This window comes from Sphingomonas populi, from assembly GCF_004208535.1.
GTDB lineage: Bacteria > Pseudomonadota > Alphaproteobacteria > Sphingomonadales > Sphingomonadaceae > Sphingomonas > Sphingomonas populi.
This window is the reverse complement of record NZ_SGIS01000019.1, coordinates 56,565-98,767: the sequence shown is the minus strand read 5'-3', so window position 1 is coordinate 98,767 and position 42,203 is coordinate 56,565. Positions and strand designations below refer to the sequence as shown.

At 65.4% G+C, this 42,203-nt stretch carries 50 protein-coding genes and 1 tRNA gene (1 of these 51 only partly in view); 28 read left to right on the top strand and 23 right to left on the bottom strand.

Annotated features, from left to right (window positions below):
* Positions 1–97 (top strand): IS3 family transposase (locus EWE75_RS26155; RefSeq protein ID WP_345789384.1); only part of this gene is annotated, 97 nt, incomplete at its 5' end.
* A 554-nt stretch (positions 98–651) separates the two neighbouring features.
* Here EWE75_RS26155 and EWE75_RS13600 read toward each other — a convergent pair.
* From EWE75_RS13600 to EWE75_RS13585, 4 genes are all read right to left on the bottom strand, one after another.
* Positions 652–936, bottom strand: coding sequence for a hypothetical protein (locus EWE75_RS13600; RefSeq protein ID WP_130158355.1), 285 nt, complete (start codon positions 934–936; stop codon positions 652–654).
* Positions 937–1,008: 72 nt separating this feature from the next.
* Entirely contained in the window at positions 1,009–1,233 is a 225-nt protein-coding gene (locus EWE75_RS13595) for a type II toxin-antitoxin system HicB family antitoxin (protein ID WP_130158353.1), read from the bottom strand.
* Entirely contained in the window at positions 1,230–1,484 is a 255-nt protein-coding gene (locus EWE75_RS13590) for a type II toxin-antitoxin system HicA family toxin (protein ID WP_130158351.1), read from the bottom strand. The genes EWE75_RS13595 and EWE75_RS13590 overlap by 4 nt, the downstream gene beginning before the upstream one ends.
* Positions 1,484–1,672: a ribbon-helix-helix domain-containing protein gene (locus tag EWE75_RS13585; RefSeq protein WP_130158349.1), complete on the bottom strand. Its 189-nt coding sequence runs from the start codon at positions 1,670–1,672 to the stop codon at positions 1,484–1,486. Before EWE75_RS13585 ends, EWE75_RS13590 begins: the two co-directional genes overlap by 1 nt.
* Positions 1,673–1,878: 206 nt before the next feature.
* Here EWE75_RS13585 and EWE75_RS13580 point away from each other — a divergent pair, with 206 nt between their 5' ends.
* The 4 genes from EWE75_RS13580 to EWE75_RS13565 are packed head-to-tail and all read left to right on the top strand — an operon-like array spanning position 1,879 to position 2,982.
* On the top strand, positions 1,879–2,268 hold the full coding sequence (locus tag EWE75_RS13580; protein WP_130158347.1) for a hypothetical protein: 390 nt from the start codon (positions 1,879–1,881) through the stop codon (positions 2,266–2,268).
* Positions 2,265–2,501, top strand: coding sequence for a hypothetical protein (locus EWE75_RS13575; RefSeq protein WP_130158345.1), 237 nt, complete (start codon positions 2,265–2,267; stop codon positions 2,499–2,501). Before EWE75_RS13580 ends, EWE75_RS13575 begins: the two co-directional genes overlap by 4 nt.
* Entirely contained in the window at positions 2,498–2,788 is a 291-nt protein-coding gene (locus EWE75_RS13570) for a hypothetical protein (protein WP_130158343.1), read from the top strand. Before EWE75_RS13575 ends, EWE75_RS13570 begins: the two co-directional genes overlap by 4 nt.
* A complete protein-coding gene (locus EWE75_RS13565; protein WP_130158340.1) occupies positions 2,788–2,982 on the top strand; it encodes a hypothetical protein in 195 nt (64 codons plus the stop codon). The genes EWE75_RS13570 and EWE75_RS13565 overlap by 1 nt, the downstream gene beginning before the upstream one ends.
* Positions 2,983–3,720: 738 nt before the next feature.
* On the opposite strand, the gene EWE75_RS13560 is transcribed toward EWE75_RS13565, so the two are convergent.
* Positions 3,721–3,797 (bottom strand) — tRNA-Arg (locus tag EWE75_RS13560).
* Between the two features lie 81 nt (positions 3,798–3,878).
* Here EWE75_RS13560 and EWE75_RS13555 point away from each other — a divergent pair.
* Positions 3,879–4,394, top strand: coding sequence for a hypothetical protein (locus EWE75_RS13555; protein WP_130158338.1), 516 nt, complete (start codon positions 3,879–3,881; stop codon positions 4,392–4,394).
* An 11-nt stretch (positions 4,395–4,405) separates the two neighbouring features.
* Here EWE75_RS13555 and EWE75_RS13550 read toward each other — a convergent pair whose 3' ends face one another.
* From EWE75_RS13550 to EWE75_RS13530, 4 genes are all read right to left on the bottom strand, one after another.
* Positions 4,406–4,933, bottom strand: a complete 528-nt coding sequence (locus EWE75_RS13550; protein ID WP_130158335.1) for a GNAT family N-acetyltransferase — start codon at positions 4,931–4,933, stop codon at positions 4,406–4,408.
* On the bottom strand, positions 4,930–5,919 hold the full coding sequence (gene hemB / locus EWE75_RS13545; RefSeq protein WP_130158333.1) for a porphobilinogen synthase: 990 nt from the start codon (positions 5,917–5,919) through the stop codon (positions 4,930–4,932). The genes EWE75_RS13550 and hemB overlap by 4 nt, the downstream gene beginning before the upstream one ends.
* An 18-nt stretch (positions 5,920–5,937) precedes the next feature.
* Entirely contained in the window at positions 5,938–7,398 is a 1,461-nt protein-coding gene (locus EWE75_RS13540) for an MATE family efflux transporter (RefSeq protein ID WP_130158331.1), read from the bottom strand.
* Positions 7,399–7,586: 188 nt separating this feature from the next.
* Positions 7,587–10,706 carry a valine--tRNA ligase gene (locus tag EWE75_RS13530; protein WP_231708344.1) on the bottom strand — a complete coding sequence of 1,040 codons (3,120 nt, stop codon included), beginning with the start codon at positions 10,704–10,706 and terminating at the stop codon, positions 7,587–7,589.
* A gap of 158 nt (positions 10,707–10,864) precedes the next feature.
* On the opposite strand from EWE75_RS13530, the gene EWE75_RS13525 reads away from it, so the two are divergent.
* Positions 10,865–11,161, top strand: a complete 297-nt coding sequence (locus EWE75_RS13525) for a hypothetical protein (protein WP_130158329.1) — start codon at positions 10,865–10,867, stop codon at positions 11,159–11,161.
* A gap of 43 nt (positions 11,162–11,204) precedes the next feature.
* On the opposite strand, the gene EWE75_RS13520 is transcribed toward EWE75_RS13525, so the two are convergent.
* From EWE75_RS13520 to EWE75_RS13500, 5 genes are all read right to left on the bottom strand, one after another.
* Complete coding sequence (locus tag EWE75_RS13520; protein WP_130158326.1) at positions 11,205–12,608, bottom strand: NAD(P)H-dependent flavin oxidoreductase; 1,404 nt, start codon at positions 12,606–12,608, stop codon at positions 11,205–11,207.
* An 84-nt stretch (positions 12,609–12,692) separates the two neighbouring features.
* A complete protein-coding gene (locus EWE75_RS13515) occupies positions 12,693–13,829 on the bottom strand; it encodes a glycosyltransferase family 4 protein (protein WP_130158324.1) in 1,137 nt (378 codons plus the stop codon).
* Positions 13,830–13,868: 39 nt separating this feature from the next.
* Positions 13,869–14,981 carry a glycoside hydrolase family 130 protein gene (locus EWE75_RS13510; protein ID WP_130158321.1) on the bottom strand — a complete coding sequence of 371 codons (1,113 nt, stop codon included), beginning with the start codon at positions 14,979–14,981 and terminating at the stop codon, positions 13,869–13,871.
* Between the two features lie 2 nt (positions 14,982–14,983).
* Entirely contained in the window at positions 14,984–15,745 is a 762-nt protein-coding gene (locus tag EWE75_RS13505; protein ID WP_130158319.1) for an SDR family oxidoreductase, read from the bottom strand.
* A gap of 34 nt (positions 15,746–15,779) precedes the next feature.
* Positions 15,780–16,652 (bottom strand): alpha/beta fold hydrolase, encoded by an 873-nt coding sequence (locus EWE75_RS13500; RefSeq protein WP_130158317.1) that lies wholly within the window; start codon positions 16,650–16,652, stop codon positions 15,780–15,782.
* 37 nt (positions 16,653–16,689) lie between these two features.
* Here EWE75_RS13500 and EWE75_RS13495 point away from each other — a divergent pair, with 37 nt between their 5' ends.
* The 8 genes from EWE75_RS13495 (at position 16,690) to EWE75_RS13460 (ending at position 24,145) form a co-directional block, all read left to right on the top strand.
* Positions 16,690–18,051: a protein adenylyltransferase SelO gene (locus EWE75_RS13495; RefSeq protein WP_130158315.1), complete on the top strand. Its 1,362-nt coding sequence runs from the start codon at positions 16,690–16,692 to the stop codon at positions 18,049–18,051.
* Between the two features lie 48 nt (positions 18,052–18,099).
* Positions 18,100–19,515, top strand: coding sequence for a succinylglutamate-semialdehyde dehydrogenase (astD, locus tag EWE75_RS13490; protein WP_130158313.1), 1,416 nt, complete (start codon positions 18,100–18,102; stop codon positions 19,513–19,515).
* A gap of 76 nt (positions 19,516–19,591) precedes the next feature.
* A complete protein-coding gene (locus EWE75_RS13485) occupies positions 19,592–19,771 on the top strand; it encodes a hypothetical protein (protein ID WP_130158311.1) in 180 nt (59 codons plus the stop codon).
* Between the two features lie 161 nt (positions 19,772–19,932).
* Entirely contained in the window at positions 19,933–20,724 is a 792-nt protein-coding gene (cobA, locus tag EWE75_RS13480) for a uroporphyrinogen-III C-methyltransferase (RefSeq protein WP_130158309.1), read from the top strand.
* The gene (locus tag EWE75_RS13475) at positions 20,721–21,011 is read left to right on the top strand and encodes a DUF2849 domain-containing protein (protein WP_130158307.1); all 291 of its coding nucleotides are present in this window, start codon (positions 20,721–20,723) and stop codon (positions 21,009–21,011) included. The genes cobA and EWE75_RS13475 overlap by 4 nt, the downstream gene beginning before the upstream one ends.
* Positions 21,012–21,234: 223 nt before the next feature.
* Positions 21,235–22,866: a nitrite/sulfite reductase gene (locus tag EWE75_RS13470; protein ID WP_130158305.1), complete on the top strand. Its 1,632-nt coding sequence runs from the start codon at positions 21,235–21,237 to the stop codon at positions 22,864–22,866.
* A 99-nt stretch (positions 22,867–22,965) separates the two neighbouring features.
* Entirely contained in the window at positions 22,966–23,406 is a 441-nt protein-coding gene (locus EWE75_RS13465; RefSeq protein ID WP_130158302.1) for a DUF934 domain-containing protein, read from the top strand.
* Positions 23,387–24,145 (top strand): phosphoadenylyl-sulfate reductase, encoded by a 759-nt coding sequence (locus tag EWE75_RS13460; RefSeq protein WP_130158300.1) that lies wholly within the window; start codon positions 23,387–23,389, stop codon positions 24,143–24,145. Before EWE75_RS13465 ends, EWE75_RS13460 begins: the two co-directional genes overlap by 20 nt.
* Positions 24,146–24,262: 117 nt before the next feature.
* On the opposite strand, the gene EWE75_RS13455 is transcribed toward EWE75_RS13460, so the two are convergent.
* Complete coding sequence (locus EWE75_RS13455) at positions 24,263–25,756, bottom strand: replicative DNA helicase (protein ID WP_130158298.1); 1,494 nt, start codon at positions 25,754–25,756, stop codon at positions 24,263–24,265.
* 117 nt (positions 25,757–25,873) lie between these two features.
* On the opposite strand from EWE75_RS13455, the gene EWE75_RS13450 reads away from it, so the two are divergent.
* The 5 genes from EWE75_RS13450 to dcd all read left to right on the top strand — a co-directional run bounded on the left by EWE75_RS13450 (position 25,874) and on the right by dcd (position 28,474).
* Entirely contained in the window at positions 25,874–26,356 is a 483-nt protein-coding gene (locus tag EWE75_RS13450) for a UPF0262 family protein (protein WP_130158296.1), read from the top strand.
* A gap of 5 nt (positions 26,357–26,361) precedes the next feature.
* A complete protein-coding gene (locus EWE75_RS13445; RefSeq protein WP_130158293.1) occupies positions 26,362–27,051 on the top strand; it encodes a GH25 family lysozyme in 690 nt (229 codons plus the stop codon).
* Entirely contained in the window at positions 27,048–27,521 is a 474-nt protein-coding gene (locus tag EWE75_RS13440; protein ID WP_206364766.1) for a cytidine deaminase, read from the top strand. The genes EWE75_RS13445 and EWE75_RS13440 overlap by 4 nt, the downstream gene beginning before the upstream one ends.
* Positions 27,521–27,853: a hypothetical protein gene (locus tag EWE75_RS13435; protein ID WP_130158292.1), complete on the top strand. Its 333-nt coding sequence runs from the start codon at positions 27,521–27,523 to the stop codon at positions 27,851–27,853. Before EWE75_RS13440 ends, EWE75_RS13435 begins: the two co-directional genes overlap by 1 nt.
* A gap of 66 nt (positions 27,854–27,919) precedes the next feature.
* Positions 27,920–28,474: a dCTP deaminase gene (dcd, locus tag EWE75_RS13430; RefSeq protein WP_130158290.1), complete on the top strand. Its 555-nt coding sequence runs from the start codon at positions 27,920–27,922 to the stop codon at positions 28,472–28,474.
* A gap of 102 nt (positions 28,475–28,576) precedes the next feature.
* Here the strand turns inward: dcd and EWE75_RS13425 are convergent, their stop codons facing one another.
* The 4 genes from EWE75_RS13425 to EWE75_RS13410 form a co-directional block, all read right to left on the bottom strand.
* Entirely contained in the window at positions 28,577–29,002 is a 426-nt protein-coding gene (locus EWE75_RS13425; RefSeq protein ID WP_130158288.1) for an ExbD/TolR family protein, read from the bottom strand.
* 43 nt (positions 29,003–29,045) lie between these two features.
* The gene (locus tag EWE75_RS13420) at positions 29,046–29,531 is read right to left on the bottom strand and encodes an ExbD/TolR family protein (protein WP_206364765.1); all 486 of its coding nucleotides are present in this window, start codon (positions 29,529–29,531) and stop codon (positions 29,046–29,048) included.
* A gap of 93 nt (positions 29,532–29,624) precedes the next feature.
* Positions 29,625–30,383: a MotA/TolQ/ExbB proton channel family protein gene (locus tag EWE75_RS13415; RefSeq protein ID WP_130158286.1), complete on the bottom strand. Its 759-nt coding sequence runs from the start codon at positions 30,381–30,383 to the stop codon at positions 29,625–29,627.
* A gap of 61 nt (positions 30,384–30,444) precedes the next feature.
* Positions 30,445–31,107, bottom strand: a complete 663-nt coding sequence (locus tag EWE75_RS13410) for an energy transducer TonB (RefSeq protein ID WP_130158284.1) — start codon at positions 31,105–31,107, stop codon at positions 30,445–30,447.
* Positions 31,108–31,430: 323 nt separating this feature from the next.
* Between EWE75_RS13410 and EWE75_RS13405 the strand changes: the two genes are divergently transcribed.
* Positions 31,431–32,168: a hypothetical protein gene (locus EWE75_RS13405; protein WP_130158282.1), complete on the top strand. Its 738-nt coding sequence runs from the start codon at positions 31,431–31,433 to the stop codon at positions 32,166–32,168.
* 18 nt (positions 32,169–32,186) lie between these two features.
* Here EWE75_RS13405 and EWE75_RS13400 read toward each other — a convergent pair whose 3' ends face one another.
* Positions 32,187–32,558 (bottom strand): dihydroneopterin aldolase, encoded by a 372-nt coding sequence (locus EWE75_RS13400; RefSeq protein WP_130158280.1) that lies wholly within the window; start codon positions 32,556–32,558, stop codon positions 32,187–32,189.
* A 152-nt stretch (positions 32,559–32,710) separates the two neighbouring features.
* On the opposite strand from EWE75_RS13400, the gene EWE75_RS13395 reads away from it, so the two are divergent.
* The 4 genes from EWE75_RS13395 to EWE75_RS13380 are packed head-to-tail and all read left to right on the top strand — an operon-like array spanning position 32,711 to position 35,607.
* The gene (locus tag EWE75_RS13395) at positions 32,711–33,217 is read left to right on the top strand and encodes a GNAT family N-acetyltransferase (RefSeq protein WP_130158375.1); all 507 of its coding nucleotides are present in this window, start codon (positions 32,711–32,713) and stop codon (positions 33,215–33,217) included.
* 37 nt (positions 33,218–33,254) lie between these two features.
* A complete protein-coding gene (locus EWE75_RS13390) occupies positions 33,255–33,821 on the top strand; it encodes a DUF1285 domain-containing protein (RefSeq protein ID WP_130158277.1) in 567 nt (188 codons plus the stop codon).
* On the top strand, positions 33,818–34,420 hold the full coding sequence (locus tag EWE75_RS13385) for a CoA pyrophosphatase (RefSeq protein WP_130158275.1): 603 nt from the start codon (positions 33,818–33,820) through the stop codon (positions 34,418–34,420). Before EWE75_RS13390 ends, EWE75_RS13385 begins: the two co-directional genes overlap by 4 nt.
* Entirely contained in the window at positions 34,408–35,607 is a 1,200-nt protein-coding gene (locus tag EWE75_RS13380; protein ID WP_130158273.1) for a CCA tRNA nucleotidyltransferase, read from the top strand. Before EWE75_RS13385 ends, EWE75_RS13380 begins: the two co-directional genes overlap by 13 nt.
* Here the strand turns inward: EWE75_RS13380 and EWE75_RS13375 are convergent.
* The 3 genes from EWE75_RS13375 to gcvA form a co-directional block, all read right to left on the bottom strand.
* Positions 35,577–37,166 (bottom strand): putative bifunctional diguanylate cyclase/phosphodiesterase, encoded by a 1,590-nt coding sequence (locus tag EWE75_RS13375; protein WP_231708345.1) that lies wholly within the window; start codon positions 37,164–37,166, stop codon positions 35,577–35,579. The two genes, EWE75_RS13380 and EWE75_RS13375, sit on opposite strands and share 31 nt — an antisense overlap.
* A 212-nt stretch (positions 37,167–37,378) precedes the next feature.
* Positions 37,379–39,637, bottom strand: coding sequence for a DNA topoisomerase IV subunit A (gene parC, locus EWE75_RS13370; protein ID WP_130158269.1), 2,259 nt, complete (start codon positions 39,635–39,637; stop codon positions 37,379–37,381).
* A gap of 39 nt (positions 39,638–39,676) precedes the next feature.
* Positions 39,677–40,573: a transcriptional regulator GcvA gene (gcvA, locus tag EWE75_RS13365; RefSeq protein WP_130158267.1), complete on the bottom strand. Its 897-nt coding sequence runs from the start codon at positions 40,571–40,573 to the stop codon at positions 39,677–39,679.
* Positions 40,574–40,686: 113 nt separating this feature from the next.
* Here gcvA and EWE75_RS25085 point away from each other — a divergent pair, with 113 nt between their 5' ends.
* The 3 genes from EWE75_RS25085 to purC form a co-directional block, all read left to right on the top strand.
* Positions 40,687–40,848: a hypothetical protein gene (locus EWE75_RS25085; protein WP_165388377.1), complete on the top strand. Its 162-nt coding sequence runs from the start codon at positions 40,687–40,689 to the stop codon at positions 40,846–40,848.
* Between the two features lie 95 nt (positions 40,849–40,943).
* Positions 40,944–41,795: an HlyD family secretion protein gene (locus tag EWE75_RS13360; protein ID WP_130158265.1), complete on the top strand. Its 852-nt coding sequence runs from the start codon at positions 40,944–40,946 to the stop codon at positions 41,793–41,795.
* 97 nt (positions 41,796–41,892) lie between these two features.
* Positions 41,893–42,203: the start of a phosphoribosylaminoimidazolesuccinocarboxamide synthase gene (purC, locus tag EWE75_RS13355; protein ID WP_069206569.1), read on the top strand. Its footprint extends 469 nt past the window's final position; 311 of the gene's 780 nt are visible here — the first part of the coding sequence; it begins with the start codon at positions 41,893–41,895; the stop codon falls past the right edge of the window.

Below are 42,203 nucleotides of genomic sequence, written 5' to 3'. Positions count from 1 at the left end.
CGATTATATCGAGCGCTTCTACAACCCGACGCGCCGGCACTCGACGCTGGGCTATCTCAGCCCCATGGACTTCGAGCGGCAAGCGCATGTAGCCTAACTTGGTGTCCATGGGACCGGCAGCAGCTCAGTAACGCAACAACCCGCGCAAATTTGCCACGTGGCGCGGCTCATTCCGAGAGAGATCGCTGACGGCGGATCGAACGATGCGATACCCCTAGATAGCTGTGGGGACAAATTCCGATCGGGGTTTCATCGGCTCCAGTACGTGTTCCGCATAACCGGAACGCGCGAAAGCAATCCCATTGGCATAAGGCAACTTACGCCCATCACTTCCGCTTCATCTTCTTCAGCATGTCCGCCGTCCGCAACGCCGCCTTGCTCGCCTCCGACAGTTCGCCTGGGCCAGTCGGGCGGGTCAAATATCGGTCTAAAGGTCTTAGCTTCCCGGCAGCGACCGTTCCTCCAGCCTCGCGCCCCGCTGAAAATATGCTGATCGTACCATCGGGCGCGATTTCGACCCTTGTGACGCTCAAGCCGGCGGTCTGCATCGCCCTCAACGCGCGGGTTAGATCGGCTTGTCGGAAGGCGGCGGCGCGGGTCACGGCAACGTCACGGTATACAGATGCCCGCTCTCAGTAGCACGATCTAAAGTTATAGGATTTTGTAATCCGGCGTATAGTTAAGCTTTTCCCAAGCGGCCGGATTGTACTCGGACCGTTCGAATTTTTCTCCGGCCCGCAGCCAAACGCACGACACGAACGCACTGCCTTCTTGGATGAAGCCGACACGCTCCACTTCGAAAACCGAAGACTGCGCACCGCTGACTTGGATCGACTGCCCGACCTGCGGAAGTGCGTCGAAATTGAAGTCCTCCCCGCCGAAATCAGAACCGTCAACCGGATCATGCTCTTTCGGAATGAACACGCGGACTTTCATTCTGGCCTCCCAGCAGGAATCAGCGGAGCGTATAGACCCGCTGCAAAAAGGTCGCCGGATCTGTGCCCACAGCTAGGCGTAAAGGCGCTCGTCCATCTTTGGCGCGGGGATGTCGCGACCAAGCTCAGCAGCCGTTTCCAGCCATGCGGCGGCGGCGTCATATCCAGCGGCAAGGGCTTCCTCGGGCGTCTCGCCATCGGCCATGCAGCCCGGTAGATCGGGAGCGGTCGCCAGATATCCGCCGCCAAGGCTCTCCGGCAGCGGGCGCACATCAATCTCGTAATCGTAAGCGCTCATGATTCGCTCCCTACCACAGAGTCGATGAACAACACCAATTTGACGATATAGATGACCTTGATCGGTTTTGCAGCAGGCACCGTTAAAATCTCGTCCTGCGATGGGTGAGAGAGGGTCGCGTGGCTGCTGCCGCCCTTGGGCCGCCGGAGGGATACGCCATATGCGTTTGCCAGCCGCTCGACATCGGCCATCTGCCAATCGTTCTTCGGGTTGGCACGCATCGCCTCCAGAAGCTTCTGGGCGCGGCTCATCAGCCCAACGCCTTCTCAACTAGGCGGCGGATCGCCTCGGGGCGACTGACATAGGGCGGCCCATTCGCAGCGATCCAGGCATCGACCTTACCCAATTCGTCGCCACCCATGCGGACCATGATCGGCGTAGAATCAACCTTTGGCCGGCCACGTTCTGATTTCTTGATATCTTCGTTTGACGCATTCATGATGCTTTGATATCAAGAAATCAGGCCGAAGGGAAGCAGCAACTTCCCATCGGCCCTAACCAAAGAGATCATTAGGAGATCGACATGGCTTTTAGGCCCGTACACGTCGGGCACCGCCCGGCGCAATCTTTGCCGCGCGTTGTGCAGAATCACACCAACATGGCCGCCGCCTCGGCTGCTATCGCCTCCCGGCTGGGCGGTGCAGCATGATCGGCGCGACCACACGCCGCGCGATGCTCGGCGCTATCGCGGGGGTGTCCGTTGTAGCCCTCGCCGGCGCCGCACTGGCGAATCACTCCCATGCGAGCGAATGGGACGCCGCCTTGAGCGACTACCACCAGAAGAAAGCCACCGCCGAGCGGATGGGCGCCACCGACGAAGACGGCGTTGACGCCGCTGTCGATGCGTACTGCATGGCTATGGACCATCTGGTCGAGAATGTCCGCGCCCCGACCTTCGCCGCCCTCACCTACAAGATCGAGCTGGCGAAGGAGCGGTGGACAGACTTCCCAATGCCCGAAGAATGGCTCAATGCCTTCGCGGCTGACATTCGGAAGCTGGCGGCGATCGGCGCCACGATCGGCGGTGTCGCATGAGCGCCGCCTACGTGACCGATCCGCCGAAAGCGCGCTTCGAAGGCGACGTGCTATGGCTCGATCTCCGTTCCGGCAAGGAAACCATGAGCTTCGCGCTGACGCGTAATGCGACGCTGCATCTGTTTCAGACGGTCAACCGCGAGGTGCCGCGAATGTTTGACGAGCCTCAGGCCGAGATAGTCCCGTTCGAGAAGCAGGCGCGTAAGCCACGCGCCAAGGCGGTGCGCTCATGACCGAGCAATGCAATCGCTGCCGGTTCTGGCAAGTGGACAAGGCTACTCTCGCGGCAGGCGATCCCTGCGGCGAGGACATCGCCTTCGGTCGCTGCCGGCGCAACGCTCCCGTCGTGATCGGCGCGCTCGCCGCTCTCGGCGTGCCCCGAACCCCTTGGGGACGCGATACCGACATGGAAAGCGAAAGCCTGTCGTCGATGCAGGTCCACCTCGCCACTCGCCAGCCGGTGACGGAAAACGTGGACTGGTGCGGCGAGTTCCGCGAGGCATGCAGGGAGAACGTGTGATGACCACTGAACAAACGACTGCCTTGCGGCGCATCATGATCGAGGCACACCAGTTCGGCAACATGCTTAAGTTGCTCGGTGCCGGCTCGGAGGTGACGGCCGAAACGCATCTGCTGGAAGATAGCCTCGATGTCTGTGCGGCAATCGCCAAGCGGATCGGGTCTGATATTGGCGCCTTACTGCCGAACAACTGATACACGCCCGGCTCGCTTGATTGGCGCGCCGGGCGTCATCGCTTCTCGGCAGCCAAGCGACTTCCTGCCGACCACCTAGGGTGTGTATCGAACGCACACCCTTTCAGAGATCTTCGGTAAAAAGCGCCCCCCCCTCGATCGGGGGTATACCCAAAACTGGACACACCCAAGGGTGTCGGAGATTACGACACCCTTGGCGGCGTTGCTGCCGCCGTAAACCCTCCCATGCCGATACCGAACATGCCGCCGCATGGCACTACAGCGCGGCTACACCAACCGGCGGCCCATGCCGACCGACTTCCCCGAAATGTTCGTCCTACTGGGTCACAAGACGATTGAGGACCATTACGCCTGCGGCATCGGCACGGTGAAGCGGTGGATGCGCGAGTATGGCGAAGCGGAGTTGATCCAGCTTCGACGGGGCTACCTGCGCAAATTGTATGCTTCGAAGGGCTTCCGCAAATCGCCGGGCAGACATGCCGGCGTCAGATTCGGCGGCTTCCCCGAGATGGACGCGAACGACCCTGCCCTCGCCTTCATGCCCGTGCGTCAAAGCCGCCGGCCGTGGCGTGAAGATGTTTGGGTGCCGGTGAATGGCAGCAAGCCGAAGCCGGACGAGTTCGGCGCTTTGCCCATCCATGAACCCACTTCAAGCCCCGTGGGTGCTGCGTGGTTACATGAGGAAAATGGGGGAGTGGATTTCTCCACTCCCATCCCGCCTAACCCTTTGAAAAGGTTTGGTGCACCCGGAGCGATTCGAACGCCCGACCCTCAGATTCGTAGTCTGATGCTCTATCCAGCTGAGCTACGGGTGCGTGGGAGGTCGCCTTTAGATGCGCTTTTTCAGGGACGCAAGTGCGTTGCGCGATTCTTTTGCGCGGCATAGAGCGATTTCCATGAAAAACCGCCGCGCCACCGCCGTTTCCGCCCTGCTGCTGACAGCGCTGCTGTCGAGCGGTTGCGCCCAGACCGTCTCCCCCTATCCCTCGCTCCAGCCACGCGCGATCGAGCGGCGCAGCGATACCGAACCGACCGAGGCGGCCGCCGCTGCCGCCACGCCCGATGTCGCGCTCGAAACCCTGCTCGCCGCCAAGGCGAAAACCTTGGCAGATACCGATTCGGCGTTCGCCCCGGCCGCCGACAGTGCGGAACGCGCCGCCAAAGCTGCACGCGGCGGCGCCGTCGGCAGTGATCGCTGGATCGCGGCGCAGACCGCGCTCGCCAAGCTCGATGCGTTTCGCGCGACCACGTCGGCGCTCGTCACCGATCTCGACGAACTCGCGATCGGCCGGGCGCGCGACGCCAAGCCGCCCTACCCAGCCCTCGATTCGTTGAAAGGCCGCGGCGACGCGCAGCTCACCGCCGAGATCAACCGCATCGCGGAGATCCAGGCGCTGCTGCCAGCCGCCTGATCCGGGTTCGCTTACGCGGGCCGGTCGATCGCGTAGCTGACGGTCTCGCGGCGCGGATCATCGATCGCGAAGTTCGGATGATCGAATCCGCCCAGCCGCACCATGCCGAGCCGCTCCATCAGCGCGCGGCTCGCATGGTTCTGCGCGGCGGTGATCGCGACGATGCGCGCAGCGTCGCTATTCGCCCAGCCCCAAGCGAGGCTCGCCTGCGCCGCCTCGCGCGCATAGCCTTGCCGCCAGTGCGCCGCCGCCAGCATCCAGCCGACTTCGACCTCGCCCGCGATCGGCGTATTCTCCGCCCCCGGCTTGAGCCCGCAGAAGCCAATCACCGTACCGCTGTCGCGCAGCACTACCGTCCAGAAACCGAAGCCATGCGACTGCCGATAGCCCTCATGCCGCGCGATTGTCGCCGCGCTGTCCTCAGGCGTCTTGAGCGGGCCGAGATCGGCCATCACGCGCGGATCGCTCCACATCGCATGCAGCGGCGCGTGATCGCCCGCTACGGGCAGCCTGAGCACGAGCCGGGCCGTCTCGATCATGCGCCGAGCAGGCGCGCCGCGTGGAGCGCGTGATAGGTCAGCACGCCCGAGCAGCCGGCGCGCTTGAACGCGATCAGCGTCTCCAGCACCACCGGATCGCGCTCGGCCACGCCAGCCGCAACCGCCGCCTCGATCATCGCATATTCGCCCGACACCTGATACGCGAACACCGGCACCTGGAACTCGGTCTTCACGCGCAGGATGATGTCGAGATAGGGCAAGCCCGGCTTGACCATCACGCTGTCGGCGCCCTCGGCGAGATCGAGCGCGACCTCGCGCAGCGCCTCCTCGGCATTGGCCGAGTCCATCTGGTAGGTCTTCTTGTCGCCTTTGAGCAGCCCGCGCGAACCCACCGCGTCGCGGAACGGGCCGTAGAAGCCGCTGGCATATTTGGCGGCATAGGACATGATCTGGACGTTGACCCGGCCCTCACCCTCCAGCGCGTCGCGAATCTGGCCGATGCGCCCGTCCATCATGTCGCTCGGCGCGATGATGTCCGCCCCCGCCGCCGCCTGATTGAGCGCCTGCCCGACCAGCATTTCGGCGGTGGTGTCGTTCACCACATAGCCGGCCGCGTCGACCAGCCCGTCATGGCCGTGCGCGGTATAGGGGTCGAGCGCGACGTCGGTCAGCACGCCGATTTCGGGCACCGCATCCTTCAGCGCGCGGGTGGCGCGGCACATCAGATTGTCGGGGTTGAGCGCCTCGCGACCGTCGTCGCTGCGCAGATGCGGCGGCGTGTTGGGGAACAAGGCGATGCACGGAATGCCGGCGTCACGCGCCTCCTTCGCGCGCGCGACGATGCCGTCGATCGACCAGCGCGAGACGCCCGGCAGCGTCGCAATCGGCTCCTCGATGCCCTGCCCCTCGGCGATGAACAGCGGCCAGATCAGGTCGGCGGGGGTCAGCACCGTCTCGGCATGGAGGCGGCGGCTCCACGGGGTCGAGCGGGTACGGCGGAGGCGAAGCGCGGGATAGTGACTCATGCCCGCCCAGATGCGCGCTCAGCCGCTCGGGTGCAACCGTCCGGCGGGTTCCGAGGTGGCGTGCGCGCCCTCCTTCGCTTCCTCTTCATGCGAAGGCACGGCGAGCACCGCATCGCGCCACTTTCCGTAGCGGAAGTACAGGCTGGCCAGCACCAGCGACACGACCGAACTGGACGGGAACGCCCACCACAGGGCATCCGCGCCGAGCAGCGGCTTGCCGAGAATCGCGATGCCGACGCGGAACGGGATCAGTGAGGCGATGAGGATCAGCAGCGGCGCGAGCGTCGCGCCATTCGCGCGCACCGTGCCGAAGATCACCATCGTCGCGCCGAACATCAGGAAGGTCCAGCTCGAGATGAGCTGGATATGCCGTGCGATCGGGATCGCGGGGCTATGGCTGTCGATGAACAGGCCCATCAGCGGCCGGTCGAACAGGATGATCGCGGTGATGACGACGAGCGTGATGATCGTGTTGTAGAGGATGCCCGAGCGCGTGATCTTGCCGACCCGGTTCCACAGCCCGGCGCCGATGTTCTGCGCGGCCATGCTGCTCACCGCCGCGCCGATCGCCATCGCCGGCATCTGGATGTAGTTCCAGAGCTGCTGCGACACCGCATAGGCGGCCGCCGTCTCGACCCCGAGCCGGTTGACGAGTCCGATCATCGTCAGCCCCGATACCGACATCACCAGCATCTGCGCCGCCATCGGCACGCCCTTGGCGACGATGATCCGCACCAGCGCGGGATCGGGGATCAGCCATTTGAGTTCCGCGCCGCGCAGCCGGATCGGCAGATCGCGCGCATAAATGTAGATGAGGAGACCAATCGCCGACACCGCCGACGCGATCAGGGTCGCGGTCGCCGAGCCGGCGATGCCCATTTCCGGGAACGGCCCGATGCCCCGGATCAACAGCGGGTTCAGCCCGGCGTCGATGCACGCGCTCAGCACCATGAACCACATCGGCGTCAGCGCGTCGCCGGTGCCGCGCAATCCCATCTGGATCAGCAGGCTCAGCATCGACAGCGGCAGTCCGAGGAAGATGACGCGCAGATAGATCAGCGCCAGCGCCTGCGCTTCGCCGGGCGTCGCCATCAGGCGAAGGATATCGGGCGCGAAGACATAGCCCAGCACCGCGATCACCACCGCAGCGGCCACCACCAGCCCCACCGCCGACCCGAACGCGCGCCGCGCGCCCTCGATATCGCGCCGCCCGATCGACTGGCCGATCAGGATCGACGCGGCCATGCCGAAGCCGAACACCGCGCCGAAGCTGAGAAACATCACGATCGTGGCGTTCGAGGTCGCCGCCAGCGCACTCTCGCCGAGGAAGCGCCCGACCCAGATCGAATTGATCGATCCGTTGAGCGTCTGAAGGATGTTCGAAGCGAGCGTCGGCAGCGCGAACGCGAGCAGCGTCCGCCCGATCGGCCCGGTCGTCAGATCCCTGCCGTGACCTTTCGGCGGCTGTGCCACACGCATCCCCTCATTGCTGCAGGCGGCGATAAGCGAGACGCTACGATTCTCAAAGAGAGGAAGCGAAAAAGCCCTCTCGCCTCCGGGGAGAGGGTTGGGAGAGGGGCTGTCCAGCAGCGCAGCGCGCGCGACTGCCCCTCTCCTAAATCCTCTCCCCAGCGGGGAGAGGACTTCCCACGCTCAACCTCAACCGTTCACCCCAACCGCGCCAGCGCCGCCGTCAGCCGCTCGGCCTCGGCTGCCTTTTCGGCATGATCCGCCCGCGCCTTCTCGACCGCCTCGGGCTTGGCCCGCTCGACGAAGCTCGCGTTACCAAGCCGCCCGGCCAGCGCATCGCGCTCCTTCTCCGCCGCCGCGATGCCTTTGGTCAGACGCGCCCGCTCGGCATCGAGATCGATCACGCCGGCGAGCGGCAGCACGAAGGTCGCCTCGTCGATCACCACCTGCGCCGCGCCGCCGGCGGGTGCCTCGCCCTCGGCCACGTCGATCCGCGCGAGCCGGGCGATCACCGCCTGCTGGCGCGCGATTCGGGCTTGCGTCTTCGTGCCCGCATCGCGGACGTGGAACGGCATACGCGCGCCGGGCGCGATGTTGAGTTCCGTCCGCGCCGCGCGCACCTCGCTCACCAGCCGGATCAGCCAGTCGATCTCCTTGCTCGCCTCCGGGTCGATCGCGCGCGCATCGGCCATCGGCCATTTGGCGACGATCAACTCGCTCTCACGCGCGCCAGTCTTCGACCAGAGTTCCTCCGTGATGAACGGCATGAACGGGTGGAGCAGCACGAGGATCTGGTCGAGCACCCAGCCCGCCACCGCGCGCGTCTCGTCGGCCTCCGGGTTCCCCTCCCGCTCGCGAGTTTCAGGTGAACGATGCCCCGCATCGTTCAGGTCAGGCTGGGAGCCTGACCGACCTGAAACTGGGTTAGGGGAGGGCGTGTCCGCAAGCGCCGCAGTCTCGTCGACAGCCCCTCCCCCGGCCCCTCCCGCAGGCGGGAGGGGAGAGAGGATCGGCTTAATGAGTTCGAGATACCAGTCGCAGAACCGGCTCCACGCGAACTGATAGACCGCGTTGGCGGCGCCATCGAAGCGATAGTCGGCCAGCGCGAGATCGACCGCCTGCACCGTCTGGATCGTCTCGGCGATGATCCACTTGTTGACGGCCAAGTCCGCGCGCGGCGCCTCCAGAGTGGTCGATGCGGTGATGCCGTTCGCCTGGCAGAAGCGCGCCGCGTTCCACAGCTTGGTCGCGAAGTTGCGATAGCCCTCGACGCGCTTCTCATCCATCTTGATGTCGCGGCCCTGGCTTTCCATCGCCGCCATGAAGAAGCGTAACGCATCCGCGCCGTATTTGTCGATCAGCCCGAGCGGATTGACGACATTGCCCTTCGATTTCGACATCTTCTGCCCGTCCGCCGCGCGGACGAGGCCGTGCAGGTAGAGTGTGCGGAACGGCACGTCCTTCATGAAGTGCAGCCCCTGCATCATCATGCGCGCATCCCAGAAGAACAGGATGTCGAACCCGGAGATGAGGACGTCGTTGGGGTAGCGCCCTTTAAGCCCTCTCCCCTCCGGGGAGAGGGTTGGGAGAGGGGCAGTACCGGGCGCTGCGCTGCTGGACAGCCCCTCTCCTAAATCCTCTCCCCGGAGGGGAGAGGACTTTTCGGTCTCGGGCCAGCCGAGCGTCGCGAACGGCCATAAAGCGGAGGAGAACCAGGTGTCGAGGACGTCGCTGTCCTGCCATATGTACAGAATGTACTCTTCGTCAGTCTTTTCTTTAAAAACCGCTTCAGCCCAACTCGACACTATTTCTATTCGATTATAGTTGTAATGCTCCCGCGCAAGGGCAAGCACAGCTTCCTCGGTTTCACCGACAAAAACCGGGCCATCGCTGCCGCCAAGTCGAAGATTTTTAGAATAAATCGGCCTCGGTCCCAATGGACCGTCGTCAATCGATGGCCCAAACCAAGCCGGAATCCGGTGCCCCCACCACAATTGCCGCGACACGCACCACGGCTGGATATTCTCCATCCAGTTGAAGAACGTCTTTTCCCACGTCTTCGGCACGATCTTGATCGCGCCCGAGCGCACCGCCTCGATCGCCGGCTTCGCCAGCGTCGCCGCATCGACATACCATTGGTCGGTCAGCCACGGCTCGATCACCACGCCCGAGCGGTCGCCGTAGGGCGTCTGGATCGTGCGCGGTTCGAAATCGTGCTCGGCGTCCTCCTTGTCGAGATGCGTGACGAGGAAGCCCAGTTCCTTCATCCGCTGCACGACGAGTTCACGCGCGCCATCGACCTTGTCCTTGCGGAACCGGTGAAGCCCGATGAACTCGGCCGGCACCTTGCCATCGGCGGTCTGCACGACATTGGCGGCGGCATCGAGCATGTTGAGCATGTCGCGCGCCTCGATGCCGGCGCGCTTGCCGACCTCGAAATCGTTGAAATCATGCCCCGGCGTGATCTTCACCGCGCCAGACCCCAGTTCGGGATCGGCATGGTCGTCCGCGACGATCTCGATACGCCGGCCGGTGATTGGCTGGTCGATGAACTTGCCGATTACAGATTGGTAGCGCGGATCGGCGGCATTTACCGCCACCCTCATATCGGCAAGCATCGTCTCGGGCCGCGTGGTCGCGACGACGATGTGATCGCGCCCGTCCGCCAGCGTCACCCCATCGGCGAGCGGGTAGCGGAAGTGCCAGAAACCGCCCTTGATCTCGCGCGTCTCGACCTCGAGGTCGGAGATGGCGGTGCCGAGGCCGGGGTCCCAGTTGACCAGCCGTTTGTCGCGATACAGCAGGCGCGAGCCGTCCGGCTTAACGGTGTTGTAGAGATCGACGAACACCTTGAGGACGGCCTTCGAAAAGCCCTCGTCCATCGTGAAGCGTTCGTTCTTCCAATCCATCGAGCAGCCGAGCCGCCGCAATTGCTGCGTGATCTCGCCGCCGCTCTCGGCCTTCCACGCCCACACCTTCTCGACGAACTGCTCGCGTGTGTAATTGGTGCGCTTGTCCTGCGAGAGCCCCATCTGCCGCTCGACCACCATCTGCGTGGCGATGCCGGCATGGTCGGTGCCGACCACCCAAAGCGCGTCCTTGCCCTTCAGCCGAGCGTGGCGCGCGAGGATGTCCTGCAACGTATTGTCGAGCGCGTGGCCGATGTGCAGCGAGCCGGTGACGTTGGGCGGCGGGTTGACGATCGTCCACGGCTCGGCGCCGGGGCGATCGGGGCGGAACAGGCCGTTCTCCTCCCAATGCGCGTACCAGCGCTGTTCGATATCGGCGGGGTCGAAGGTTTTGGGAAGTTCGCTCATGCTGGCAGCGTTTAGCCGGACGTGGGCAAATTAAAAGGGCGGCGCGCACCCGATCGGTGCGCAAGCAACCTGTACCTAAGCCTACAGACACATTCAGCATCGATACGAATCGCGCGGCCTAAAACCGCAATACCGATCAACGGACAGAGGATGGTACGATGAAAAGCTTCAAGATCGCCGCCGCGCTCGGCCTGATGGTGGCAGGCCTCGGCATCACGACCAGCGCCTCGGCGCAGGATTACGGCCGCGATCATCGCGGTTACGACCATCGCGACGATCGTCGTGACTATCGGGGCGACCATCGCGGCTTCCGTGGTGATCGTCGTGACTGGCACGGCGAGCGCCGCGGCTATTACGGCGGCAACCGCGGCTATGGCAACGGCTGGGGCCACGGCGGTCGCGATTGCCGGACGACCTGGCGCCATCACCGCCGCGTGACGGTGTGCTACCGCTAAAATCTTCTGAAGGGCGGCGGAGCGATCCGCCGCCCTTCCTGTATCAGTCGCCGGTCAGAATACGGTCGACCAGTTCCTTCACCGTCGGCACAAAGCCGTTCGAGTAGAACGGATCGCGCTTGAACTGATACGCGCCGTGCCCGGCGAACATCAAATTCTGCTCGACATCGCCGCCATGCGCGATGTCCTGCAAGGTCTTCTGGATGCAGAAACTGCGCGGATCGGCCAGCCGTCCGGTCGAATTGGTCTCGCTATCCGCCCAGGACGAGAACGAACACTGGCTGAGGCAGCCCATGCAATCGGACTGATCCTTGCGGATCACGCCCTTCTCTTCGGGCGTCACGAACACCAAAGTATTGTCGGGCGTCTTCAGCGCATCGGTGAAGCCAGCGCCAAACCACTGCCGCGCGCGCAGCAGATCGTTGCGCGTCACCCAGAAGTTCTTGCCCTTCACCCCGACATCGAGCTGGAAGATGTGATCGCCCGCTTCCTGCGTCGAAAACGCGATCTGCCGCTCCGATCGCGCTTCGAGGTGGCGGAGGAACGGGTTGCGCACCGCGCTCGAATAGAAGCCGGTCGGCGAGAAGCGGTGGAGCAGCACCTCGCCTTCCTCGATATTGGTGAGCCGTGCCTTCCACGCTTCGGGAATCGGGCTTTCCTTGGTCAGCAGCGGGCGCGTGCCGAACTGGAACGCGATCGTACCGAGTTCGGGATTGTCGATCCAGTCGCTCCAGTCGCGCAGATACCAGACGCCGCCGGCCATCACGATCGGCACGTCGTCGGAAATGCCGCCCTCGCGCATCGTCTCGCGCAGCGCCTTCACGCGCGGGTACGGATCTTCGGGCTTGCGTGGATCTTCGGCGTTGGACAGGCCGTTGTGGCCGCCGGCCAGCCACGGATCTTCATAGACCACCGCCGACAACCACTCGGACGCCTTGGAATAGGCGCGTTTCCACAGCGCACGGAAGGCACGGCCCGAGCTGACGATCGGCAGATAGCTGACGTCGTAGGACGAGGCGATCTCGGACAATTTGTACGGCATGCCCGCGCCGCAGGTCACGCCGGCGACGAGGCCGCGCGTGCGCTCCAGCACGCCATGCAGGATTCGCTGGGCGCCGCCCATCTCCCACAGCACGTTGATGTTGATCGCGCCCTTGCCGCCGGCGATGTCGAACGCGCGGCGAACCTGCTGGACGGCGCCTTCGATCGCGAATTCGATCAGTTCCTCATGCCGCTCGCGGCGGGTGAGCGATCGATAGACCTGCGGGATGATCTTGCCATCAGGATCGTAACTATCGGCGTTCACTGCGGAAACGGTGCCGATTCCGCCAGCCGCCGCCCAGGCGCCCGCGCTCGCGTGATTGGTCGCGGCCACGCCTTTTCCGCCCTCCACCAACGGCCAGACTTCGCGGCCGTTATAGATGATGGGCTTCAAACCTTTGAACACCGATATCTCCCGATAGAAAACGCGCCGACACAAAACTGGCGCGTGATATAGCGATTTGGCAACGCTTGACGAGACAAATAGGTCTCAGCCGAGACAACCGGGCCTGCCGAGTGCCCCGGAATAGAGCGCCGCATAGCGCGCGATCATCGTTGCCTCGTCATATTCTGCAACCGCTTTAGCCCGATTCTGCTCGCCGAGCCAGACCCGCGCCGAGGGTTCGGCACCCGCGATCGCCTGCAACGCGTCGCGAATGCGGACCTCGTCGATGGCATTCTCGATATAGGGAAGGTTGCCCGGCGCGACCATGTTGGGAATGTCGCCAACCGGCGGCGCGACGATCGGCAACCCCGCCGCCATCCCTTCGATGATCGAGATCGGCGATTGTTCGCTCTGCGACGACAGCGCCATGATGTCGAACAGCCCGACGTATCTGTGAGGCTCGGGCAGGAAGCCCGGCATAACGAGCTGGTCCGCCAGCCCCATCGCCTCGGCCGCGTCGAGGATCGCCTGCCGCTCCGGCCCCTCGCCGACGATCACCAGCCGCGCGCGCGACGCCATCCCGCCAACCGCGCGCACCAGCAGCGGCAGGTTCTTGACGGCACGCAACCCGGCGAGCGTGCCGATCACGATCTCACCCGGCTTGCGGCGGAAGCCGGGGATCGCGTCGGGCTTGGGCTTCACCGCATAGCGCGCGGTGGCGATGCCGTTGCCGATGCGGTGGACACGGCTTTCCGGCTGTTTCCACGTCTTGAGCGCGATCGTCTCCAGCGTGACCGAAGGCACCGCCAGCGCGTGCGCGGCGCTGAGCGCGATGCGGCGGTAGATGTTGCGCTGTGGCTTGAGGCCCTGCGCCTCGTCCTCGTTGAAACCGTCCTCATGGTGGACGACCGGCGGCCCCTTCATGCCAGCCACGCGCCGCGCCATCACCCCGTCGATGCCCCCCCAATTGTAGGTCAGCACCAGGTCGAAGCGGCGCATGTAGCGCGTGATCGCCTCATACCGCGCGACCGAAGGGCGGCCGCTCAGCGGGGGCGGGTTCTGCGCGATCTCATAGGCGATGCCGGGCGCGATGGCGTCGCGCGCGCCGTACTGGTCGGGCATCGCCGAGACGATCGTGTGCCGCGCGCGGTCGCCGAACGCGTTCATCAGCCGCACCGCGCGCGCTTCCTTGCCGCCAAGGCTGAAGCTGGAATGGAGGTGGAGGATGTTCACCGCAGGCATCCCCCGCCCCTGCCCGCTTTCGTGGGCCGCTTTCAAGGCTCAGGCGGAAAATTTCGCTTTGTCGACATGCGTGATGCGGCAGGCGAGATCAGCCTCGCCACTCGCCACGACATAATGGTCGCCCGCGTCGGCGATGCCGGTGGTGAACACCACATTATCGAGATACATCAGCTCCTTCATCGGCTCGGTCAGTTCGGGCGCCGGCTCCAGCAGCGGCGCATCGCTGGTCGCGACCACCAGCGACGGGTCATCGCGGTCGAGGATCGACCAATAGGTGCGATAGATGCCGACCACCCCCGACGGCTCGACACCGTGCCACAGGGTCAGCCAGCCACGCTCGGTCAGCACCGGCGGCGCCCCGCCGCCCATCCGCGCGGTGGCGAGCGTCGCCGCGTGCGGGCGGATGCCGGGCTTGTCATACGGCTTCCAGTGAAGCGCGTCAGGCGACGACGCCAGATTGATCGACGGCCCCGCGCGCCATTCGCTGCCGGGCGGATAAGCGAAATAGAGATCGCCGAGCGGCCGCGTCTGCGCGAAATATTTGTCGCCGATCTGCCCTTCGAAGATCAACATGTCCTTGTTCTGATGATCAAGCACGATGCCTTCGAGCCGCCAGTCAAGCGCATCGTCCGATGTGTAGAGCGTGGTCGCATGCCGCTCGGGACTGACCGAACAGGTCGTCATCAGATAGCGCTCGCCGACCCGCGTGATCCGCGCATCCTCGACGCCGTAGCATTGGTACGGCGCACGCGGCGCGATCGCGCGGTCGTAATGCACCGCCACCACCTTGGTGCCGTCCGCCGACAGTTCGACCGGCAGCAGCCACGACAGCGACGTCAGCGCCATCACCTTCCAGCCGCCGCCGCGCATCATGAACTTGCGCGGATCGGCGGTATCGACGTGTTCGAGCGGCCAGGGATCGAGCACATAGCCGCCATCCTCCCACCGGATCGCGTGAATATGCTGATCGACGATCGGATGCCTGAGCGCCTCGGCGACGCGCACCATCAGCAGCAGATTGCCGTTGCGCAGCCGGGTCATGCCGGGGTTGAACGCGCCCAGCACATAGGTCTCGGCAGCGACCTTGCCCGCGAGCGGCGAGCGCGCGAGATCCACGTCGCGCGGATCGAACACGATCTGGTCGAACGCCATGCTCACTCGCCCTCGCTCATGCGCGGCGCGACGACGATCTGCTGCACCACCGCGCGGCGCGGCTGGGTCAGCGCGTAATGCACCGCGACGGCGATATCTTCGGAGCGAAGCATCTTTTCCTCGCGCACCATCTGCTTCTGCTTCTCCGCATCCATGTCGGGATAATGCATGTCGGCCTGGGTCAGCGACGGCTCGACCAAGGTCACGCGGATATTCTTAGGCCCGAGTTCCTTGCGCAACGCCTCGGCGAAGCCGGCGATGCCCGCCTTGATGCCGGCGTAGACGGTCGATCCCGGCCCGAGCACATGAGTCGACATCGATCCGATCAGCACGATGTCGCCGCCACCCTCGCCCATCGCCTCGACCGCCGCGTGCGCGCTGGTGAGATAGGCGGTGAAATCGACCGCGATCGCGTACCGCAGCTCGCTATCGCTCATGTCGGTCAGCCCCTCGGCCGGGATCGCGGCGTTGATGACCGCGACGTCGAGCCCGCCAAGCCAGTCGCTCGCCGTCTTGACGTAGCGTTCCGGCGCGCCCGGCTCGCCGAGATCGACATTGGTGCCGGCGCCGGTCCCGACTTCGCTGATCCGCCCGACCGCGTCGGCGAGATGCTCGGGCGTGCGGCCGCAGACGTGCAAGCGTGCGCCTTCGCTCGCCAGCAGCACCGCGATGGCGCGGCCGATCCCCGTGGTGCCGCCGGTGACGAGGATACGTTTGCCGGAAAGACCGGACACGGCGGTATGCGCGTCGGCGAGGTTGAGCATGCGAAACTCCCGTTTACGATACGGGAGAGACGGTTCAGGCCGCCACCGGTTCCCCGATCCGCGCCAGCAACCGCTCGATCGCGGCGACCGCGACCGGCTCGGACAAGGTCGGCGCGTGTCCCACGTCGGCCACGGTGACGAGTTCCGCCTGATCGAGCATCTCGGCCATCCGCATCGCGGTCGGGCTCGACAGCAGATCGGACAGCGCACCGTGGACGATCAGCGTCGGCACGTCTTCCAGCCGCGCCAGCGCGCGCCACATATCGGGTCCGGCCTCGTTGCCCGGCACGCGGAACGGCTCGGCGATCTTCATGTCGTAATCGAGCACGACGCGGCCTGCACTGTTCACCCGGTACAGCCGCTTGGCCATCACCAGCCAATCCTCGATCGTATAGCCGGGGAAGGCATCGGCATTGGCTTCCGCCACCGCGCGCGCGGCGTGCATCCACGTCGGCCAGGTGTTCGACTTGCCGACATAGCCGCGAATCCGCAGCAGCCCCGCCGGCTCGATCTCCGGCCCGACATCGTTGATGAGCGCCCCCGCCAGCCGCTCACGCGCCGCACCCGCCAGCAGCATCGTCAGAATGCCACCAAGCGAAGTGCCGAACGCGACGAAGCTCGATACCCCCAGCTCGCCGAGCAGCGCCTCGATGTCCTGAACATAGGTCATCGGCACGTAGGTCATCGGGTCTTTGGCATAGGCACTCTCGCCGCGCCCGCGCAGATCGATCGCGATCACGCGCCACTCACCGGCGAGGCGCGCGGCGACATCCTCGAAATCGCGCGCATTGCGGGTCAGGCCCGGGATGCAGACGATCGGCGGGCGATCCTCGCGGCCCGGATAGTCGCGATAATGCAGCCGCAGCCCGTCGTTCGACCACCAGTATCGGTTTTCATAGGCGGGCATGGTTGCGTCCTCGGCTGTGGCGCACCCATATCGCGGCATGAACGAAACGCTACAAGCCTATCGCCCCGATCCGCGCATTCTGGATTTGGGCGACGCCTTCTACGATCCCGTCGCGGCGGCGAACTTCCCCGAAACGCGGCTGCGCTTCCGCAACGATCGCGCCGCCGGCGAGATCGGGCTGGACGCGCTGAGCGATGCCGAATGGACCGGGCATTTCGGTCGCTTCACACCACTGCCCGACAATCTCCCGCAGCCGCTCGCGCTGCGCTACCACGGCCACCAGTTCCGCTCGTACAATCCAGACATCGGCGACGGGCGCGGCTTCCTGTTCGCGCAGATGCGTGATCGAAATGACCGGCTGATGGACCTCGGCACCAAGGGCAGCGGCCAGACGCCGTGGAGCCGCTTCGGCGATGGCCGGCTCACGCTCAAGGGCGGCGTACGCGAAGTGCTCGCGACCGAAATGCTGGAGGCGCTCGGCGTCGAAACCTCGCGCAGCTTCTCGCTGATCGAAACCGGCGAGGCGCTGGAGCGCAACGACGAACCCTCACCGACTCGCTCGGCGGTGCTGGTGCGGCTCAGCCACGGCCATATCCGTATCGGCACGTTCCAGCGGCTCGCCTATCTGCGCGATGCCGAGAACATGGAGCGGCTGATCGGCTACGTCCTGCGCAACCTCTATGGCGAGGAACCCGGCACCGAACCGGCGACTCGGCTGCTCGATCTGGTGGTGCGGCGCACCGCGAAGCTGGCCGCCAGCTACATGGCGGCAGGGTTCGTCCACGGCGTCCTCAACACCGACAACATCAACGTCACCGGCGAAAGTTTCGACTACGGCCCGTGGCGTTTCCTGCCAACTTGGGACCCCGCCTTCACCGCCGCCTATTTCGACCATTCCGGCCTCTACGCCTTCGGCCGCCAGCCCGAGGCGATCCATTGGGATGCGATGCAACTCGCCGTGGCGCTCCGCACGGTCAGCGAGTCGGCGCCGCTGATCGCGGTACTCGAAACCTTCGGCGATCAGTATCAATCCGCCGCGAGCGAAGCGATCCTGTGGCGACTCGGCCTCGTCCCGCGCGGGCCGGAGGAGGATTCCGCGTTGATAGGCGCGGTCGAGCGCGGCTTGCGCACCGAGATGCTGCCGGTCGATCGCTTCTTCTTCGACGCGTTCGGCGGCCATTTCCCCGACAGCGACGCCTTCGCCGAGGCCCGCACGCGCGCCGCGCCTTATGCCGCGCGCAAATCCCGCGACCATGCATATTGGCGCGACGACACCCCCTGCGCGATGGTGATCGGCGAGGTCGAGGCGATCTGGTCGGCGATCGCCGATCGCGATGACTGGTCGCTGTTCACCACCAAGATCGCCGCGATCCGCGACATGGGCGCGGCGCTCGCATGATGCGGAGGCGGTGGATTCCCGCACCGAACTCGGGCAAAGGCACACGCGATGTCCGCGTCTGAACTCCTCTCCTTCGAACCGGCAACGAACGCCGAACTCTGGCGTGGCCAGTCCGGCGATGTCGATGCCGAAGTCGCCATCGCGCGCGAAAGCTGGGCAAGCTGGGCCTCCCGCCCGCTCGCCTATCGCACCGAGGCGTTGCGCCGCTTCGCCAACGTCGTGCGCCGCCGCGCCGATGCCTTCGCCGATCTGATCGCGCGCGAAACCGGCAAGCCTTTGTGGGAAGCGCATACCGAAGTCGAAACGGTCATCGCCAAGGTCGATATCTCGGTCAAAGCCTATGCCGAGCGTACCGCCCAGCGCCGGCTCGACGCGCCGATGGGCAGCCGAATCGCGCTGCGCCACAAGCCGCATGGCGTACTCGCGGTGCTCGGGCCGTATAATTTCCCGGCCCACCTGCCCAACGGCCATATCGTGCCCGCTTTGCTCGCCGGCAACGCCGTGGTGTTCAAGCCGTCCGAGAAGACCCCTGCGGTCGGCCAGTTCCTCGTCTCGTGCTTCCACGAAAGCGGCGTGCCCGAAGGCTGCGTGCGGCTGCTGCTCGGCGGCCCGGACGAGGGCAAGGCGCTCGCCGCGCATGACGGGATCGACGGGCTGCTGTTCACCGGCTCGGCCCGCACCGGCATCGCGCTCAACCGCGCCTTCGCCAACCGGCCCGAGAAGATCCTCGCGCTGGAGATGGGCGGCAACAACCCGATCGTCGTGTGGGAATCGCCCGACATCCACTCGGCGGCGGTCATCATCGCGCAATCGGCGTTCATGAGCGCGGGCCAGCGCTGCACCGCCGCGCGCCGGCTGATCGTAGACGAGCGCGTCCACGATCAACTGATCGATACGCTCAATACGTTGGTCGGCCGCATGATCGTCGATGAACCGCATGCCAAACCGGCGCCGTTCATGGGTCCGGTGATCGACAACGAATCGGCCGATCAACTGAGCGAAAGCTTCCTTGAGCTGATGATCCGTGGCGGCCGCCCGATTCGCCATCTCGAGCGGCCCAAAGCCGGGCTGCCGTTCCTCCTGCCCGCGATGATCGACACCACCGACATGGCGGAGCGGCCCGACATCGAGCTGTTCGGGCCGATCCTTCAGGTGATCCGCGCCAAGACGTTCGAGGATGCGATTACCGAGGCGAACAACACGCGTTACGGCCTGTCGGCGACCTTGCTCAGCCAGAACCCGGCGCTGTACGACCAATTCTGGGCGAATGCGCGTGCCGGCATCGTCAACTGGAACAAGCCGACCAACGGCGCCTCGTCAGGCGCACCGTTCGGCGGCATCGGCTGGTCGGGCAACCACCGCCCGAGCGCCTATTATGCGGCGGATTATTGTGCGTATCCGGTGGTTTCCAGCGAAGCCGAGCAGGCGCGCGCCAGCATCGGCGTTGGTCTGCGCGACGCCTGAGCACGGCTCGTCGCATCATGCCGGCGGCGTGCGACGAGCCGCGGAACCTCCCAGTCGGATAAGCGATTGAGCGATCGTGACGACTGAAACCACCGACTCGACCCGCTCTCCGCGCTCCGACAAGCTCCGCCAGCAGGCCAGCAATTGCCTGTCGATCGCCGTCCGCGAAAAGGCTCCCGATTTCGCCGCCGAGCTGATCGACGAAGCGATCCGCCTCGCCCGGCGCGCGCGCGAACTGGATACGCCCAAGCGCTGAGTGAAAATCGCGGCGACCGCCGCCCTCCCCGTTCCCCCGCGAAAGCGGGGGTCCAGAGCCAAGCAGCGCACCGCCGCCGGGTGCGCCCAAGCAAGTTTCCCTACCCGCCGCAAAAGCAGGCTTCGGTTGTGCCGCCCCGCCAATTCGCGCATCGGGCGAATATGGCTACGCTGCTAGACCCCAACGCGCGCGGGCGCGTCATCCTTGTCGGCGCGGGACCGGGTGATCCCGGCCTGCTCACCGTTCGCGCGGTCGAGGCGCTCAAATCCGCCGACATCGTCGTCCATGACGGGCTGATCGACCCGCGCGTGCTCGATATCGCCCCCGCATCGGCACAGCGCATCTCGGTCGCCAAGCGCCGTGCGCGCCACACGCTGCCGCAAGAGTCGATCAACGCGCTGATCATCGCGCATGTGAGGACCGGCGCGATCGTGGTGCGTTTGAAGGGCGGCGACCCCTTCATCTTCGGGCGTGGCGGCGAGGAGGTCGAGGCAGTGCGCGCCGCCGGCCTGCCGGTCGAGGTGATCCCCGGCGTGTCGGCCGCGCTCGGCTGTGCAGCGGAAGCGATGCTGCCGCTCACCCACCGCGACTATTCGAGCGCGGTCAGCTTCGTCGCGGGCCAGTGCAAGGGCCTCGCCGATCAGGACTGGTCCGGCCTCGCCGGCAAGGGCCGCACGCTCGTCATCTACATGGGCGTCGCGACCGCCACCGACATCGCCGACAAATTGATGCGCGACGGCGTCGCCCCCGATATGCCGGTCGCCACGCTCGAACGCGGCACGCTCGCCGGCGCGCGCGCGCTGCGCACGCTGCTCGCTGATCTCGGTGCGATGATGGAGCGCGAAAAGGTGGCAAGCCCGGCCATCATCGTTGTAGGCGAAGTCGTCGATCTGTCCGACGCGCAAGATAGGCTCGGGCGTTGGGCAACGGTTGCTGAGGGGACGTTCGCGTGAAGCTGCTGACGGGGAATGACTTGCCGACCGGCGACGTGATCTGGTGGACCGGCTCGGGCTGGTCGCGCCATATTGCCGAAGCCGCCGATGTCGGCGCCGAGGGCGAAGCGCTCGCCAAGCTCGAAGAGGCCGCGCGCCGCGTCAACGGCCCCTATGTGATCGAGGCGACCGCAACCCCGCAAGGCCCCCGCCCCGCCCACATCAAGGACCGCGTCCGCGCGCTCGGCCCGACCGTGCGGATGGACCTGACGCTCGCCCCCGAGGCATCGCCGCAGGTGGTGCTGTGATGGTTCACGCGGAGGCGCGGCGGCGCGGAGAAGGTTTGTTCGCGCAGAGGCGCAGAGGACGCAGAGAGAGAGTCGCGCGCGGCAGCGCGCTTGTTTTCACCTCGATTGTTGCAAGGTCTTCCGCTCGCATCGTTGCGCCAACACCTCTGCGCCTCTGCGCGAACCCACTCTCTTTCTTCTCAGCGCCTCCGCGCCTCCGCGTGCAAAAAATCAGGGCTTTCTGATGTACCAGTACGACACTTACGACCAGTCGATCGTCGATGCCCGCGTCGAGGAATTCCGCGATCAGGTGAAGCGCCGCCTTTCGGGCGAGATCACCGAGGATCAGTTCAAGCCGCTCAGGCTGATGAACGGCCTCTATCTCCAGCTCCACGCCTATATGCTGCGCGTCGCGGTGCCGTATGGCACGCTGTCGGGCACGCAGATGCATATGCTCGCGCATGTCGCGCGCAAATATGATCGCGGCTACGGCCATTTCACCACGCGGCAGAATATCCAGTTCAACTGGATCAAGCTCGACGAAGCACCCGACATCCTCGCCGAAATCGCGAAGGTCGAGATGCACGCCATCCAGACCAGCGGCAATTGCATCCGCAACATCTCGTCTGACCAGTTCGCCGGTGCCGCCGCCGATGAAGTCGCCGATCCGCGCCCCTGGGCCGAATTGCTCCGCCAGTGGAGCACCTTCCACCCCGAGTTCACCTATTTGCCGCGCAAGTTCAAGATCGCGGTGATCGGCGCCGACGAGGATCGCGCGGCGATGCGGCTGCACGATATCGGCATCCAGTTGCTCAAGCGTGACGGGCAACTCGGCGCGAAGATTTTCGTCGGTGGCGGCATGGGCCGCACGCCGATGATCGGCCCCGAGATCAAGGACTTCATCACCGCCGATGATCTGATGAGCTATCTGGAGGCGTGCCTGCGCGTCTACAATCGCTACGGCCGGCGCGACAACATCTACAAGGCGCGCATCAAGATCCTGATCCACGAGATCGGCGCGGCCGAATATGCCCGCCAGGTCGAGGAAGAGTTCGCGCATGTGAAGACGCTCGGCATCGACCCGCCGCTCGCCGAGCTGGAGCGGATCAGCGCCTTCTTCGCGCCGCCCGCGTTCGATGGCGACGCGCCCGACACGCTCGACCGCAGCGATCCCGATTTCGCGGTGTGGGTCGATCAGAACGTGCGCCCGCACAAGCAGCCCGGCTATGCGATCGTCACGATCAGCCTCAAGCCGACCGAAGGCATCCCCGGCGACGCCTCCGCCGCCCAGATCGACGTGATGGCCGATCTTGGCACGCGCTATTCGTTCGACGAACTGCGCGTGACCCACGCGCAGAACATCGTCCTGCCGCATGTCCGCAAGGCCGATCTGTACGCCGTCTGGCAGACACTCGACGCGGCCGGCCTCGCCACCGCCAATCTCGACCTGATCGGTGACATCATCGCCTGCCCCGGCCTCGATTATTGCGCACTCGCCAACGCGCGCTCGATCCCCGTCGCGCAGAAGATCGCCAACCGCTTCGCCGATCTCCAACGCCAGCGCGACCTCGGCGAATTGAAGCTCAAGATCAGCGGCTGCATCAACGCCTGCGGACACCACCACGCCGGCCACATCGGCATCCTCGGCGTGGATAAGAAGGGCATCGAGAATTACCAGCTCTCGCTCGGCGGGTCGGGCGCGGAGGATGCCAGCATCGCCAAGATCACCGGCCCCGGCTTCGACGAGGACGGCATCGTCGATGCAGTCGAGACGGTCACCAACGTGTATCTTGAGCGGCGCGAGGCCGGCGAGCGGTTCCTCGATACGTACCGCCGCGTCGGCATGGAGCCGTTCAAGGTGGCGCTCTATGGGTGATCTTACCGTCACCCCAGCGAAAGCTGGGTTCTCCTGCGGCTCCTGCCATGCCCTCCCCAAGAAGACCCCAGCTTTCGCTGGGGTGACGGATCGTTGAAAATGACCGACTCCCCCCTACGCTTCCGCGACGACGCCCCGCACGAGGAGCCCGCCGTCACGCTCGACGCCTTCCTCGGCCAGACCAACGCCACCGCCGTTCGCATCGAGCCGGGCGACGACGTCCGCGCGCTGCTGCCGCATCTCGGCCAGCTCGCGCTGATCGAGATCGCCTTCCCCGCCTTCCGCGACGGACGCGGCTATTCGGCGGCGCGTATCCTGCGCGAAGCCGGCTACACCGGCGAGCTGCGCGCCGAGGGCGACGTGCTGGTCGATCAGATCCTGCCAATGCGCCGCTGCGGCTTCGATAGTTTTGCTCCCCGCACTGAAATCGATTCTGCCACGCTGAAAGCCTCGTTGTCGCGCTACGACCACGTATATCAGGGGGCGGCCGATGGAGCCGTGCCTGTTTGGAAATTACGTCATGGCCAGCCTCGCCCGTAAGCTCGACATCATCGACACACGCCCCGCCTTCACCCAGGCCGATGCCGACGCGCTCAATGCGCGCTTCGCTGGCGTCGACGCGCAGACGATGTTGACGACAGTGTTTGCGGAAGGGCTGCTGGGGCGCATCGCGGTGGTGTCGTCGTTCGGCACCGAAAGCGCGGTGCTGCTCGATCTTGTCGCCAAGGCCGATCCGAGCGTGCCGGTGATCTTCGTCGATACGCTCAAGATGTTCCCGGAAACGCTCGCCTATCGCGACACGTTGGTGCGGCAACTCGGCCTGCAAAGCTCATGGGCGGTCGAACCCGAACCCGCCGTGATCGCCGCCAAGGACGAAAAGGGCCTGCGCTGGTCCTACGATCCCGATGGCTGCTGCGAAATCCGCAAGGTCGAGCCGCTCAAGCGCGCCAAGCAGGGTCTCGATAGCTGGATTTCAGGACGCAAGGCGTTCCAGTCGAGCACGCGCCAGAACATCGCCCGCTTCGAAATCGAGGACGGTCGCCTCAAGATCAACCCGCTGGGCGACTGGGTGAAGGCCGATCTCGAAGCCTATTTCACCGCGCACGATCTGCCCCGCCACCCGCTCGAAGCCGACGGCTACCTTTCGGTCGGCTGCCAGCCCTGCACCAGCAAGGTGATGCCCGGCGAAGACCCCCGCGCCGGCCGCTGGCGCGGCTGGGAAAAGGTCGAATGCGGGATCCACGTCGCGGAGAAGCCCGGCGAAGAACCGGTGTTCTGACCGCGCGTTAGCGACAGGCCCACACGTCACCCCAGCGCAAGCTGGGGTCTCTCGCGGCAAGGGCACCCGCCGCCACCACGAGACCGCAGCTTACGCTGGGATGACGGTCACCTTCCCTCAATACCCGACATAATCGCTGAACCGCGTGAACATCGGCTCGAACTTGAGGATCACCTTGCCGGTCGCGCCGTGGCGCTGCTTGGCGACGATGAACTCGGCAAGGCCGAACACCCTCTCCATCTCCAGCATCCATTGCGCATGGTCCTCGTGAATTTTCGCGCTATCACCGTCAACCGGACGCTTCGGCTCCTTGGCGGCGACGTAATAATCTTCGCGGAACACGAACATCACCATGTCGGCGTCCTGCTCGATCGATCCCGATTCGCGCAGATCCGAGAGCTGCGGGCGCTTGTCCTCGCGTTGCTCGACCTGACGGCTGAGCTGCGACAGCGCGATCACCGGCACGTTCATGTCCTTGGCGAGCGTCTTCAGCCCGCGCGAAATCTCCGAGATTTCCTGCACACGCCCGTCGCCCGAGGCCTTGGCGGAGCCGGTCAGCAACTGGAGGTAATCGACCACCACCAGCCCGATCTCGTTGTTGTGACGGCGCTGGAGCCGCCGCATCCGGGTGTGCAGCGCGGCGATCGACAGGCCGGCGGTATCGTCGATGTAGAGCGGCAGATTTTCCAGCTCGGCGGCGGCGGCGGCGAGTTGGTTGAACTCCGTCTTGCTGATCTTGCCCATGCGCAGTGCCTCGCCGCTGATCCGCGCCTGCTCGGCGAGGATACGCGTGGCGAGCTGGTCCGCCGACATTTCGAGGCTGAAGAACGCGACCTTGGCGCCGACCGATTCGCTGTGCGGCATCCCGTCGGCACGGTCGCGCATATAGCGTTGCGCCGCGTTGAAGGCGATGTTGGTGGCGAGCGCGGTCTTGCCCATGCCCGGACGCCCGGCGAGGATCATCAAATCCGAATGGTGCAGGCCGCCGATCTTGCCGTTGATCGAATCGAAGCCGGTGGTGATGCCCGACAAATTGCCGCCCGAATTGAGCGCGCGCTGCGCCATCTTCACCGCCAGCGTCGTCGCCTGCGCGAAGCTCTTGACCGCGCTCTCGCTGCCGCCGTCGGCCGCGACCTTGAACAATTCCTCCTCGGCCAGTTCGATCTGCGCGCGCGGATTGACCTCCTCCGAAGTGTCGAGCGCGCGATCGACGAGACTGCGCCCGACCGTCACCAACGTGCGCAGCATGGCCAGGTCGTAGATCTGCGTCGCGAACTGGCGCGCGCCGATCAGCCCGGCGCCGCTGCCGGTCAATTGCGCGAGATAGCCGGGGCCGCCCAATTCCTTCATGCCGGGATCGGCATCGAACAGCGGCCGCAGCGTTACCGGCGTCGCCAGCATGTCGGTGCCGCGCAGCTTGCGAATCGCCGCGAAGATGCGGCCGTGCAGTGGCTCGAAGAAATGCTCCGGCTCAAGCTTGTCGATGAGATCGTCGGCGAGCCGGTTGTCGATCATCATCGCGCCGAGCATCGCCGCTTCGGCCTCGACGTTTTGCGGAAGGGCGATCGCCTCGGCGGCGGGCGGTACGGGGGTTGCGAATGCGGTTGCCATCGCCGCTCTGTACGCGCCGCATCCTCACTCTCAAACCCGCTTGCGCCGGTTCGCGCGTGCAAAGTGTGGATAAGCGGGTGATTGTCGGGCGACGACTTCCCCGATAGGGCCGCTAGGATGGCGGACCCGCGCATCATCCATGTCTCGCTCGACGAAGCCACGATTCTGTGGCGTTCGGCCGATATCGAGCAGGAACGGCGGATCGCGATCTTCGATCTGATCGAAGAGAATCATTTCGCCCCGCAGCGCGCCTATGCGGACGGCTATGCCGGGCCATACCGGATCGAGCTCGCGGTCGAGGAAGGCCGACTCGGCATCGCCATCCACCGCGAGGACGGATCACATCTCGAAACCTATGTGCTGGCGATGGGGCGGTTCCGGCGGCCGATCAAAGACTATTTCGCGATCTGCGACAGCTATTACCAGGCGATCCGCAACGCCACGCCGCAGCAGATCGAGACGATCGACATGGCGCGGCGCGGCCTCCACGATGAAGCCGCCGGGCTGCTCAAGGAGCGGCTGGCGGGCAAGATCGAGATCGATTTCGCCACCGCGCGGCGGCTGTTCACGCTGATCTGCGTGCTCCACATTCGGAACTGAGAACGATGCGACTCAACACATGGGGCAAGCGGCTCGCCGCCGCTGGGGTGGTCGCGTTGTTGCTGATCGTCCTTGCGTGCGCCTTGTGGGCTTTGGCGCTGCAATGGCGCCCGACCGACACATACCCGATCCAGGGCGTCGATGTGTCCGATGTGCAGGGCGAGATCGAATGGTGGTCGGTTCACGGCGCCGGCGCCGATTTCGCCTATGTCCGCGCGACCAGCGGCGCCGCCGGGCGCGACATGCGCTTCGCCGCCAATTGGGAAGCGGTGCCCAAGACCGGAATGCGGCGCGGCGCGATGCATTTGTATTCGCTGTGCCATCTCGCCGTGGATCAGGCCAACAACTTCAACACCACCGTCCCGCGCACGCCCGATGCCCTTCCCGCTGCGGTAGACCTCGACTTCACCGAGGATTGCACCGCCCGGCCCGATGCGCCTGCGGTGATCGCCGAACTGCGCCGTTTCCTGACGATGGTGGAGGCGTATACCGGCAAGCCGGTGCTGCTCAAGATCAGCCGGCGGTTCGATTCGGCCTATCGCGTTACCGCAGCGTTCGATCGCCCGGTGTGGGCGACCGGCAACTTCTTTCCGCCCGATTATGCTACGCGACCTTGGCGGATGTGGCAGGCGAACGATATGCGCCGGGTCGATGGCATCGAAGGCCCGGTCAATTGGGATGTAGTGCGACCATGAGTGAAGCCCCGGTTCTCGACGATGTGATGCGCGACCGGCTGGTCGGTGCGGCCCGCACGGCCGCGCTCAACGCGCACGCGCCATACTCACGGTTCGGGGTCGGCGCGGCGGTGCTGCTCGCCGATGGCAGCGTCGTGACCGGCGCGAATTTCGAGAATGCCAGCTACGGCCTGTCGCTCTGCGCCGAGACGGTCGCGCTGGCGACCGCGAGCAGCGCCGGGCGACTGCGCGAGGTGGTGGCGATCGCGGTGATCGGCGGCGCGATGGACTCACTCGGCGTACCGCGCGGGTTCGCGGTGGTCAGCCCGTGCGGACGCTGCCGGCAGGTCATCAACGAAGCTGCGCAGATGGCGGCTCGCGACCTGACGATCTGGTGCGCGGCGGCGGAGGGCGATGCGGTTCAACGCCATATGGTGTCGGACCTGCTGCCGCATGCGTTCGGTCCAGCCGACCTCGGCATCGGCGCCTGATGGCCAAGGCCGACCGCCTCGCCCGCCTCGATGACCGCCGCATCGAACTGGAAGCCGAATATCGCGAGGCGCTGATCGCCGCGCTACGGGTAACGGCTGCGGGGAAATGGGGCCTGTTCGATCACAATGGCGACCGCGCGGCGCGCGCGGCAACCGCTCCCGTCATCGACGAACTGGCCGAGATCGGCGAGACCATCGACAAGGCGCGCGCTCAGCTTGGGATGCCACCCTTCGCGCTCCAACAGGAGTTCCTCGCGTCGCGCGGCCGGGTCTCGCCGCAGGCGCCGGGCGAGCCTAAGCAAGCTCAGGCGTGGCTCGACCGGCTGGCGTAGCGCACCGACGGGTATTGCCCTGCCCTGGCTTTCCGGCGAAAGCGTGCGCCCACACAGGAGCGCCCAATGTCCGTCATGTCAGACCGCTGGATTCGTGAGCAGGCGCTTTCGACCGGCATGATCGAGCCGTTCATCGACGGGCAGAAGCGCGATGGCTGCATCTCCTACGGCCTTTCCTCCTACGGATATGACGCGCGCGTCTCGGACGAGTTCAAGATCTTCACCAACATCGACAGCGTGATCGTCGATCCCAAGGATTTCGCGGCGAACAGCTTCGTCGATCGCAAGACTGACGTCTGCGTGATCCCGCCCAACAGCTTCGCGCTGGCGCGGACGGTCGAATATTTCCGGGTGCCGCGTGACGTGCTGGTGATCTGCCTCGGCAAGTCGACCTATGCGCGCTGCGGCATCATCGTCAACGTGACGCCGCTCGAACCCGGTTGGGAAGGGCATGTCACGCTGGAATTTTCCAACACAACGCCCCTGCCCGCCAAGATCTACGCCAACGAAGGTGCGTGCCAGTTCCTGTTCCTGCACGGCAACGAGCCGTGCGAGACGAGCTATGCCGATCGCGCCGGCAAATATATGGGCCAGCGCGGCGTGACCTTGCCGCGCCTGTAACCGTCCGGCTCCGCCACCGCTCATCCTTCGCCACGAATTGCGGATACAAAAAAGGCGGCCCCGAAGAGCCGCCTTTGGAATCTGGAAGTTACCTCGTAACGATCAGAAATCGTTGCGATATTGCTCGTTGCCGATGAAGCCGAGCTTCGAAATGCCCGACCGCTTGATGACGGCAAGGACGGTATCGACCTTCTCGTACTTTGCATCCGGGTTGGGCTGGAAGTGCAGCTCAGGCTCCGGGTTCATCGTCTTGGTCTGCTCGAGATACTGCTGGAGCGTCACGAGATCGACCGGATTGCCGTTCCACTGAACCACACCGGCCGAATCGACGATCACCTTGTTCTTGACGGAATCGACGATCGGAGTGTTGGTCTTGCTGTTGATCGGCAGATCGACCTTCACCGCATGCGTCTGCGGCGGGATGGTGATGATGAACATGATGAGCAGAACCAACATGACGTCGATCAACGGCGTCGTGTTGATGTCCATCATCGGTTCGCCTTCACCGCGACCAGAACTCATTGCCATATCGAAATTTCCCTAAAACCGCGGCCCCAAAATGCCTGAATGATCATTCGCCGGGGACGACGTTGGGTGGCGGCTGCGAAATGAAGCCGACCTTTGCGAAGCCCGCCATCTGCATCGTGTAGATCGCACCACCGACACACTTCCAGGGCACGTTCACGTCGCCGCGGATATGCGCCTCGGGCAGGTCGTCCGGGGTCAGATTGGCAGCGCCGCCGAGCCGCTTCACTTCGGCCTGGAGCTTGTCGACCGCACGCTTCAGCAGTTCCTCGTGCGTCACGCGCGTGAGGTTCCAGTAAATCGCGCAGTTGCCGCTGGTATCCTCAACCACGGACAGGCTGACGTTCTCGGGCTTGGTCGTCGTCGGATCGTATTTCACGTCCGGCAACTTCAGCTTGATGTTCTGAACCACCACCGGAACGGTGATCAGAAAGATGATGAGGAGAACCAACATGACGTCCACGAGCGGCGTCGTGTTGATGTCCGACATCGGCGTATCGCTGTCAGTTGGTGCGCCAGTGCTCATCGCCATGGACGGCTATCCTATTCTCAACAGTCGTACTGCCGGAACAACTTCCGGCAGCGGAGGGTGGGAGCCGCCGCATGAACGGCTCCCATATGCTGCTTACTTGGTAACGGTGGTCGCGGGCTTGGCGGGAGCCACCGGAGCCTTGCGCGCTGCGATCGAAGGCTTCACGGCGCCGTCCGATGCGATGTAGCCGAGCACGTCGTTCGAGAACGCGCTGAGGTTCTCGGCGATCGCCTTGTTGCGGCGCTGCAGGTAGTTGAACGCGAGCACGGCGGGAACCGCGACGACCAGACCGAAGGCGGTCATGATGAGCGCTTCACCAACCGGACCAGCAACCTTGTCGATCGATGCCTGGCCGGCCTGACCGATCTTGATGAGTGCGCGGTAGATACCAAGCACCGTACCGAACAGACCGATGAACGGCGCGGTCGAACCGACCGTCGCGAGGAAGGCGAGACCGCCACCGAGCTGCGAGTTGATCGCCGCTTCCGAGCGGGCGAGCGAACCGTGGACCCAGTCATGCGCTTCGACCGGATCGGTCAGGCGACCGTGCTGCTCCTGAGCGAGCAGGCCGTCGTCGACGATCTGGCGATAGGCCGAGTTCTTCTCGAGCTTGGCAGCGCCTTCGCGCAGGCTGTTGGCGGACCAGAACTGTGCGCCGACGCGCTTGCCCTGGTTGATGACCTTCTGCTGCTCGAACAGCTTGGTGAACAGGATGTAGAGCGTGAAGAAGAGGAAGATGGTCAGGATGACTGCGACGGTCCAGGTGACCGGGCCGCCTTCGTTCAGCGAGTTCATCAGGCCGAAATTGTTCTCGGGCGGCGTCGCCCCGGCAGCGAGAATGGTGGTGAGCATGCGGTAACTTCCCTCTCAATAAACCCCCGGCGCCCAATCGCAGGCGCGCCGGGGAAGATGATTATTCAGGCAAAACCCATTTGACCGGCAAGGTGGTCGTCGAGACGATCGGACTACCTGATGCATCCATCGCGGGCGAATATTTCACCCGGCGCTTGGCGATGCTGCACGTAGTCGAATCGAGATCGGAGTTTCCGCTCGACGTCGTCACGACGCAGTCGGTCACACGACCATCGGTGCCGACGGTCAGCCTGGCCACGACACGCCCCTGGGCTTCGGCGCGCAGCGCCGCAGCAGGATATGCGTCAGGACCGAAGAACTGGCCGGGATTACCCTTCAGACCAGCGGCCTTCGACACGACCGGCGCGGGAGGCGCTGGCGGTGCCGGCGGAGCGGCCCTTGGGGTGATCTGGATTGCCGGTGGCGGGGTTTGCACCGTCTGGATCACCGGTGGCGGACTTTGCACCTGCACGATCGGCGGCGGAGATACCACGGGAGGCGGCTGCACCTGCGGCTGATCTGGCGGTGGCGGGGGTGGCGGTTTATCCGGCGGCGGCGGTGGCGGTGGCGCCACGTCGAACGTATTAAGCTTTTCTTGCGCCTTCTTGATATATTTGAAGGCAAGCCCGTTCACGAATGCCCACCCGAATGCCGCGACCACGATCGAAACGATCACGATCGAGACAATACGGCTGCCACTTGTATCTCGATCAGCGTAAGCCATTCAGTAACGAAACTCCTCTGTATACGACGGCGGCGCTTTGTACCGTGCCGTAATGCCCGCTCGTAACTGCCCTTGCGTGGGCTAGTGTATCCTGGACAGGCCAAACCTGTATCGCGGTGAAAACCACGAAGCAAACGCTTTGTCCCCTGAAAAACCTCTAGCGAGCTTCCGTGGCAGAATTATTTCTGTATCCAGACGAAACGATCGGCTAACCAGCAACAATGGCGAAGATTCCCAGAATCGCACTCTTTTGTGCGATCGCAGCATTATCCTGCCCCCCGGCCGATGCCCAGCAGCCGGTCCCACCGCCCGAACACGCGCCGATGGCGACTTTATCCTATACCCGATTCGCGGATCTGATTGTTACCGCTCCCACCATCATCGACGCGACGATTCGCAGCGTCGCGCAGGTCAAGGGGCCGGGCGCGGCCGACGTTCAGCCTGGCTACGCGCGAGTCTATATAGAGGCGGATGTCGCTGCGCTGATCCGCGCGCCGGGTGCGCTACCGCCGACGATCGGCTATGTCGCCGATATTCAGCTCGATGCGCGTGGGCGGATGCCCAAGCTCCGCAAACGCCGCGTGCTGCTGTTCGCCCGCCCTGCTCGCCAGCCCGGCCAGATCCAGCTCGTCGCGCTCGATGGGCAGCGGGACTGGTCGCCCGAGGCGGACGCACTCACGCGAAAAATCACCACCGAAGTGGTTGCGACAGGCGCGCCGCCCGCCGTCACCGGCGTCGGCAATGCGTTCCACACGCCCGGCGCGCTGCCGGGTGAAGGCGAAACGCAGATCTTCCTGACCGCCGCAGACGGTAGCCCGATGTCGCTCAACATCGTGCGCAAGCAGGGCGAACCGCCCCGCTGGTCACCGTCGATGGGTGATCTCGCTGATCCCAACGCGGCCGCGCCGGCACACGACACCTTGCTCTGGTATCGCCTCGCCTGCGGCCTGCCGCCCGCGCTACCCGACAGCAGCACTGCCGGGATCGACCCGTCGGAAGCCGCGATCGCGCGCGAGGACTATAAGGTCGTGCTGGATTCGCTCGGCGGGTGCGACCGGTAAGACCAATTCGTCGGTGCGTCAGCGCCGGTGACGAACCAACGTGATGCCGATCGATTCGTCAGCCTCGGCGATGGCGAGCTTGACGATCTTGACCTGAACACGCCGCACCCTTTGGTCCTGCAGGAACAAGGTGTCGGCGATATGGTCCGCCACCGCCTCGATCAGCGTGAAGTGAACGCCGGCGGGAAGCGCGGTGGTCGCGGCGTGTTTGAGATCGAGATAATTCTTGGACATACCAAGCGGATCGCCGGGCGCGAAATGCGCGGGGCAGTCGAGATCGACCGACAGCGAGATGCGCAGCGGTTGCGGCAGGTGGGTTTCTTCGGAATAGATGCCGGTCAGCACCTGTACTTCGAGATCATGTACTTCAAGGCAAAGCCGGTCGTCCAATGCGCGCGTCCTCAAGGTCTGGAGTGCGCGCGCCATAGCAGATGCGGCGGCGGTGGGAACTGCCGCCGCGTATTCGGCTTGCGTTGGCGCGCGGCGGCGTTAAAGCGCGCGGCCCCGGCCGCCCGTTGCCGGCTGCGCTGCGGACGATGCCTGTGATCGTTATCCTTCCCCTCGCCGAGATTGATGCCACCGCGACCGAGCGGTTGCTCGACCGTGCGTTCGGGCCGGACCGGCACCGCCGCACTGCCTATCTGATCCGCCAGGGCACCCATGCCGTTCCCGCGCTCAGCTTCGCGGCGGTCGATGACGGCGCGCTGATCGGTACGATCCAGTGCTGGCCGGTGCGGCTGATGCGCGACGACGGCGGCAGCGATCCGCTGGTGATGGTCGGGCCGATCGCGGTCGAGCCGGCGCGGCAGGGCGAAGGCGTCGGGCAAAGCCTCACCCATCACGCGATCCGTGCCGCCGAGGAATCGGGCGCGCCACCGCTGATGCTGATCGGCGACCCGGAATATTATGGCCGCTTCTTCGGTTTCGATGCCCGCGCGACCGCGTTGTGGCGCGCGCCCGGCCCGATCGAGCAGCGCCGCCTGCTCGCGCGCGGCGCCGCGCCCGAGGCTGCGGGAATGCTCGCGCCGCGTATACGCATATTCACCTGACTTTACGCGACGGCCGGGCTGGCTTACCGCCCGCACCATGCCGATGGACCCCATGCCCGATTTGTCCGCGCTCTCGCTCGCCGAGATCGCGCGGCTCGCCGAAGACCAGAAACTCCCGCCGATCGAGCGGTGGAACCCGACGCACTGCGGCGACAGCGAGATGCGAATCGCCCGCGACGGCACCTGGTATCATCAGGGCTCGCCGATCGGACGCGAGGCGATGGTGCGGCTGTTCTCGACGATCCTGCGGCGCGAAGCCGATGGCAGCTATGTGCTCGTCACCCCCGTCGAGAAGCTCGACATCGCGGTCGAGGATGCTCCGTTCGTCGCGGTCGAACTGAAGGCCGAAGGGAGCGGCGACGCACAATCGCTCGTCTTCCGGCTCAACACCGGCGATCTCGTCACCGCCGGCCCCGATCATCCGCTGCGATTCGCCACCGGCGAGGATGGCCCCCGCCCCTATCTCGCCGTGCGCGGCGGGATGGAGGCGTTGGTCGCGCGCCCGGTCTATTACGAGTTGGCCACCCTCGCGATCGCCGCCGGCGACGAGCCGCCGGGCCTGTGGAGCAAGGGCGCGTTCTTCGCGCTGGAGCCGACCGAATGACTCTGGTCGAACGGCTGCGCCTCGCTCTCGTCGCCGGGCATGCCGAAGACGCCACCTTGCTAACCGGCGACCATGTCGACGGCGAGTTGATCGATACCGCCGCCGATGTTCGGGCGGCGGTGCTGGTGCCCGTCACCGATCGCGCCCAGCCCGGCATCATCCTCACGCGCCGTACCGATACGTTGAAACGCCACGCCGGACAGGTTGCCTTCCCCGGCGGGCGGATCGATCCCGGGGATGCCGATGCCGTCGCCGCCGCCTTGCGTGAGGCGGAGGAAGAGATCGCCTTGCCACGCGAGCGGGTGATCGTCGTGGGGCAAAGCGACCCGTATCGCACCATCACCGGCTTCAGCGTGACGCCGGTGGTGGCGGTGGTCCCGCCCGATCTCGTGCTGGTGCCGAGCGCCGCCGAAGTCGCCGAGGTGTTCGAGGTGCCGCTCGATTTCCTGCTCGATTCGGGCAATCACCTCGAAGTCTCGGTCGAATGGCAGGGCCACAACCGGCATTATTACGAGATCCTGTGGGGCGGCCAGCGCATCTGGGGCGCGACCGCTGCGATGATCGTCAACCTGTCGCGGCGGTTGCGATGGGCGGGCTGATCCTGCCCGACGCGGCATGGCGGTCGCGGTCGGGTCTCGATCGGTTGTGCGCGGTGCTGGGGCCGGGCGCGGCGCGCTTCGTCGGCGGCGCGGTTCGCGATACGTTGCTGGGGATCGACGTCGCGGACATCGATATCGCCACCGTATTGCCGCCCGAGGACGTGCTCGACCTTCTCCGCGCGAGCGGCATCAAGGCGGTGCCGACCGGCCTCGCCCACGGTACGATCACCGCCGTATTGGCCGAAAGCCCGGTCGAGGTGACGACGCTCCGCCGCGACGTGGCGACCGATGGCCGCCACGCCACCGTCGCCTTCACGCGGGCGTGGGAAGAGGATGCCGCGCGCCGCGACTTCACGATCAACGCACTCTACGCCGATCCGATCACTGGCGAAGTGTTCGATTATTTCGGCGGCGTCGAGGATCTCGCCGCGCGGCGTGTCCGCTTCATCGGCGATCCGCTCCAGCGCATCGCCGAGGATCATTTGCGCATCCTGCGCTTCTTCCGCTTCCATGCGCGCTTCGGCGAGACAGTCGATGCGGCAGGGCTGGCGGCGTGCGGAGCGCGCGCCAACGATCTGATGGCGCTCTCGCGTGAACGGATCGCGGCGGAATTGCTCAAGCTGCTGCTCGCGGACAATGCCGTGCCGACGGTCGCGCTGATGATCGAGCAGGGTATCTTCCGGCCCGTTCTGCCCGAAATCGTGGAGGCGGACCGGCTCGCCCGGCTGGCGACGCGCGAAGCGGATAGCGGCACCGCGCCCAACCCGATCCGCCGCCTCGCCGCCCTCTTGCCGGCCGACGCGACGATCGCCGAAGATGTCGGCGCGCGGCTGAGGCTCTCCAAGCTCGATCGCCGCCGCCTCTTCAGCGCGACCCAGCCCGCCGGGGACGTACCCGCGCGGGCGATCGGCTATACGCTCGGACCCGATCTCGCCACTGACCGGCTGCTGCTGTCGGATCGCCCGCTCGCCGACGTCGAATCGATCGCCGGCTGGCAGCCGCCCCGGTTGCCGGTCAGCGGCGGCGCGCTGGTCGAACGTGGCGTGCGCAAGGGGCCGGAGGTCGCCAGGCTGCTCCGCGCGATCGAGGCGGAATGGGTGCGCGAGGGCTTTCCCGAACAGCCCCGGCTCGACGAGATCGTCGAAAGTGCGCTCGATCAGTGGCGGCGGTTTTCCAGCAACGCATAAGCGTCTTCCGCTTCGAGCGGTCGCGCGTAGACGAAGCCCTGTCCGTAGGTGCAGCCGAGCGCGGCGAGCGTCTGCGCGAGATCGTTGGTCTCGACCCCTTCGGCGGTGGTCTGCATGCCGAGCGCTTGCGCGAGGCTGAGGATCGCGCGCACGATCGCGACCTTGTCGCGATCGGCGAGCATGCCGGTCACGAAGCTGCGGTCGATCTTGAGGATGTCGATCGGCAGCTTCTGGAGATAGGCGAGGTTCGAATAACCGGTGCCGAAATCGTCCATCGCGATCGTCGTGCCCAGCCCCTTCAGCCCGTGCATGATGCCGGCGATCCGGTCGGGATCGGTGACCAGCGCGCTTTCGGTGAGTTCGAGCGTGAAGCGCGATCCCGGCAGGCCGTGCGTGGTGAGCGCGCTTTGCAGCAGCGGCGTGATGCTGTCGCGCTGGAGCTGGATCGCCGACAGGTTGACCGCGATCTTCACCCCGCAATCGCCGCCGAACCGTGCGTCCCACTCCGCGAGCCTGCGCACCGCCTCCTCGATCGCCCAGCGGCCGAGCGGTACGATCAGCCCCGATTCCTCGGCGACCGGGATGAAATCGGACGGGAGGAACTCCGCTCCCGCTTCGTCCCTCCAGCGCGCGAGCGCCTCGAACGACACCAGCCGCCCCGAGGCAAGATCGTAGATCGGCTGGTAGTTGAGCCGCAAATGGCCGCGGTCGATCGCACGGCGAAGCGCCGTTTCCATCCCGAACTGCTCACGCGCGATGTCGAACGCCTGCGGCTGGTATGCCTCGGCATGGCCGCTGCCCTTGGAACGCTTCATCGCGAACTGCGCGTGGCGGATCAATTCCTCGGGATCGTCGAGCCGCGCCGTCCCGAATGCGACACCGACCGAGCAGGCCACGCGGATTTCATAGCCTGACAACCGAAACGGCGTGGACAGCGAACTCGCGACCCGTTTGGTGACGTGCGAGACATCCTTGTTGCCGTCTTCCACGGCCAGGAAGATCGCGAACTCGTCGCCGCCGCTGCGCGCCAGCACGTCATGCGCGCGCAAGACACCTTTCAGACGCCGCGCCACGGTGATGAGCAGTTCGTCGCCCGACATCGAGCCGAGGCAGGCATTCACCCGGCTGAACCGGTCGAGATCGAGCATGATGATCGCGTAGCGAAAGTCCGATGGCGCTTCGTCGAGCAGATGTTCGACCAGGTCGCTGAAGCCGGCGCGGTTGGGAAGGCCGGTCAGGCTGTCGGTCAACATCGCGCGGCGCAGATTGTCTTCAGTGCGAAGCTCGGCGGTCTGGTCGACGAAGGTGACGAGACAGCGCCCTTCCGCATTGCGCGTAACGCGCGCCATCGCCACCCGAAAGTAGCGGCGTTCGACCCGGTCGCCGAACTGGAGCGGGAACGTCTCTTCCAGCCGATCACTTTCCACGAAGGCGGTGATCCGGGCGCCGATCAGATCGAGCAGCGCCGCGTTGTCGATCGGACATCCGAGCGCCGCCTGGTCGAACAGCATGTTGGTGGCGTCTATCGTGATTCGACCGGACTTGGCGCGGATCACCATCGCCGGGATCGGCAACAGGCCGATCAGCCGCCCGGACGTTTCGATGCTGGGCACGATACCGAACACCCGCTCGACCAGGCCGAGCGGCGAGAGCGCGTTCGACGCGAGAGGCTTATCCAGTCCCATTACCCCTCCGCGCTAAGGCTATTTGGTTAAGACGGCATGAAGTTTCCACCCATCGCAGCCGAAACGATATCAGAAAAATCGTTGTTTCAGAAGCGATTATCGCGCGGGAACCCATTTGGCGGCATCCGCCCGGCGGCACCCCGCGCCGATCGCCAGAAGGTAAGGTCCGATTCGGTGCGAATCCGCCCGCTCTCCCCGCCCATCGTCCAGCTAAGCCCTTGCGCCAGCACGAAGGTGATCGCGTCGGACAGGCCGCCGTCGTTGTAGCGCTGGAACTGCACCCCCTGCCCGCGCGCCATCTCGGGCAGTTCGGCCAGCGCGAACACGAGCAGCCGGCGATTGTCGCCGATCACCGCGACCTGATCGGCGGTCGGATCGACCGGCCGAACCACCTTCAGCTTCGCGCCGGCGCGCGGGGTGACGACGGTCTTGCCCTTGCGCGTTTCGGCCAAGGTCTCCGCCACCGGCACGATGAAGCCGCGCCCGTCGCTCGCCGCGACCAGCAGTTTCTCCGCCATGCTCGCGCGGAACAGCCCGACGATCTCGATCGCGCCATCGAGGTCGATCATCAGCCGCACCGGCTCGCCGAAGCCGCGCCCGCCGGGCAATTTATCGGCGCCGAGCGTGAAGAAGCGGCCATTGTCGGCGGCGAGCAGGATCTTGTCGGTGGTCTGCGCGGTCAGGCTGAACAGCGGGGCGTCACCCTCCTTGAACTTCGCCGCAGCGATCCCGGCCGCATCGAGATGCCCCTTGATCGCGCGAATCCAGCCGCGCTGCGACAGCAGGATCGTGACCGGCTCGCGCTCGATCATCGCTTCCAGCGGAATGTCGCGCGCTGGCGCGGCTTCCTCGATCGTGGTGCGGCGCTTGCCGAGCTTGGTCTCGGGGCCGTAGCGATCACGCAGCTTGCCGAAGTCGCGCTTCAGCCGCGTGCGCTGGCGCGCCTCGCTGCCGAGCAGCGCCTCCAGTCCGTTGCGTTCGTTCTCCAGCCCGTCGCGCTCCTTGCGGATCTCCATCTCTTCCAGCTTGCGCAGCCGCCGCAGCCGCATGTCGAGGATCGCCTCGGCCTGCCGGTCGGTCAGCCCGAACTCGGCGATCATCACCGGCTTGGGCTCATCCTCGGTACGGATGATCTCGATCACCCGGTCGAGGTTGAGATAGGCGATCAGATAGCCGTCGAGCAGTTCGAGCCGGTCGGCGATCTTGGCGAGCCGATGCTCGCTCTTGCGGCGCAGGATGACGAACTGATGCTCGACCCACGCCAGCAACGTCTCGCGCAGGCTCATCACGCGCGGCGTGCGAGTCTTGTCGAGCACGTTGAGGTTGAGGCTGAAACGCGATTCGAGGTCGGAGAGCCGGAACAGGCTCTCCATCAGCAAGTGCGGATCGACGCTGCGGCTGCGCGGCTCGATCACGACGCGGATCTCGCTGTCCGATTCGTCGCGGATGTCGGCGAGGATCGGCAGCTTCTTGTCGTTGATGATCGTCGCGATCTGCTCGATCAGCTTGCCCTTTTGCACGCCGTAGGGGATTTCGGTGACGATCGCGTTCCACGTACCGCGCCCGAGATCCTCGACATGCCAGCGCGCCCGCACGCGAAACCCGCCGCGTCCGGTGCGGTAGGTCTCGGCGATCGCGGCGGCCGAATCGACGACGAGGCCGCCAGTGGGGAAATCCGGCCCGCGCACCAGCGCGCCGACTGCCGCGTCGTCCGCCTCGGGCTGATCGACCAGCAGGATCGCCGCTTCATACAGTTCGGCGACATTGTGCGGCGGAATGCTCGTCGCCATGCCGACCGCGATGCCAGCAGCCCCGTTGGCGAGCAGGTTGGGGAAAGCGCCCGGAAACAGCTCGGGCTCATGATCCTCGCCGTTGTAGGTCGGCCGGTAATCGACCGCATCCTCGTCGAGCCCGTCCATCAGGTCGATCGCGACCTGAGTCAGCTTGGCTTCGGTGTAGCGGTAGGCGGCGGCGTTATCGCCGTCGATATTGCCGAAATTGCCCTGCCCGTCGACCAGCGGATAGCGCATCATGTACGGCTGCGCGAGTCGCACCATCGCGTCATAGACCGACTGGTCGCCGTGCGGATGGTATTTGCCGATCACGTCGCCGACGACGCGCGCACTCTTTTTATAGCCCTGCGCGGGATCGAGCCGAAGCAGCCGCATCGCCCACAGCAGCCGGCGATGCACGGGTTTCAGCCCGTCGCGAACATCGGGCAGCGAGCGCGCGGTGATCGTCGAGAGCGCATAGACCAGATACCGATCCGATAGCGCGCTATCGAACGGCGCGTCGAGAATGCCGATCGGCGGGTTGTCGGGCGGCAAGTCGGTCGGGGTGGCCATATGTTCCGGTTAATCCGGTTTAGCGCGCGTGGGAAGCTCTCACACCGGAAGCGGCACACCGCGCGCGAGTTCGTCCAGCAGCCATTCGCGGAAGCGCTTGACCTTGGGCACATTTCGTCGCGCGGCTGGATACACCAGCCAATAGGCGTGGCCGCGTGTCGAGACCTGTTCGAATGGCCGCACCAGCTTGCCGTCGGCGAGATCGTTGCGCCAGAAGAACGGCGTCAGCATCGCCATGCCCTGCCCGGCCATCGCGGCGTGCCCCTCATGCGCCTGCGAATCGAGCCGCACGCCCGGCGGCGGCTTGCCCTCGGGCACGTCCACACCCGCCTCGCGCAGCCAATAGGGCCACCAGATATCATGCCGGCTGATGATCGGCAGCCTGAGCAGATCCTTCGGCGTGAACGGGCCGTAGCGCTTCAGGAAACCCGGGCTGCACATCGGCGTGAAATCCACGTCGATCAATTTGTGCTCGGCAAGCTCGGGCCAGCCGCCCAGCCCGGCGCGGATCGCGACATCGACATCGTCGGTCACGAAATCGGCCATCGCGTCGCTGGTCAGTACGCGCACCGCCGTATCGGGATGGCCGACCTGGAAGCTGCCGAGCCGCCACGCCAGCCACGCATTCGCGAACGTGTTCGAGGTCGAGATCGTCAGCAACGCGCCATCGTCGGCGCGCACGGCGGCGAAGGCGGTGTCGAGCGTGTCGAATGCCCCTGTCACCTGCGGCGACAGCCGCCGCCCCGCCTCGGTGAGCAGCACGCGCTTCTTTTCGCGCCGGAACAGCGGCACGCCGAGCCGTTCCTCGATCAATTTGATCTGATAGCTGACTGCCGCCTGCGTCATGCCGAGTTCGGCGGCAGCGGCGGTGAAATTCTCATGCCGCGCCGCCGCCTCGAACACCCGGACGGCGGCAAGGGGCGGAATGCGGCGCATGGCGATTTGATAAGCGCAGCTTGTCGATCCTGTCGAGCGCTTTGTTGGCGCCGACTCGCGACGCGTGGCATATCCGTCTTGCGCGCACCGAATCGAGACCGAGGAGGAATGCCATGCAAGACGATTTTCACGGACCCGAATGGGCCGATCACCATCAGCGAGTCAGCGACATGATCCATAAGCTTTTCACGGCGGCAATGGCCGCCTTCCAGCGCCTGAACGAAGACCAGTTCGACGCGCCGTGGCGACGCGAGGTGAAGAAGCCCTGCAAGTGATCGTGCGCGACCTCAGCAATTCGTCGCGATAAAATACCGCTTTACCGATCATTTTAGTCGGATATGATCGCGCCATCCCGTTTAGGAGATGGTGTATGCGTGCAAGTCTCGTGTTGGTTTCGGTCCTGGCGCTTGCCGCGTGCAGCAAGGCACCCAACGAAGCGCAGACCGGCGAAGCGGCGGACTCCAACGCCGGCCCCGGCGTTGCCGTCACGGCGGCGCCGGGCGTCGCGTTCAACTATCATTACGCCTTTCGCATGCCGCCGGCACGCATTTCCGCCGCGCAGGAGGCGCATGCGCAGGCCTGCGAGAAGCTCGGCATCCTGCGCTGCCGGATCACCGGCATGCGCTACACCCTGCTCGGTGACGATCAGATCGCGGCGTCGCTGGCGTTCAAGCTCGACCCCACCATCGCCCGCGCGTTCGGCAAGCAGGGCATCGCGACGATCGATGCGGCCGACGGCATGCTCGTCAACGCCGAGATCACCGGCACCGATGCCGGCGCCGCAATCGGCCGCGCGCAGCAGCAACTCGGCGACGTAAAAGCGCAACTCGCGCGGATCGACCAGCAACTCGCCCGTCCCGGTCTCGGCAAGGATGTCCGCGCCACGCTGGAACAGCAGCGCGCCGAGATCGCACAGGCGCCCGCGCAGACCAACGCGCAGATCGCCGACCTGCGCGACAGCCTCGCCACCACGCCGATGGTGTTCGATTACGAATCGGGCCGGGTGATCCGCAGCTTCGATCCACGCTCGCCCTTCGCCGATGCGCTCGCCACCATCACCGCGTCCGCGCAGACGACGCTGATCGTGGTGCTGCAAGCCCTCGCCACGCTGGTGCCGCCGCTGGTGGTGCTCGGCCTGCTATGGCTGCTCTGGCGCGCGCTGGCGCCGTTGCGCAAACGCCTCACTCTCACCCGCTCGCGTACCAACGCCCCAAGCGATTGATTGCACCCCCCTTGTGCTTTGAGTATAGCATCGGGCTTTCCCGCCCCGGCCGCGCGTCCCGCGATGCCGGGGCCGCTCATTTCAGGGGTATTGCCGCATGGCTCGCCGCCGCCAGATTTACGAGGGCAAGGCCAAGATTCTCTATGAGGGTCCAGAGCCGGGCACGCTGATCCAGTATTTCAAGGATGACGCGACTGCGTTCAACGCGCAGAAAAAAGGCACGATCAACGGCAAGGGCGTGCTCAACAACCGGATTTCCGAGCATATCTTCACGCTGCTCGGCCAGATCGGCGTACCGACGCACTTCATCCGCCGCCTCAACATGCGCGAGCAGTTGATCCGTCAGGTCGAGATCGTGCCGATCGAAGTCGTGGTGCGCAATGTCGTCGCAGGGTCGCTCGCGAAGCG

Bases quoted from the DNA above. Each gene is read 5' to 3' on its own strand.
- parC (WP_130158269.1), bottom strand. From the start codon at position 39,637: ATGGCCACCCCGACCGACTTGCCGCCCGACAACCCGCCGATCGGCATT.
- EWE75_RS13415 (WP_130158286.1), bottom strand. From the start codon at position 30,383: ATGCTCACCACCATTCTCGCTGCCGGGGCGACGCCGCCCGAGAACAAT.
- EWE75_RS13385 (WP_130158275.1), top strand. From the start codon at position 33,818: ATGACTCTGGTCGAACGGCTGCGCCTCGCTCTCGTCGCCGGGCATGCC.
- EWE75_RS13590 (WP_130158351.1), bottom strand. From the start codon at position 1,484: ATGAGCCGCGCCCAGAAGCTTCTGGAGGCGATGCGTGCCAACCCGAAG.
- EWE75_RS13575 (WP_130158345.1), top strand. From the start codon at position 2,265: ATGAGCGCCGCCTACGTGACCGATCCGCCGAAAGCGCGCTTCGAAGGC.
- EWE75_RS13455 (WP_130158298.1), bottom strand. From the start codon at position 25,756: ATGGCAACCGCATTCGCAACCCCCGTACCGCCCGCCGCCGAGGCGATC.
- EWE75_RS13425 (WP_130158288.1), bottom strand. From the start codon at position 29,002: ATGGCAATGAGTTCTGGTCGCGGTGAAGGCGAACCGATGATGGACATC.
- EWE75_RS13435 (WP_130158292.1), top strand. From the start codon at position 27,521: ATGGCCAAGGCCGACCGCCTCGCCCGCCTCGATGACCGCCGCATCGAA.
- EWE75_RS13580 (WP_130158347.1), top strand. From the start codon at position 1,879: ATGATCGGCGCGACCACACGCCGCGCGATGCTCGGCGCTATCGCGGGG.
- EWE75_RS13470 (WP_130158305.1), top strand. From the start codon at position 21,235: ATGTACCAGTACGACACTTACGACCAGTCGATCGTCGATGCCCGCGTC.
- EWE75_RS13375 (WP_231708345.1), bottom strand. From the start codon at position 37,166: ATGGTGATCCGCGCCAAGTCCGGTCGAATCACGATAGACGCCACCAAC.
- dcd (WP_130158290.1), top strand. From the start codon at position 27,920: ATGTCCGTCATGTCAGACCGCTGGATTCGTGAGCAGGCGCTTTCGACC.
- EWE75_RS13495 (WP_130158315.1), top strand. From the start codon at position 16,690: ATGAACGAAACGCTACAAGCCTATCGCCCCGATCCGCGCATTCTGGAT.
- EWE75_RS13550 (WP_130158335.1), bottom strand. From the start codon at position 4,933: ATGATCGAGACGGCCCGGCTCGTGCTCAGGCTGCCCGTAGCGGGCGAT.
- EWE75_RS13465 (WP_130158302.1), top strand. From the start codon at position 22,966: ATGACCGACTCCCCCCTACGCTTCCGCGACGACGCCCCGCACGAGGAG.
- EWE75_RS13390 (WP_130158277.1), top strand. From the start codon at position 33,255: ATGCCGATGGACCCCATGCCCGATTTGTCCGCGCTCTCGCTCGCCGAG.
- cobA (WP_130158309.1), top strand. From the start codon at position 19,933: ATGGCTACGCTGCTAGACCCCAACGCGCGCGGGCGCGTCATCCTTGTC.
- EWE75_RS13405 (WP_130158282.1), top strand. From the start codon at position 31,431: ATGGCGACTTTATCCTATACCCGATTCGCGGATCTGATTGTTACCGCT.
- EWE75_RS13585 (WP_130158349.1), bottom strand. From the start codon at position 1,672: ATGAATGCGTCAAACGAAGATATCAAGAAATCAGAACGTGGCCGGCCA.
- EWE75_RS13565 (WP_130158340.1), top strand. From the start codon at position 2,788: ATGACCACTGAACAAACGACTGCCTTGCGGCGCATCATGATCGAGGCA.
- EWE75_RS13595 (WP_130158353.1), bottom strand. From the start codon at position 1,233: ATGAGCGCTTACGATTACGAGATTGATGTGCGCCCGCTGCCGGAGAGC.
- EWE75_RS13600 (WP_130158355.1), bottom strand. From the start codon at position 936: ATGAAAGTCCGCGTGTTCATTCCGAAAGAGCATGATCCGGTTGACGGT.
- EWE75_RS13555 (WP_130158338.1), top strand. From the start codon at position 3,879: ATGAAAAACCGCCGCGCCACCGCCGTTTCCGCCCTGCTGCTGACAGCG.
- EWE75_RS13515 (WP_130158324.1), bottom strand. From the start codon at position 13,829: ATGCCTGCGGTGAACATCCTCCACCTCCATTCCAGCTTCAGCCTTGGC.
- EWE75_RS13380 (WP_130158273.1), top strand. From the start codon at position 34,408: ATGGGCGGGCTGATCCTGCCCGACGCGGCATGGCGGTCGCGGTCGGGT.
- EWE75_RS13410 (WP_130158284.1), bottom strand. From the start codon at position 31,107: ATGGCTTACGCTGATCGAGATACAAGTGGCAGCCGTATTGTCTCGATC.
- EWE75_RS13500 (WP_130158317.1), bottom strand. From the start codon at position 16,652: ATGCCCGCCTATGAAAACCGATACTGGTGGTCGAACGACGGGCTGCGG.
- EWE75_RS13420 (WP_206364765.1), bottom strand. From the start codon at position 29,531: ATGGCGATGAGCACTGGCGCACCAACTGACAGCGATACGCCGATGTCG.
- EWE75_RS13510 (WP_130158321.1), bottom strand. From the start codon at position 14,981: ATGGCGTTCGACCAGATCGTGTTCGATCCGCGCGACGTGGATCTCGCG.
- hemB (WP_130158333.1), bottom strand. From the start codon at position 5,919: ATGAGTCACTATCCCGCGCTTCGCCTCCGCCGTACCCGCTCGACCCCG.
- EWE75_RS25085 (WP_165388377.1), top strand. From the start codon at position 40,687: ATGCAAGACGATTTTCACGGACCCGAATGGGCCGATCACCATCAGCGA.
- EWE75_RS13460 (WP_130158300.1), top strand. From the start codon at position 23,387: ATGGCCAGCCTCGCCCGTAAGCTCGACATCATCGACACACGCCCCGCC.
- EWE75_RS13570 (WP_130158343.1), top strand. From the start codon at position 2,498: ATGACCGAGCAATGCAATCGCTGCCGGTTCTGGCAAGTGGACAAGGCT.
- EWE75_RS13505 (WP_130158319.1), bottom strand. From the start codon at position 15,745: ATGCTCAACCTCGCCGACGCGCATACCGCCGTGTCCGGTCTTTCCGGC.
- EWE75_RS13540 (WP_130158331.1), bottom strand. From the start codon at position 7,398: ATGCGTGTGGCACAGCCGCCGAAAGGTCACGGCAGGGATCTGACGACC.
- EWE75_RS13450 (WP_130158296.1), top strand. From the start codon at position 25,874: ATGGCGGACCCGCGCATCATCCATGTCTCGCTCGACGAAGCCACGATT.
- astD (WP_130158313.1), top strand. From the start codon at position 18,100: ATGTCCGCGTCTGAACTCCTCTCCTTCGAACCGGCAACGAACGCCGAA.
- EWE75_RS13360 (WP_130158265.1), top strand. From the start codon at position 40,944: ATGCGTGCAAGTCTCGTGTTGGTTTCGGTCCTGGCGCTTGCCGCGTGC.
- EWE75_RS13440 (WP_206364766.1), top strand. From the start codon at position 27,048: ATGAGTGAAGCCCCGGTTCTCGACGATGTGATGCGCGACCGGCTGGTC.
- EWE75_RS13445 (WP_130158293.1), top strand. From the start codon at position 26,362: ATGCGACTCAACACATGGGGCAAGCGGCTCGCCGCCGCTGGGGTGGTC.
- EWE75_RS13530 (WP_231708344.1), bottom strand. From the start codon at position 10,706: ATGAGCGAACTTCCCAAAACCTTCGACCCCGCCGATATCGAACAGCGC.
- EWE75_RS13525 (WP_130158329.1), top strand. From the start codon at position 10,865: ATGAAAAGCTTCAAGATCGCCGCCGCGCTCGGCCTGATGGTGGCAGGC.
- gcvA (WP_130158267.1), bottom strand. From the start codon at position 40,573: ATGCGCCGCATTCCGCCCCTTGCCGCCGTCCGGGTGTTCGAGGCGGCG.